The sequence below is a fragment of the Pseudomonas sp. GW821-FHT02A08 genome (genome assembly GCF_059422045.1).
The window spans coordinates 1-57,054 of the sequence record NZ_JBWKWD010000032.1 but is presented as its reverse complement, the minus strand read 5'-3'; the positions used below and the strand labels follow the sequence as shown (position 1 = coordinate 57,054).

At 60.0% G+C, this 57,054-nt stretch carries 50 protein-coding genes (1 of these 50 only partly in view); 27 read left to right on the top strand and 23 right to left on the bottom strand.

The annotated features are described in order from the left end of the window. Positions 1-853: the 5' portion of a LysR substrate-binding domain-containing protein gene (locus AC07W4_RS20945; protein WP_085716176.1), read on the bottom strand. Its footprint begins 65 nt before the window's first position; the window shows 853 of its 918 coding nt (coding positions 1-853); its start codon is at positions 851-853; its stop codon lies beyond the left edge, outside the window. Positions 854-1,033: 180 nt separating this feature from the next. Here AC07W4_RS20945 and aspA point away from each other — a divergent pair, with 180 nt between their 5' ends. From aspA to AC07W4_RS20915, 6 genes are all read left to right on the top strand, one after another. After that, entirely contained in the window at positions 1,034-2,458 is a 1,425-nt protein-coding gene (gene aspA, locus AC07W4_RS20940; RefSeq protein WP_280162525.1) for an aspartate ammonia-lyase, read from the top strand. 531 nt (positions 2,459-2,989) lie between these two features. Next, positions 2,990-4,438: an alanine/glycine:cation symporter family protein gene (locus AC07W4_RS20935; protein WP_008045551.1), complete on the top strand. Its 1,449-nt coding sequence runs from the start codon at positions 2,990-2,992 to the stop codon at positions 4,436-4,438. Between the two features lie 173 nt (positions 4,439-4,611). Continuing rightward, positions 4,612-5,616 carry an asparaginase gene (locus tag AC07W4_RS20930; RefSeq protein ID WP_495033813.1) on the top strand — a complete coding sequence of 335 codons (1,005 nt, stop codon included), beginning with the start codon at positions 4,612-4,614 and terminating at the stop codon, positions 5,614-5,616. 160 nt (positions 5,617-5,776) lie between these two features. Beyond that, complete coding sequence (locus tag AC07W4_RS20925) at positions 5,777-6,775, top strand: AraC family transcriptional regulator (protein ID WP_495033812.1); 999 nt, start codon at positions 5,777-5,779, stop codon at positions 6,773-6,775. A 264-nt stretch (positions 6,776-7,039) separates the two neighbouring features. Beyond that, positions 7,040-8,071, top strand: a complete 1,032-nt coding sequence (locus tag AC07W4_RS20920) for a histone deacetylase family protein (RefSeq protein ID WP_495033811.1) — start codon at positions 7,040-7,042, stop codon at positions 8,069-8,071. Positions 8,072-8,083: 12 nt separating this feature from the next. Beyond that, on the top strand, positions 8,084-9,184 hold the full coding sequence (locus AC07W4_RS20915; RefSeq protein ID WP_495033810.1) for a polyamine ABC transporter substrate-binding protein: 1,101 nt from the start codon (positions 8,084-8,086) through the stop codon (positions 9,182-9,184). 50 nt (positions 9,185-9,234) lie between these two features. Here the strand turns inward: AC07W4_RS20915 and AC07W4_RS20910 are convergent, their stop codons facing one another. Next, positions 9,235-9,693: a hypothetical protein gene (locus tag AC07W4_RS20910; protein WP_495033809.1), complete on the bottom strand. Its 459-nt coding sequence runs from the start codon at positions 9,691-9,693 to the stop codon at positions 9,235-9,237. 345 nt (positions 9,694-10,038) lie between these two features. After that, a complete protein-coding gene (pdxR, locus tag AC07W4_RS20905; protein WP_495033808.1) occupies positions 10,039-11,592 on the bottom strand; it encodes a MocR-like pyridoxine biosynthesis transcription factor PdxR in 1,554 nt (517 codons plus the stop codon). 92 nt (positions 11,593-11,684) lie between these two features. Between pdxR and AC07W4_RS20900 the strand changes: the two genes are divergently transcribed. From AC07W4_RS20900 to AC07W4_RS20890, 3 genes are read left to right on the top strand one after another with little or no spacing between them, the layout of a single operon-like run. Continuing rightward, entirely contained in the window at positions 11,685-12,308 is a 624-nt protein-coding gene (locus AC07W4_RS20900; protein WP_495033807.1) for an FMN-binding negative transcriptional regulator, read from the top strand. A 10-nt stretch (positions 12,309-12,318) separates the two neighbouring features. After that, a complete protein-coding gene (locus tag AC07W4_RS20895; protein ID WP_495033806.1) occupies positions 12,319-12,765 on the top strand; it encodes a GNAT family N-acetyltransferase in 447 nt (148 codons plus the stop codon). Between the two features lie 15 nt (positions 12,766-12,780). After that, entirely contained in the window at positions 12,781-13,452 is a 672-nt protein-coding gene (locus AC07W4_RS20890) for a GNAT family N-acetyltransferase (RefSeq protein WP_495033805.1), read from the top strand. 154 nt (positions 13,453-13,606) lie between these two features. Here AC07W4_RS20890 and AC07W4_RS20885 read toward each other — a convergent pair whose 3' ends face one another. From AC07W4_RS20885 to AC07W4_RS20870, 4 genes are all read right to left on the bottom strand, one after another. Then, entirely contained in the window at positions 13,607-13,885 is a 279-nt protein-coding gene (locus tag AC07W4_RS20885) for a helix-turn-helix domain-containing protein (protein ID WP_007971709.1), read from the bottom strand. After that, a complete protein-coding gene (locus AC07W4_RS20880; protein ID WP_008045575.1) occupies positions 13,882-15,234 on the bottom strand; it encodes a HipA domain-containing protein in 1,353 nt (450 codons plus the stop codon). Before AC07W4_RS20880 ends, AC07W4_RS20885 begins: the two co-directional genes overlap by 4 nt. Before the next feature lie 326 nt (positions 15,235-15,560). Further along, positions 15,561-17,369, bottom strand: coding sequence for a sodium-extruding oxaloacetate decarboxylase subunit alpha (gene oadA, locus AC07W4_RS20875; protein WP_495033804.1), 1,809 nt, complete (start codon positions 17,367-17,369; stop codon positions 15,561-15,563). A gap of 11 nt (positions 17,370-17,380) precedes the next feature. Further along, positions 17,381-18,796 carry an acetyl-CoA carboxylase biotin carboxylase subunit gene (locus AC07W4_RS20870; RefSeq protein ID WP_008045577.1) on the bottom strand — a complete coding sequence of 472 codons (1,416 nt, stop codon included), beginning with the start codon at positions 18,794-18,796 and terminating at the stop codon, positions 17,381-17,383. A 191-nt stretch (positions 18,797-18,987) separates the two neighbouring features. Here AC07W4_RS20870 and AC07W4_RS20865 point away from each other — a divergent pair, with 191 nt between their 5' ends. Further along, entirely contained in the window at positions 18,988-19,950 is a 963-nt protein-coding gene (locus AC07W4_RS20865) for a LysR family transcriptional regulator (RefSeq protein WP_007989625.1), read from the top strand. Here AC07W4_RS20865 and AC07W4_RS20860 read toward each other — a convergent pair. The 3 genes from AC07W4_RS20860 to AC07W4_RS20850 all read right to left on the bottom strand — a co-directional run bounded on the left by AC07W4_RS20860 (position 19,892) and on the right by AC07W4_RS20850 (position 24,265). Further along, the gene (locus tag AC07W4_RS20860) at positions 19,892-20,101 is read right to left on the bottom strand and encodes a PA3496 family putative envelope integrity protein (protein ID WP_007989628.1); all 210 of its coding nucleotides are present in this window, start codon (positions 20,099-20,101) and stop codon (positions 19,892-19,894) included. The two genes, AC07W4_RS20865 and AC07W4_RS20860, sit on opposite strands and share 59 nt — an antisense overlap. Positions 20,102-20,329: 228 nt before the next feature. Continuing rightward, the gene (gene hexR / locus AC07W4_RS20855) at positions 20,330-21,196 is read right to left on the bottom strand and encodes a transcriptional regulator HexR (RefSeq protein WP_007954250.1); all 867 of its coding nucleotides are present in this window, start codon (positions 21,194-21,196) and stop codon (positions 20,330-20,332) included. A gap of 198 nt (positions 21,197-21,394) precedes the next feature. Next, positions 21,395-24,265 carry an EAL domain-containing protein gene (locus AC07W4_RS20850; protein WP_495033803.1) on the bottom strand — a complete coding sequence of 957 codons (2,871 nt, stop codon included), beginning with the start codon at positions 24,263-24,265 and terminating at the stop codon, positions 21,395-21,397. A 256-nt stretch (positions 24,266-24,521) separates the two neighbouring features. Here AC07W4_RS20850 and uvrD point away from each other — a divergent pair, with 256 nt between their 5' ends. From uvrD to AC07W4_RS20830, 4 genes are all read left to right on the top strand, one after another. After that, the gene (uvrD, locus tag AC07W4_RS20845; protein ID WP_008045592.1) at positions 24,522-26,705 is read left to right on the top strand and encodes a DNA helicase II; all 2,184 of its coding nucleotides are present in this window, start codon (positions 24,522-24,524) and stop codon (positions 26,703-26,705) included. A gap of 132 nt (positions 26,706-26,837) precedes the next feature. Next, positions 26,838-27,278, top strand: a complete 441-nt coding sequence (locus AC07W4_RS20840; RefSeq protein ID WP_495033802.1) for an EamA family transporter — start codon at positions 26,838-26,840, stop codon at positions 27,276-27,278. Positions 27,279-27,457: 179 nt separating this feature from the next. After that, positions 27,458-28,336, top strand: coding sequence for a Tim44 domain-containing protein (locus tag AC07W4_RS20835; protein WP_495033801.1), 879 nt, complete (start codon positions 27,458-27,460; stop codon positions 28,334-28,336). Positions 28,337-28,474: 138 nt separating this feature from the next. Further along, entirely contained in the window at positions 28,475-28,882 is a 408-nt protein-coding gene (locus tag AC07W4_RS20830; protein ID WP_003187120.1) for an SMI1/KNR4 family protein, read from the top strand. 22 nt (positions 28,883-28,904) lie between these two features. Here the strand turns inward: AC07W4_RS20830 and AC07W4_RS20825 are convergent, their stop codons facing one another. After that, entirely contained in the window at positions 28,905-30,668 is a 1,764-nt protein-coding gene (locus AC07W4_RS20825) for a cation:proton antiporter (RefSeq protein ID WP_458549799.1), read from the bottom strand. Positions 30,669-30,954: 286 nt separating this feature from the next. On the opposite strand from AC07W4_RS20825, the gene AC07W4_RS20820 reads away from it, so the two are divergent. Next, positions 30,955-31,437 (top strand): acyl-CoA thioesterase, encoded by a 483-nt coding sequence (locus AC07W4_RS20820; protein WP_007989648.1) that lies wholly within the window; start codon positions 30,955-30,957, stop codon positions 31,435-31,437. Positions 31,438-31,567: 130 nt separating this feature from the next. Here the strand turns inward: AC07W4_RS20820 and pdxY are convergent, their stop codons facing one another. Further along, positions 31,568-32,440, bottom strand: a complete 873-nt coding sequence (gene pdxY / locus AC07W4_RS20815) for a pyridoxal kinase PdxY (protein WP_347909811.1) — start codon at positions 32,438-32,440, stop codon at positions 31,568-31,570. Positions 32,441-32,558: 118 nt separating this feature from the next. On the opposite strand from pdxY, the gene AC07W4_RS20810 reads away from it, so the two are divergent. Then, the gene (locus AC07W4_RS20810; RefSeq protein WP_495033800.1) at positions 32,559-32,972 is read left to right on the top strand and encodes a DUF3301 domain-containing protein; all 414 of its coding nucleotides are present in this window, start codon (positions 32,559-32,561) and stop codon (positions 32,970-32,972) included. A gap of 4 nt (positions 32,973-32,976) precedes the next feature. Here AC07W4_RS20810 and AC07W4_RS20805 read toward each other — a convergent pair whose 3' ends face one another. Beyond that, positions 32,977-33,948, bottom strand: a complete 972-nt coding sequence (locus AC07W4_RS20805) for a CobW family GTP-binding protein (RefSeq protein WP_495033799.1) — start codon at positions 33,946-33,948, stop codon at positions 32,977-32,979. A gap of 27 nt (positions 33,949-33,975) precedes the next feature. Between AC07W4_RS20805 and AC07W4_RS20800 the strand changes: the two genes are divergently transcribed. Continuing rightward, on the top strand, positions 33,976-34,332 hold the full coding sequence (locus AC07W4_RS20800; protein WP_495033798.1) for an NADH:ubiquinone oxidoreductase: 357 nt from the start codon (positions 33,976-33,978) through the stop codon (positions 34,330-34,332). Positions 34,333-34,347: 15 nt separating this feature from the next. Here the strand turns inward: AC07W4_RS20800 and zigA are convergent, their stop codons facing one another. Beyond that, a complete protein-coding gene (zigA, locus tag AC07W4_RS20795) occupies positions 34,348-35,553 on the bottom strand; it encodes a zinc metallochaperone GTPase ZigA (RefSeq protein ID WP_495033797.1) in 1,206 nt (401 codons plus the stop codon). Positions 35,554-35,693: 140 nt separating this feature from the next. Between zigA and AC07W4_RS20790 the strand changes: the two genes are divergently transcribed. The 7 genes from AC07W4_RS20790 to AC07W4_RS20760 all read left to right on the top strand — a co-directional run bounded on the left by AC07W4_RS20790 (position 35,694) and on the right by AC07W4_RS20760 (position 41,087). Further along, complete coding sequence (locus tag AC07W4_RS20790) at positions 35,694-36,071, top strand: hypothetical protein (RefSeq protein ID WP_008045605.1); 378 nt, start codon at positions 35,694-35,696, stop codon at positions 36,069-36,071. A 145-nt stretch (positions 36,072-36,216) separates the two neighbouring features. Further along, a complete protein-coding gene (folE2, locus tag AC07W4_RS20785; protein ID WP_495033796.1) occupies positions 36,217-37,113 on the top strand; it encodes a GTP cyclohydrolase FolE2 in 897 nt (298 codons plus the stop codon). Beyond that, positions 37,110-37,778 carry a metal ABC transporter ATP-binding protein gene (locus tag AC07W4_RS20780; RefSeq protein WP_495033795.1) on the top strand — a complete coding sequence of 223 codons (669 nt, stop codon included), beginning with the start codon at positions 37,110-37,112 and terminating at the stop codon, positions 37,776-37,778. Before folE2 ends, AC07W4_RS20780 begins: the two co-directional genes overlap by 4 nt. Next, the gene (locus AC07W4_RS20775; protein WP_495033794.1) at positions 37,778-38,644 is read left to right on the top strand and encodes a metal ABC transporter permease; all 867 of its coding nucleotides are present in this window, start codon (positions 37,778-37,780) and stop codon (positions 38,642-38,644) included. The genes AC07W4_RS20780 and AC07W4_RS20775 overlap by 1 nt, the downstream gene beginning before the upstream one ends. An 11-nt stretch (positions 38,645-38,655) precedes the next feature. Then, positions 38,656-39,531: a metal ABC transporter substrate-binding protein gene (locus AC07W4_RS20770; RefSeq protein ID WP_495033793.1), complete on the top strand. Its 876-nt coding sequence runs from the start codon at positions 38,656-38,658 to the stop codon at positions 39,529-39,531. Then, the gene (locus AC07W4_RS20765) at positions 39,528-40,088 is read left to right on the top strand and encodes a gamma carbonic anhydrase family protein (protein WP_057712685.1); all 561 of its coding nucleotides are present in this window, start codon (positions 39,528-39,530) and stop codon (positions 40,086-40,088) included. The genes AC07W4_RS20770 and AC07W4_RS20765 overlap by 4 nt, the downstream gene beginning before the upstream one ends. Before the next feature lie 120 nt (positions 40,089-40,208). Next, positions 40,209-41,087 (top strand): His/Gly/Thr/Pro-type tRNA ligase C-terminal domain-containing protein, encoded by an 879-nt coding sequence (locus tag AC07W4_RS20760; protein ID WP_495033792.1) that lies wholly within the window; start codon positions 40,209-40,211, stop codon positions 41,085-41,087. Between the two features lie 97 nt (positions 41,088-41,184). On the opposite strand, the gene AC07W4_RS20755 is transcribed toward AC07W4_RS20760, so the two are convergent. Then, positions 41,185-41,706 carry a DUF3617 domain-containing protein gene (locus AC07W4_RS20755; RefSeq protein ID WP_495033791.1) on the bottom strand — a complete coding sequence of 174 codons (522 nt, stop codon included), beginning with the start codon at positions 41,704-41,706 and terminating at the stop codon, positions 41,185-41,187. A 133-nt stretch (positions 41,707-41,839) separates the two neighbouring features. Here AC07W4_RS20755 and cls point away from each other — a divergent pair, with 133 nt between their 5' ends. Further along, the gene (gene cls, locus AC07W4_RS20750; protein WP_495033790.1) at positions 41,840-43,279 is read left to right on the top strand and encodes a cardiolipin synthase; all 1,440 of its coding nucleotides are present in this window, start codon (positions 41,840-41,842) and stop codon (positions 43,277-43,279) included. Here cls and cfaB read toward each other — a convergent pair. The 5 genes from cfaB to hflK (AC07W4_RS20725) form a co-directional block, all read right to left on the bottom strand. Then, entirely contained in the window at positions 43,276-44,460 is a 1,185-nt protein-coding gene (cfaB, locus tag AC07W4_RS20745) for a C17 cyclopropane fatty acid synthase CfaB (RefSeq protein ID WP_495033789.1), read from the bottom strand. The two genes, cls and cfaB, sit on opposite strands and share 4 nt — an antisense overlap. 219 nt (positions 44,461-44,679) lie before the next feature. After that, positions 44,680-46,590 (bottom strand): cation-translocating P-type ATPase, encoded by a 1,911-nt coding sequence (locus AC07W4_RS20740; RefSeq protein ID WP_495033788.1) that lies wholly within the window; start codon positions 46,588-46,590, stop codon positions 44,680-44,682. Then, positions 46,587-47,645, bottom strand: coding sequence for a protease modulator HflK (gene hflK, locus AC07W4_RS20735; protein WP_495033787.1), 1,059 nt, complete (start codon positions 47,643-47,645; stop codon positions 46,587-46,589). The genes AC07W4_RS20740 and hflK (AC07W4_RS20735) overlap by 4 nt, the downstream gene beginning before the upstream one ends. Beyond that, entirely contained in the window at positions 47,642-48,682 is a 1,041-nt protein-coding gene (gene hflC, locus AC07W4_RS20730; protein ID WP_495033786.1) for a protease modulator HflC, read from the bottom strand. The genes hflK (AC07W4_RS20735) and hflC overlap by 4 nt, the downstream gene beginning before the upstream one ends. Further along, on the bottom strand, positions 48,679-50,637 hold the full coding sequence (hflK, locus tag AC07W4_RS20725) for a protease modulator HflK (protein ID WP_495033820.1): 1,959 nt from the start codon (positions 50,635-50,637) through the stop codon (positions 48,679-48,681). The genes hflC and hflK (AC07W4_RS20725) overlap by 4 nt, the downstream gene beginning before the upstream one ends. A gap of 214 nt (positions 50,638-50,851) precedes the next feature. Here hflK (AC07W4_RS20725) and lpdA point away from each other — a divergent pair, with 214 nt between their 5' ends. Further along, positions 50,852-52,252 (top strand): dihydrolipoyl dehydrogenase, encoded by a 1,401-nt coding sequence (gene lpdA, locus AC07W4_RS20720; protein ID WP_008045642.1) that lies wholly within the window; start codon positions 50,852-50,854, stop codon positions 52,250-52,252. A 111-nt stretch (positions 52,253-52,363) separates the two neighbouring features. Here the strand turns inward: lpdA and AC07W4_RS20715 are convergent, their stop codons facing one another. Then, positions 52,364-52,837 (bottom strand): Lrp/AsnC family transcriptional regulator, encoded by a 474-nt coding sequence (locus AC07W4_RS20715; protein WP_495033785.1) that lies wholly within the window; start codon positions 52,835-52,837, stop codon positions 52,364-52,366. 145 nt (positions 52,838-52,982) lie between these two features. On the opposite strand from AC07W4_RS20715, the gene AC07W4_RS20710 reads away from it, so the two are divergent. Then, positions 52,983-53,612, top strand: a complete 630-nt coding sequence (locus tag AC07W4_RS20710; RefSeq protein ID WP_495033784.1) for a LysE family translocator — start codon at positions 52,983-52,985, stop codon at positions 53,610-53,612. 3 nt (positions 53,613-53,615) lie between these two features. On the opposite strand, the gene AC07W4_RS20705 is transcribed toward AC07W4_RS20710, so the two are convergent. Both AC07W4_RS20705 and AC07W4_RS20700 read right to left on the bottom strand, forming a co-directional pair. Beyond that, complete coding sequence (locus tag AC07W4_RS20705; RefSeq protein WP_495033783.1) at positions 53,616-55,733, bottom strand: hypothetical protein; 2,118 nt, start codon at positions 55,731-55,733, stop codon at positions 53,616-53,618. After that, positions 55,720-56,916, bottom strand: coding sequence for a DUF3142 domain-containing protein (locus AC07W4_RS20700; protein WP_495033782.1), 1,197 nt, complete (start codon positions 56,914-56,916; stop codon positions 55,720-55,722). Before AC07W4_RS20700 ends, AC07W4_RS20705 begins: the two co-directional genes overlap by 14 nt. Between the last annotated feature and the right edge of the window lie 138 nt (positions 56,917-57,054).

The window sequence follows — 57,054 nt, the reverse complement described above, 5'->3', positions numbered from 1 at the left end:
CCTTGCGCACCAGCGCACAGCGATACAGGCGAATTTCCAGCGGCACGTGCCATTGCGGGCCGCCGCAGACCACCAGTTCACCGCGCGCCAGCTCGGCACGCACGCTCAACTGCGGCACCCAGGCAATGCCGAGGCCCTCCAGGGCCATGCTTTTCAGGCTGTCGGCCATGGCGGTTTCGTAGATGGTGGTGAAGCGTAGCGCCCGTTGACGCAGCAGCATGTTCACCGACCGGCCGAGAAACGCACCGGCGCTGTAAGCCAGTAACGGTACGCTGCCTTCGCCTTCCAGATCGAACAGCGGTTTGCCGTCGGCGTCCGCGGCGCAGACCGGCAGCATTTCGGTGTGGCCAAGGTGCAGCGACGGGAAGATTTCCGGGTCCATCTGCATCGCCGCGTCCGGGTCGTAGAACGCCAGCATCAGGTCGCAGCCGCCTTCGCGCAAAGCATGCACGGCGTCACCAACGTTGGTCGCGACCAGCCGCGTGGCGATGTTCAGGCCTTCGTTGCGCAACTGCGCGATCCAGCGCGGAAAGAAACCCAGCGCCAGGGAGTGCGCGGCAGCGACCTGCATCACTTCGCCCTGCCCGCCTTCCAGGTGATGCAGATGGCGCAGCACTTCGCCGAGCTGTTCGACCACGGTTCGCGCGGTGACCAGAAACAATTGCCCTGCCGCCGTCAGCTCCACCGGCGTGCGCGAACGGTTGACCAGGGTCAGCCCCAGCGCCGCTTCAAGGCTGCGGATTCGTCGGCTGAACGCTGGCTGCGTCACGAAACGCCGTTCGGCGGCCTGGGAGAAACTGCGGGTGGCAGCCAGGGCACTAAAGTCCTCCAGCCATTTGCTTTCCAGATTCATCACGCCCTCCCGGACACGCACCAATTTAGGTCACACGTTCGCCGCCAAGCCGGCGTCACACGGGCATTATGCCGAATGTGCATAGGCTAGTGTTTAACAGCATTGGCCCAAAATTTTGTACAGGCCTAGCATTCACAGCGTTCCGGCACAGACCGGGTCCATATTGAGATGATTTCTATCATGTCCTCCGCTGCATCATTCCGCACAGAAAATGACCTGCTTGGCGCCCTCGAAGTACCGGCTCAAGCGTATTACGGTATCCAGACCCTGCGAGCGGTGAATAACTTCCGCCTTTCGGGTGTTCCGATTTCGCACTACCCGAAACTGGTTGTCGGTCTGGCCATGGTTAAACAGGCCGCCGCTGACGCCAACCGTGAGTTGGGTCACCTGAGCGAAGCCAAGCACGCTGCCATCAGCGAAGCCTGTGCACGTTTGATCCGCGGCGACTTCCACGAAGAGTTCGTGGTGGACATGATTCAAGGCGGCGCTGGCACTTCGACCAACATGAATGCCAACGAAGTCATCGCCAACATCGCACTGGAGGCCATGGGTCACCAGAAAGGCGAGTACCAGTACCTGCACCCGAACGACGACGTGAACATGGCGCAGTCGACCAACGACGCTTACCCGACGGCAATCCGCCTGGGTCTGTTGTTGGGTCACGATGCCCTGCTGGCCAGCCTCGACAGCCTGATTCAAGCGTTCGCGGCCAAGGGTCAGGAATTCAACCACGTCCTGAAAATGGGTCGTACCCAGTTGCAAGACGCCGTGCCGATGACCCTGGGTCAGGAATTCCGCGCTTTCGCCACCACCATGGGCGAAGACCTGGCCCGTCTGAAGACGCTGGCCCCGGAACTGCTGACTGAAGTGAACCTGGGCGGCACCGCGATCGGCACCGGCATCAACGCCGATCCGCGCTATCAGGCCCTGGCTGTACAGCGCCTGGCACTGATCAGCGGTCAACCGCTGGTTCCGGCGGCCGACCTGATCGAAGCTACCTCCGACATGGGCGCCTTCGTGCTGTTCTCCGGCATGCTCAAGCGCACCGCGGTCAAACTGTCGAAGATTTGCAACGACCTGCGCCTGCTGTCCAGCGGCCCACGCACCGGCATCAACGAAATCAACCTGCCGGCGCGTCAGCCAGGCAGCTCGATCATGCCAGGCAAGGTCAACCCGGTTATCCCGGAAGCTGTTAACCAGGTGGCCTTCCAGGTCATCGGTAACGACCTGGCGCTGACCATGGCAGCCGAAGGCGGCCAACTGCAACTGAACGTGATGGAGCCGCTGATCGCTTTCAAGATCCTCGACTCGATCCGCCTGCTGCAACGCGCCATGGACATGCTGCGCGAGCACTGCATCGTCGGCATCACCGCCAACGAAGCCCGCTGCCGTGAACTGGTCGAGCACTCGATCGGTCTGGTCACCGCACTGAACCCGTACATCGGCTACAAAAACGCCACCCGCATCGCCCGTATCGCCCTCGAAAGCGGCCGCGGCGTGCTGGAACTGGTGCGCGAAGAAGGTCTGCTCGACGAAGCCATGCTCGCCGACATCCTGCGCCCGGAAAACATGATTGCTCCGCGCCTGGTGCCCCTGAAGGCATAACCCGACGCGTTACTTGTAGCACCGCTCACCAGGTCGAGGGACTAGACACCTCTCACCTTTTGAGGGCTTGGAGATCAATCTCCAGGCCCTTTTTTTTAACTGTTTGCCAGTGAAACCGTATGTCTGGGGACTGACCAATGTGGGAGCGGGCTTGCTCGCGAAGGCAGCGGCACATTCAACAATGATGTGTCTGATACACCGCTTTCGCGAGCAAGCCCGCTCCCACCCAGAGCAGCTCCCACATAGCCTGACAGCAAAAATGTCAGGTGTTTCAAAGGCTTCGCTTCACCGAATGCACCACAACCGTGCAGACGGACGGCACTGTCATCGGTATAGTGCCGCCCCTCTTCGCATGAGCGGTCGGCGGTAGCGAGGCCTCAACCCATGCGAAACCCGAACTAATAACAAACCCGCGATATGAAACCGGGACGAACGTCGACCCGCCTGTTGTGCCGTGCGCCAGCGGGTGTAACTCGATGTGTCCGTCCGGCCAGCATTGTTGCTTACACAAAAAACAGCGAGGAATAATCCATGCTCGAAGTCATCAACGACTTCCTCTCAGGGAAAGTACTGATCGTGCTCATTGTCGGGCTCGGTAGCTACTTCACGATCCGCTCGCGTTTCGTTCAATTGCGTCACTTCTTCCACATGTTCGCGGTGTTCCGCGACAGCCTCAAAAGCAGCGCCGGGCAACTCAGTTCGTTCCAGGCCCTGATGCTCAGCCTCGCCGGCCGCGTCGGTGCGGGCAACATTGCCGGTGTCGGCATCGCCGTGACACTCGGTGGGCCTGGCGCGGTGTTCTGGATGTGGGTGACCGCACTGGTCGGCATGTCCAGCAGCTTCTTCGAATGCTCCCTCGGTCAGCTGTACAAACGCACCGACTCCGACGGCACCTTCCGGGGCGGCCCGTCCTACTACATCCAGCACGGCCTGCAAAAACGCTGGTTGGGCATGCTGATGGCGTTCCTGCTACTGGTGACGTTCGGCTTCGCCTTCAACGGCCTGCAAGCCCACGCCGTGACGCACTCGCTGAACAATGCGTTCGGCCTCGACACCACTTACACCGGCATCGGCCTGGCCGTACTGCTCGGCCTCGTATTCATCGGCGGGATCAAGCGCATCGCCAAGGTCGCCGACCTGCTGGTGCCGGTGAAAACCCTGGTGTATATCGGCGTGACCATCTACGTGATCGTGCTGCAATTCGACCAGGTGCCGGGCATGCTGATGACCATCGTCAAGAGCGCCTTCGGTCTGGACCAGGCCTTCGGCGGCCTGATCGGCAGCGCCATCGTCATGGGCGTGAAGCGTGGCGTATTCGCCAACGAAGCCGGCCTGGGCAGCGCGCCGAACGTGGCGGCGGTTGCGGCGGTCGAGCACCCGGTGGCACAAGGTGTGGTCCAGGCGTTCAGCGTGTTCCTCGATACCTTCGTGATTTGCACCTGCACCGCGCTACTGATCCTGCTTTCCGGTTTCTACACCCCGGGCTTCGAAGGCGACGGCATTGCTCTGACCCAGAACTCGCTGGCCGCCGTGGTCGGTGACTGGGGACGGATGTTCATCTCCGTGGCCCTGGCGCTGTTCGTGTTCACCTCGATCCTCTACAACTACTACCTGGGCGAGAGCAACCTGCGCTTTTTGATCGGTGAAAACCGCAAGGCGCTGATGGGCTATCGCGCGCTGGTACTGGTGCTGATTTTCTGGGGCGCCATCGAAAACCTCGGCACCGTATTTGCCTTCGCCGACATCACCATGACCATGCTCGCGTTCGTCAACCTGATCGCGCTGTTCCTGCTGTTCAAGGTCGGCATGCGCATCCTGCGTGACTACGATGACCAGCGCGCCGCTGGCATCAAGACGCCGGTGTTCGACTCCGCCAGGTTCCCGGACCTGGACCTGGATCGCCAGGCGTGGCCGGCCAACCCGCCAGCCGCCGTTCAGAATCAGGCTGAGCCGCAAGGTGTGACCGCAGCGCAACGCTGATCGGTAAAAAGCGGGCGCATCCCTTGCGCCCGTCAGCTAGAGTGCGCAAATCCATTGTGGGAGCGGGCTTGCTCGCGAAGGCGGACGTTCAGCCAACACTTGTGTTGAATGTGCTGACCTCTTCGCGAGCAAGCCCGCTCCCACAATGGCAGTCATTGTTTCGGAGAACTTCCATGAATTCGTCGACCTACCCTGCCGCCCAGCACGTCATGGTGCTCTACACCGGCGGCACCATCGGCATGCAGGCCAGCGCCAACGGCCTGGCTCCGGCGTCCGGCTTCGAAGCGCGGATGCGCGACTATCTGCACAGCCAGCCTGAGCTGGTGGTGCCGCAATGGCGCTTCCGTGAAATGTCGCCGCTGATCGACAGCGCCAACATGACCCCGACGTACTGGCAGCAGTTGCGTGAGGCGGTGGTCGATGCGGTGGATGTTCAGGGCTGCGACAGCGTGCTGATCCTGCATGGCACCGACACCCTGGCCTACAGCGCGGCGGCCATGAGTTTCCAGTTGCTCGGCCTGCATGCCCGGGTGTGCTTCACCGGCTCGATGTTGCCGGCCGGCGTCACCGATAGCGACGCCTGGGAAAACCTCGGCGGTGCGCTGGTTGCACTGGGCCAGGGCCTGGCGCCGGGTGTGCATCTGTATTTCCATGGCGAACTGCTGGACCCGACCCGTTGCGCGAAGGTACGCAGTTTTGGTCGTCATCCATTCAAGCGACTGGAGCGTCAGGGTGGTGGTGTGAAAGCCTCTTCGCTGCCAACAGCGTTGAACTACAACCAGGTAAAACAACTGGCGAAGGTTGCCGTGTTGCCGCTGTTCCCTGGCATCGGTGCCGAGATCCTCGATGGCCTGCTCGACAGCGGCATTCAAGGTCTGGTGCTGGAGTGCTACGGCAGCGGCACCGGGCCGAGTGACAACCCAGAGTTCCTCGCCAGCCTCGGCCGTGCTCGGGATATCGGCGTGGTAGTGGTCGCGGTGACGCAATGCCACGAAGGCGGGGTTGAACTGGACGTCTATGAGGCAGGCAGTCGCTTGCGCGGTGTCGGTGTGCTCTCCGGTGGCGGCATGACCCGTGAAGCGGCATTCGGCAAGTTGCATGGGTTGTTGGGGGCGGGGCTTGATACGGACGAAATTCGTCGGCTTGTCGAGCTCGACCTTTGCGGCGAACTGAGCTGACAAAACACAAAACCTGTGGGAGCGGGATTGCTCGCGAAGACGACGGCACATCCAGCAGTGATGTGACAGGACGACCGCTTTCGCGAGCAAGACCGCTCCCACAGGGGTCATCGGCACACAACTTGCTCCGCATTCCAGCATCCCAAGGCTGGAAGTCCTCATGCTCCACTCCCACCTCACTACCCTCAACGCGGTCTCCCTGGTACTCGATGCCTTCAAGGCACAAGGCTTGTCCAGCGAAGCGCTACTGGCCGGCAGCGGCATCAGTGCGGCGGATCTGAACCGGGCCGACACGCGCATCACCACCAATCAAGAGATGCAGGTCTGTGCCAACGCCGTTGCCCTCAAGCGTGACATCGGCCTGGAACTGGGTCGGCGGATGCACGTTTCCTGCTACGGCATGCTCGGTTACGCCCTGCTCACCAGTGCCACCTTCGGTGACGCATTGCGGCTGGCGATACGTTATCCGGCGCTGCTGGGAACACTTTTCGAGTTGAGTCTTGAAGACGATGGCGAGCGCATCTGGTTCGCCGCCGCCGATTACCGCGAGAGCCCGGCCATGGCGGTGTTCAACGCCGAGTTCTGCCTGGTGTCGCTGAAAGTCACTTGCGACGACCTGCTTGGCCATCCCCTGCCCTTACTCGGCGCACGCTTCGAACATGCCGCGCCCGACTACGAAGCGACCTACGCCGAACACTTCAACTGCCCGGTGCACTTCGGCGCGCGGAACAACGCCTTCGCCTTCGACAGGCGCTGGCTCGACCAGCCACTGCCGCTGGCCGATGTCATCACCCATCAAGCCATGGCCGAACGCTGCCGCAAACAGAATCTCGAGTTCACCGGGCGCCAGGCCTGGCTGGGACGGATCCGCCAATTGCTCAGCGCGCAATTGAATGCGGCGCCCGGGCTGGAGGGGCTGGCCGGGCAAATGAACTGTTCGGCGCGGACCTTGCGCCGGCATCTCAAGGACATGGGTTGCAGCTATCAGGAGCTGCTCGACGAATTGCGCTTCGAGCAGGCCAAGCAAATGCTGTGCGAGGATCAATTGCCGATCTATCAGATTGCCGAGGCGCTGGGCTTCAGCGAGACCGCGAGTTTTCGCCATGCGTTCGTGCGCTGGAGTGGTGTCGCGCCGAGTCAGTTCAGGCCACACGGCTAACCCTGTGGGAGCGGGCTTGCCCGCGAAGAGGCCAGTACAACCGATACATCTCCATTGGCTGGAACACCGCTTTCGCGGGCAAGCCCGCTCCCACAGATTTAACATTTCATGTACTCACCTGGAACTCAGCCGTGCAAGTAAGGGGCGAATTTCGGTCAAATGTTTTGGCCATATTGACCCCCTTTTGGCCTTTCCTGCCGTTCTCCGAAATCGTCCGTGCCGCAAGACTGTGTTCAACCGAATCAGCCTGCGGAGAACAACAAAATGCTGACGATCTACTCGAACGATCACCACCTGCACCACGGCCGTTGTGAATTGATAGACGGGCAACTCAAGCCCTGCTTCGAAATGCCTTCACGTGCCGATCACGTGCTGGCACGGGTGCAAAATCAAAATCTCGGCCCTGTCGAAGCGCCGAAGGATTTCGGCCTCGGACCGATCGAACGCATCCACAGCCGCGACTACCTCGACTTCTTCAAGGGTGCCTGGGCACGCTGGACCGAATTCAACACCGACGGTGACTTGCTGCCCTACACTTGGCCGGCCCGCACCCTGCGACGGATCAAACCCACCAGCCTGCACGGCGAACTCGGCTATTACAGCTTCGACGGCGGCGCGCCAATCACCGCCGGTACGTGGCAGGCGGCGTATAGCGCAGCGCAAGTCGCCCTCACCGCCCAGGCGGAAATCCAGCGCGGCGCCCGTTCGGCCTTCGCCCTGTGCCGTCCACCGGGACACCACGCTGCCAGCGATTTGATGGGAGGTTATTGCTACCTCAACAACGCGGCCATTGCCGCCCAGGCCTTCCTTGATCAGGGCCACAAGAAGGTCGCGATCCTCGACGTCGATTACCACCATGGCAACGGCACCCAGTCGATTTTCTACGAACGCAGCGACGTGCTGTTCACTTCGATCCATGGCCACCCGGAAGCCGAGTTTCCGTTCTTCCTCGGCTATGAAGACGAATTGGGCGAGGGCCCCGGCGAGGGCTTCAACTTCAACTATCCTCTGGCCGCAGGCTCGGGCTGGGACACCTGGAGCGCGGCGCTGGAACAGGCCTGCAAAGAGATCGAAAACTACGGCGCCGACATCGTCGTGGTCTCCTTGGGAGTCGACACGTTCAAGGACGATCCGATCTCGCAATTCAAACTCGACAGCCCGGATTACCTGGCCATGGGCAAGCGCATTGCGGCTCTCGGCAAACCGACGCTGTTCGTGATGGAAGGCGGCTATGCGGTAGAAGAAATCGGCATCAACGCCGTGAACGTTCTCGAAGGTTTCGAAAGCGCCCAATGAGGAATTAGAACAATGACAAGACTCAAGCGTTTGATCGTTCCTGCCCTGGGCGCCCTGGTGCTCAGTGGCGTTGCCCATGCTGAAGAACGAACGTTGCGTGTCTACAACTGGTTCGACTACATCACCCCCAAGGCTCTGGAAGACTTCAAGGCCCAGAACAGCCAGACCAAGCTGGTCTACGACATTTTCGACACCAACGAAGCACTGGAAGCCAAGTTGCTGACCGGCAACTCCGGCTACGACGTGGTGGTGCCGTCCAACGTGTTCCTCGCCAAGCAGATCGAAGCCGGCGTGTTCCAGCCACTGGACCGCAGCAAGTTGCCGAACTGGAACCACCTCGATCCCAAGCTGATGATGCTGATCGAGGCAAACGACCCGGGCAACAAGTTCGCCGTGCCTTACATGTACGGGACCATCCTGATCGGCTTCAACCCGGACAGGGTCAAGGCCGTGCTCGGCGACAACGCGCCAGTGGACAGCTGGGACCTGATCTTCAAGGAAGAGAACATCAGCAAGCTCAAGCAGTGCGGCGTCGCCCTGCTCGACTCGCCGTCGGAGATCTTGCCGCTGGCCCTGCAACACCTCGGCCTGGACCCCAACAGCAAAAAGCCTGCGGACTACGACAAGGCTGAAGCGCTGCTGATGAAGATCCGCCCGTACATCACCTACTTCCACTCATCGAAGTACATGGCCGATATCGCCAACGGTGACATCTGCGTCGCGGTCGGTTATTCCGGCAGCTTCTCGCAAGCCGCCAACCGGGCCAAGGAAGCCAAGAACGGTGTGGTCGTCGACATGCGTTTGCCGAAGGAAGGCGCGCCGATCTGGTTCGACATGCTGGCAATTCCGAAGGGGGCGAAAAACCCCGAAGACGCCTACACCTTCATCAACTACCTGCTGCAGCCGCAAGTGATTGCACCAGTCAGTGACTTTGTCGGTTACCCGAACCCGAACAAGGACGCCACGGAACTGGTCGACCCGGCGATCCGCAACAACCCCAACCTGTACCCGACCGATGCGGCGATGGGCACGCTCTACACCCTGCAACCGCTGCCGCGCGATGCCGAACGTGCACGGACCCGAGCCTGGACCAAGATCAAGTCCGGGACTTGAGATCAGAAAAACCTCCTGCCGTTGTTGGCAGGAGGTTTTATTGTTAAAAGTCAGGAAAGCTGTTGCAAATTTGTCACTTTGAAATTTGCTTCAATTTCTTTGTAAGGCGATTCTTCAATCAATGCCACATTGAAAGAACCAGAGAACTCCTGTCGACTACCTTCACCACAAATATGAGCTCGACCAGACTCAGCAGGATATTCCAGAGTCGGCTCCCCGTCTTTTTCTATTATATAACCAATGGTGACTTTTCCATCGAGACTGACATCATGCTCGCCGTCACCAAGATCGTCATCGGCCGCCACGGATATATATCGCCGATTATTTCCCTCATTAATGACCCCCACCACAATTTTGACACCAAAACTGATAAAACCTTGAACGTCGTCGGCGGTAAAGGCAACACCGTCAATCGATGCAGTGAAGTAGTCGTCCTTTACCTGCCGCAGGCCTTGGCACCTCGTTGCTTCCAGCGCTGCTTTCAGGCACTTTGCGTGTAAGTGTTTCATAGAGTATTCCTTGATGAGTCCAAGTAAAAAATGCTCGAATTCAGGTCATGACTTCATAGGGTCGAATGATAAAAATCTTATAAAACGGCAATAAGAATACGCGACAGCAATTATCGATTTCGCAAGCGCACACACTTCCTCCGTTACGCACTAATTATTTATGCGCATTGACGTGCTCGGTCAACCCTGAAAGTGTTTCATATAAATTTGTTACAACTAAGACTTCGATATTTAACTATATAATCTGGCTACAACGTGGAGGGTTACCAGCCCCGAAAAAAGAGGCCACGGAACTGGTCGACCCGGCAATCCGCAGTCCGCGTCGTTATGTAGACCTCGCGCGCTTCAGCCCGCACGCCACACCGCCCGCAACCGTTGCAATGCCGCCTCGATCGCCTTTTCGGGTACCGCGGCAAAACCCAGCACCAGACCGGCGCGTTGATCCATCGGGGTTGCGGACTCCGGCAGCCAGTAACCGCTCAAGCCGTTGACCTCGACATCGACACTGTCCGCCAACTCAATCAACTCACGTTCACGTTCCACGCTGTCGACCAGTACTGTCATGTGCAACCCCGCGGCAACAGTGGGCAACTTGCCGATACCTGGAATATCCATAGGCCAACCATTGAGCAAGGCATTGCGCCGACTCAGCGCCGCCCGCCGCATGCGCCGGATGTGGCGCTGGAAATGCCCGGTCGCCATGAACTCGGCCATCACCGCCTGGGTGCTGACTTCAGAATGCCGTACGTCCACCGCGCGTCGTTGCGCAAAGGCCTGCACCAGCCCCGGTGGCAGCACCAGATAACCGAGACGCAATGCCGGAAACGCGACCTTGCCGAACGTACCGACATACAACACCCGCCCGTGACGATCGAGCGCAGCCAAAGGTGCCAGTGGCGCGCCGGTGTATCGGTACTCGCCATCATAGTCATCCTCGACGATCCAGCCTTGGGTGCGCTCGGCCCAGGCCAGCAACTCCAGGCGCCGCGCCAGGCTCATGACCACGCCGGTGGGATACTGATGTGACGGTGTGACATAGGTCAGCCGACAATCATCGAGCCCTGTCAGTTCGCTGCAATTGATGCCCTCGCTGTCCACTGCCACCCCGTGCAGTCGCGCCCCCGCCACGGCGAACGCATGCCCTGCCGCCCGATACCCCGGGTTTTCAATCGCCACACCGTCGCCCGGTTCCACCAGCAGCTGTGCACAAAGGCTGATTCCCTGCTGTGCGCCACTGGTGATCACAATTTGTTCAGCTGTGCACTGCATGCCCCGCGAGCTGCGTAGATACGCCGCGATCATCCCCCGCAAGCGTGCATCGCCTGCCGGGTCGCCGTAGCACAACTGCTGGAAATCAGGTTTACGCCAGAAAGCCGCATTCAGCTTGGCCCAGACCTCGAACGGAAACAGATCGAATGCCGGAACACCGACCCGAAAAGCCCTGGGCGGACCACTGGGCGGCATGGGTAAATGGTTCTTTTCAACGCGGGTCAAGGCGTCCCTGTGGGTAACTTTGCTGGATGAATCCACAGGCAAATCAAGCCAATTTGTGGATAAAGCTGTGGGTAAGCCTGTTGAAAACCCTGTGGATACTTTTGTGGATAGTTTTTTTGCCGGCAAGGTTGCCTGGGGTAATTGCGCAACGTAAGTCCCGTCGCCTACCCGCCCTTCGATAAACCCTTCGGCGTACAGCTGATCGTAGGCACGCACCACGCTGTTTCGGGAAATCGCCAGCGCGGCAGCCAGATCACGACTGGCCGGCAGACGCGTGCCGCTGGCCAGTCGCCCGTCCAAAACGCGTGCGCGCAATGCCTGGTAGAGCTGACGACTCAGCCCCTGACGACGATCAAGCTCGATACCCGCCGGGTTGAAGGTCAAGGACAGTGGTTCGCTAGTCATCGCAATGGACCTATGAAATTGGTCATTAATGGCTCTTACAACAGACCAATAGCCTGCCTAGGATGCAGGCATTCGCCAAGGAAAATATCTCCATGTACACGCCACGTGCTTTTGCCATCGACGAGTTGTCCCAACTGCATGAACTGATCCTCGCCACCCGCCTCGCCATATTGGTGACCCACGGTGAAAGCGGCCTGCAAGCCAGCCATGTACCTGTGCTGCTGCATTGCGAACAAGGTTCGAACGGCACGCTGTACGGGCATCTGGCCAAAGCCAATCCACAGTGGAAAGAGCTGCGCGACGGCTCCGAAGCCCTGCTGATCTTTGCCGGTGCCGACGCCTACGTCAGCCCAGGCTTCTACCCGAGCAAGGCCGAACACGGCAAAGTCGTGCCAACCTGGAACTACATCGCAGTCCACGCCTATGGCCGAGCCGAAACCTTCAGCGATGGCGGACGACTGCTCGACATCGTCAGTACCCTCACCGATCGTCATGAAGCTGGCCGCGCCCAACCGTGGTCAGTGGCCGATGCCCCCGCCGATTACATCGACGGCATGCTCAAGGCCATCGTCGGTTTCGCCATTCCCATCGACCGTCTGGAAGGCAAGCGCAAGCTCAGCCAGAACCGCAGCCCCGCCGACATCGACGGCGTGCGCAAAGGCCTGGCTGCCAGCCCCGACGTAACTGACCAAACCCTCGCCCAATTGATGCGCTAAGGAAATCACCATGAGTCAGATCGACATTCGCCAAGTCACCACCGGTGATCACGCGGCCTGGTTGCCGTTGTGGCAAGCCTACCTGCGCTTCTACAACACCGAACTGCCGCAGGCCGTTACCCAAAGCACCTGGCAGCGCATGCTCGACCCGAGCGAACCAACCCACGCCGCCCTCGCCTGGGCCGACGGTAAAGCGGTGGGCATGGTGCATTTCATCTACCATCGTTCGAACTGGACCATCGAGAACTCCTGCTACCTGCAAGACTTGCTGGTGGTCCCGCAAACCCGTGGCACCGGCGTCGGCCGCCAGTTGATCGAGTTCGTCTACACCACGGCCAAGGCCGACGGCTGTAACAAGGTCCACTGGCTGACCCACGAATCCAACGCCACCGCGATCCAGCTCTACGAGCACATCGCCGAACGCCCGGGTTTCATCCAGTTTCGCAAAGCCATCTAGGTTCAAGGAGAACACATGTCGATTTCACTCGCCGACTGGAAAGGCGTCCCGGCCCCCACGACCCAACTGATCGAAGGGCGTTACATCCGCCTGGAAAAACTCGACCCGGCGCGCCATGGCGACGACCTGTTCAACGCCCTGCAAGGCCCGGGGGCCGACCCGAAACTCTGGGACTATCTGCCTTACGGCCCCTTCCCGGAGCGCAGCGTCTTCAACGACTGGCTGAACAACCATGCGACCAGCAGCGACCCATATTTCTTCAGCGTGATCGACCGCGCCAGCGGCGAGGTCCAGGGCATTCTCAGCCTGATGTCCATCGTCCCGGCCCAGGGCCGCATCGAAATCGGCCACGTCACCTTCGGCGCCCCGATGCAGCGCTCGCCGAAAAGCACCGAGGCGGTTTACCTGTTGGCCAAGGAATCCTTTGCCCTGGGCTACCGTCGCCTGGAATGGAAATGCAACAACGCCAACGCCCGCTCCAAATACGCGGCCGAGCGCCTGGGCTTCAGTTTTGAGGGTGTGTTCCGTCAGCACATGGTAGTCAAAGGGCAGAACCGCGATACGGCGTGGTACTCGATCCTGGATTCCGAATGGCCGGCGATTGGGGCCGGGTTTGAAAAGTGGCTGAGTGATGAGAACCAGACGGGGTCGGGGCAGTTGAAAAGCCTCGTTGAGTGTCGCGGCTAAAAGAACCAAAAGCAAAAGATCGCAGCCTTCGGCAGCTCCTACAGGGTCGGTGTATATCCTGTAGGAGCTGCCGAAGGCTGCGATCCTTTGCGTCAGCCCAACGCATCCAAGGCGTCACAACCGTCCTGAATCAGGATGTGCAATCGGAGCAGTTTCAGCTGATATCCCGTCGAATCCGCACCACACCCATTTTCAGTCCAAACGGACGGAACACTGCGTTCAAAGACTTCAGCGTCTGATTCCCTTCTCCATGTTCAATGTGCACCAGCGTGCGCACCGAGATTTTGCACATTTTGGCGAATTGGGTCTGGTGCAAACCGGTGACTTCGACTCGCAAACGGCGAACCGCTTCGCCTATTTCAAGAGTGCCCTGAGCCAAAGCCTCTTGAATGCTTTCTATGAGCACTGTGCGCTCAGCAACGGTCATGCTCATTTCAAGCCCCACTCTTTCAAACGTTGCTCCAGATTTTTCAATGCAATTTGTGGGTGATTCATTGTCTGTCCAGGCAGACCGCTGGCCGAGAGAATATCGGGGAGTGCCATCAGGCGATTTGCATCGTCACGCAGGCGCTCAAATGAATCCTGCACGTCACTCAAAGCGGCTAATGGATCATCCGGATCAGCGATGTCGGCCAATGTACGGCACACCCCGCGCCAATCAACGTCACCCGCTCTCTCCAGTTCTTTTGGCCACTTGGTGGTCCGTGTCACACCTTCGTCGTCCATCACCATGGGTGCTAAATCATAAATGGGTGCAAGACGAAACGAGGTGTCATCACGGATGATTGCGATATTGCGTCCGTGGTTATCTGAGTTGCCGAGGATTTTGTTGATCAGATCCCGACGAAGATAATCGGCAACGAGATCCGGAATTTGATCCGCCTGCCCCGCCTCACGCCAAAGTCCTGCCAACAACCGGATAACGTCCATGTGGTCCAAAGCGCTACCCGCTGTCGTGATGTTTGCCAGCGAGTAGATTGACTCCACGGCAAAGCGCTCGACGCCTTGGTCGGTCACTTGACGGTCAAAACGCTGCATCCACAAGCTGGGTTTGGTCGCTTCTTCCAGTGCAAGCCCCTCGACGGCCACAGTCTCGATCCCCAGACTCTGGAGCGCCCTGTAATAGTGATACTCGCTTCTTAGGATTACCTGATCAGTTTCCAGCCCTTTGTTGCGGGCGAACTTCACAAACCAATGTTGAGTGACATCGGCGTCGTCAAGTACTGCATCCGGGTACAGTAGCCCCGCCTTGTTCTGGGCCAACAAAAGCTTCGGAGCCTCGCCACCTGCACCTGTTGCGCCACCAATGGCAGCCCCCTGCTCGTAGGCATACTCAAGAAATCGATTATTGCGACTGATGACGTCCTGGCGCTCAAAACCAATAGGCTCACGCTGATCCACTGCTTCGGCAGACGCCTTGACTCGCATATTTCCGATCGGCGCCGGCGTGCTTCTGGCCAGCAGGTAAAGGTCTGCACTTACGTCCGCGGGCTTGTCTTTGCCTATATGCGCTAAAAGGAACCTTTTGGCTGCACCTGCCGGTGCAACATCATGTACAAATGCTGGCGCATTGGATCGTCTGCCATCCCAATCCAAAGGGAATCTCGCGCTCACTGCCTTGGCGAACGGAGTTCCAATATCTTCGTAATTTTCAAAAAGATACGTTTGCTGGTAGCCAAAACTGCAGCGACTTTCGAAGCCTTTTTCAGGGCTGTCGAAGCTCAAAATCATGGCGTCGTGCCAGTTTCCTGCCCAATAGATCTGTAGAGTCAGATCGTACATGTCGTCACCACCTGCATTTAATTGCATGTTCTCATGGCTGATTATCGCCTTGAACGCAATATAGTGCACATAAAGAGCGCAGGCACAGTGGCTATGTGTATTAAAATGCAGATCAAACCACTTGCGTGGCAAAAAAACGCAAAATAATGCAGATCCCGCCGAACCAATAGTTCGAAAGCCACAAAACCAGAAATTGCTTTACGGACGATGCCGGAAAAGTCGGTCGCGACAACAGGGGATGAGCGTCTGATCGCCAAATCCAGAGCATAAAAAAAGGGGAGCACATGCTCCCCCGAGGTATAAAGCGTTGTATCGAGGCTGTTAACTCAGCCTTCGATCTCGATCAGGATCTCGCCCGGGTTCACCCGGTCGCCCTTGGCCACGTGAATGGCGGTGACTTTACCGGCGATGGCTGCCTGGACTTCGGTTTCCATCTTCATCGCTTCGGTGATCAACACAGCCTGGCCTGCCTTGACGGTGTCACCCTCCTTGACCAGCACGTCGACGATGTTGCCCGGCATGGTGGTGCTGACGTGGCCCGGTGCAGTGGCTTGCTTGCGCTTGCTGCTGCCGCCGCCGACGAATTCGTTGAGCGGTTCGAACACCACTTCTTCCGGCATGCCGTCGATGGACAGGTAGAAGTGACGCTTGCCTTCGGCCTTGACGCCAACACCGGTGATGTCGACGCGGTAGGTTTCGCCGTGCACGTCGATGACGAACTCGGTCGGTACGCCCTCACCACCAGCCGAGGCGACGCCGCCGGCTTCAGGAATCGGCAACAGCACTTCAGGTGTCAGGGTGCCCGCAGCACGCTCCTCGAGGAACTTGCGACCGATGTCCGGGAACATGGCGAAGGTCAGCACGTCTTCTTCAGACTTGGCCAGTGCACCGATATCGGCGCGCAGCTTGGTCATTTCCGGCTTGAGCAGGTCGGCCGGGCGCACGTCGATCACTTCTTCACTGCCGATGGCCTGGCGACGCAGTTGTTCATTCACGGTGCCCGGCGCCTTGCCGTAGCCGCCCTGCAGGTACAGCTTCACTTCGTTGGTGATGGTCTTGTAGCGCTCGCCGGCCAGCACGTTGAAGAACGCCTGGGTGCCGACGATCTGCGACGTCGGGGTCACCAGCGGCGGGAAGCCGAGGTCTTCACGAACCCGCGGGATTTCGGCCAGCACTTCGCTCATGCGATTGAGTGCGCCCTGCTCTTTCAACTGGTTGGCCAGGTTGGAAATCATCCCGCCCGGTACCTGGTTGACTTGAACACGGGTATCGACGGCGGTGAACTCGCTTTCGAACTGGTGATACTTCTTGCGCACGGCGTAGAAGTACAGACCGATCTCTTGCAGCAGTTCCAGGTTCAGGCCGGTGTCGAACTCGCTGCCTTTAAGGGCGGCGACCATCGACTCGGTGCCCGGGTGGCTGGTGCCCCAGGCGAAGCTGGAGATTGCGGTATCGATGTGGTCGGCACCGTTTTCGATGGCCTTCATCTGGCACATCGCGGCCAGGCCAGCGGTGTCGTGGGAGTGAATGAACACTGGCAGCGATTGTTCGGCTTTCAGGGCCTTGACCAGTTCGCCGGTGGCGTACGGGGTCAACAAGCCGGCCATGTCCTTGATCGCCACCGAGTCGCAACCCATGGCTTCCATTTGCTTGGCCTGGTTCACGAAGGCCTCGATGGTGTGCACCGGGCTGGTGGTGTAGGCGATGGTGCCTTGGGCGTGTTTGCCGGCGGCTTTGACCGCTTCGATGGCCACGCGCAGGTTACGCACGTCGTTCATGGCGTCGAAGATGCGGAACACGTCGATGCCGTTGACCGCGGCCTTGGCGACGAAGGCCTTGACCACGTCGTCGCTGTAGTGGCGGTAGCCCAACAGGTTCTGACCGCGCAGCAGCATTTGCAGGCGGGTGTTAGGCAGCGCCGCGCGCAGCTGGCGCAGACGCTCCCACGGATCTTCTTTCAGGAAGCGCACGCAGGCGTCGAAGGTCGCGCCGCCCCAGCATTCCAGCGACCAGTAGCCGACTTTGTCGAGCTTGTCGCAGATCGGCAGCATGTCTTCGGTGCGCATGCGGGTCGCGAGCAGCGATTGATGGGCGTCGCGCAGGATGGTGTCGGTTACGTGAATCTTCTTGGACATTGTTTTATTCCTCACAGGCCTGCGTGGGCGGCGATGGCGGCGGCGATGGCCAGGGCCAGCTCTTCGGGTTTGCGCTTGATCGAGTAGTTGGTCAGTTCAGGGTGGCTTTCAACGAAGCTGGTGTTGAACTGGCCGCTACGGAATTCCGGATTGCGCAGGATTTCCTGGTAGTACGCGGCGGTGGTCTTGACCCCTTGCAGACGCATATCGTCGAGGGCGCGCAAGCCACGGTCCATCGCCTCTTCCCAGGTCAGCGCCCACACCACCAGTTTCAGGCACATGGAGTCGTAGTACGGCGGGATGGTGTAGCCGGTATAGATCGCCGTGTCGGTCCGTACGCCGGGGCCGCCGGGTGCGTAGTAACGGGTGATCTTGCCGAAGCTCGGCAGGAAGTTGTTCTTCGGGTCTTCAGCGTTGATCCGGAACTGCAGGGCGAAACCACGGTGGTGGATGTCTTCCTGTTTCACCGAAAGCGGCAGGCCGGAGGCAATGCGAATCTGCTCGCGGACAATGTCGATGCCGGTGATTTCTTCGGTGATGGTGTGTTCCACCTGCACCCGGGTGTTCATCTCCATGAAGTACACCTCGCCCTCGGCGAGCAGGAACTCCACGGTGCCGGCGTTCTCGTAACCCACGGCCTTGGCTGCGCGCACCGACAGGTCGCCGATGTAGGCGCGCTGTTCCGGGGTCAGTTGCGGGCTCGGGGCGATCTCGATCAGCTTCTGGTTGCGGCGCTGGATCGAGCAGTCACGCTCGAACAGGTGCACCACGTTGCCAAAGCTGTCGCCAAGAATCTGCGCCTCGATGTGCTTCGGATTGACGATGCATTTTTCCAGGAACACTTCCGCCGAACCAAAAGCCTTGGTGGCTTCGGAAATGACCCGAGGGAAGGCTTGTTCGAGTTCTTCACGGCTGTTGCAGCGACGAATGCCGCGGCCGCCACCACCGGAAGTGGCTTTGAGCATCACCGGGTAACCGATGCGATCGCCTTCGGTCAGGGCTTCTTCGATGCCCGACACGTTGCCTTCAGTGCCCGGGGTCACCGGTACGCCGGCCTTGATCATGCTGCGGCGAGCTTCGGTCTTGTCGCCCATGCGGCGAATCACTTCTGCCGACGGGCCGATGAACTTGATCCCGCGCTCGGCGCAGATCTCCGCCAGTTCGGCGTTTTCCGAAAGGAAGCCGTAGCCGGGGTGCAGTGCATCGCAACCGGTTTCCACAGCCAGGTTCACCAGCTTGCGCGGGTTCAGATAACCGGCCAGCGGCTCGGCACCGATACTGTGGGCCTCGTCCGCACGCTTGACGTGCAAGGCATGACGGTCGGCATCGGAATAGATCGCGACCGAGCGAATGCCCATTTCGGCGCAGGCACGTACAATTCGTACGGCAATCTCACCACGGTTGGCGATCAGGATCTTTGTTATCACTTGGAGTTTCCCTTGAGCCGGTGGTACCCACGACCTGCTAGACCCAGGTCGACGCGTGACCAAATGTTTCAATTTGGTCGCAGGTCCACACTAGCGCTCACAAGGGATTAACAAAAATGAATAATAATTGGGTCGCGCATAAGTAAAGACTTATAGTTGAATCACCAGCCAGCGACGAGAGCGACCAGATAATGCGTAAGTCATTGATGCGTATGACTTTGCGGCAATTGCAGATCTTTAACGAGGTCTGTGATTTGCGGTCCTACAGCCGAGCGGCCGAGGAAATGTCGCTCACACAACCTGCCGTCAGCCTACAGATTCGTCAGCTGGAAGAGCTGATTGGCCAGCCTTTGTTCGATTACGTCGGCAAAAAACTCTACATGACCGAAGCCGCTGAAGCGTTACAGCGGGCCAGCCGGGATATTTTCGGACGCCTGGAAAACCTCGACATGCAGTTGTCGGACATGCAGGGCTCGTTGCAGGGGCAACTGAAACTGGCGGTGGAATCCAGCGCCAAGTATTTCGTGCCGCACTTGTTTGCCGCATTCAAACGCCAGCACCCGGAAGTGAACCTGCAACTGACGGTGGTCAATCGCGGCCAGGTCATTCGGCGCCTGTCGGATAACCGCGACGACCTGGTGATCATGTCCATGGTGCCCCAGGACATGGGCCTGGAATTCCTGCCGTTCCTGAACAACCCGATCGTCGCTGTGGCGCCACCGGATCATCCGCTGTGCCATATGGGGCCGCTGCGCCTGCAGGATCTCGAGCCCTACACACTACTTCTGCGTGAGCCAGGCTCCGGGACGCGGCTGGCGTGTGAAGAATACTTCAAAGAGAAGCGCGTGCACTTCAACCAGACTCAGGAAGTCTCGTCTGCCGAAGCCCAGCGTGAATGTGTACTGGCAGGTCTGGGCGTTGCGCTATTGACGCGCCACGCCCTGAACCTTGAGCTGGCAACCGGTGGACTGATCGAATTGCCGGTCGAAGAATTGCCGCTCTACCGCAGCTGGTGTCTGGTGCAGGCCAAGGCAAAACGCCTGTCACCGGTGGCTCACGCCTTCCTGGCGTTTGTTCGTAGCGAACGAATTCAGATCAGCGCGCTGGTTGAGCGTTTCGACGGGAAGTCGAGGGAGATGACTGCCAGAAGTTGAGCTCCAGCTCTGGGAAGTCGCCAATCTCGGCCAGAAGCTGACGACGTTCGCAGCGATCTTCGATGGCGCGGCGGAATTCCATGCGGCGCTGATCTTCTTGCTGACGACGGGTTTTGACAGCGCTGTTGCGTTCTTCGTAGGGCATGGCCATTTCGAGTCTCCCAAGGCGAGTACGGGAGTTTCAAGATAGGCGCGGGGGATGACGGTTTGGCGGCTTGGGCGTTACAGACTGATGAAAATTGCGGTGTATTCGAGGCCGCCATCGCGAGCAAGCTCCCACAGGTTCTGCGGCGCGCACGATCAAATGTGGGAGCGAGCCTGCTCCGGGCGGCGCTCCGACGATAGGTCGGAACGACCTTCCTGCAATCTCAGGCCAGGATCAATCGTCCAGCGCCTTCACCGACTTGGGCGACAACCGCAAGCTGCGCAGGCTGCGCTTGACGCTCTTGAGGTGGTTGACCAGGCTCGGTCCGCGCGCCATGGCCACACCCATCGCCAACACGTCGATGACGACCAGGTGGGCGATTCGCGAGGTCAACGGCGTGTAGATTTCGGTGTCCTCATGCACATCGATCGCCAGGTTGACGGTCGACAGTTCGGCCAATGGCGTCTGGCTCGGGCACAGGGTGATCAACGAAGCACCGCTTTCGCGCACCAGATTGGCGGTGATCAGCAGGTCCTTGGAACGCCCGGACTGGGAAATGCAGATCGCCACGTCGGTTGGCTTGAGCGTCACCGCCGACATCGCCTGCATGTGCGGGTCGGAATACGCCGCAGCGGTGAGCAGCAAGCGGAAGAATTTGTGCTGGGCATCCGCAGCGACCGCACCCGAGGCGCCGAAGCCGTAGAACTCGACACGCTGGGCCTGGGACATCAGTGTCACCGCCCGCTGCAACTCCAGCGGATCGAGTTTCTCGCGAACCTCCATCAGCGTATGCAGGGTGGTGTCGAAGATTTTCAGGCTGTAGTCGGCGACCGAATCGTCTTCGTGAATCGCAAACTGGCCGAAACTCGCACCTGCCGCCAGGCTCTGGGCCAGCTTCAGCTTCAGGTCCTGAAAACCGGAACAACCAATGGCACGGCAAAAACGCACGATGGTCGGCTCGCTGATGCCCACGCTGTGGGCCAGGTCGGCCATGGAGCTGTGCATCACGGCCGCAGGATCAAGCAGCACGTGGTCGGCGACCTTGAGCTCCGACTTGCGTAACAGGTGGCGAGACTGGGCGATGTGTTGCAGCAGATTCAAAGGGCTGGACTCTTTGTTATTGGCAGGTGCCGGGGATGTAGCACGCTTGTAGTTATACTACATGAATTGGCTTTTTGCCTGCTCAATGCGTTACCGAATCCCTCGATTTCACGTGCCCGGGCTTCATGTAGCACTCTGGCGCCTGTCCAGGTGCGCCTAGTGCACGTTTTAAAGGACAAAGCGCCCTACGTATCCCCCTCAGCTTGCGGCTTGCGCGTGCAGCAAACCTGCCAACGCCTCGGCCTCGACCGGGCGGCTGATCAAATAACCCTGTACTTCATCGCAGCACTCGGCTTCCAGGAACTCAAGCTGCTCTTCCCGCTCCACCCCTTCTGCCACGACCTTGAGTTTCAGACCGTGAGCCATGGCAATGATGGCCCGGGTAATCGCCGCGTCTTCGCTGCCCTCCCCCAGGCCACGGATAAACGCCTGATCAATCTTCACGTAATCCACGGGGATTCGCTTGAGATAGCTCAGGGACGAATAACCGGTGCCAAAATCGTCAATGGCCAATTTCACCCCGAGATCACGCAACTGCTGGAAGGTTGCAATGATGTGTTCGACACTGTCCAGCAACTGGCTTTCGGTGAGTTCCAGCTCCAGATAGTGCGGCGCCAGCCCGGTTTCCTCCAGCACCTGGCGCACCAGACTGACCAGCTTGCCCTGACGCAGTTGATGCACCGACAGATTGACCGACACCCGTATCGGCTCAAGCCCCTGGCGCTGCCATTCACAGGCTTGCCAGCAGGCCTGACGCAACACGAACTCACCGATCGGGCCGATCAGTCCGGTCTCTTCAGCCAGGCCGATGAAATCCCCCGGCGGCACCCGGCCCATGGTCGGATGATCCCAACGCACCAAGGCTTCGGCGGCATTCAACCTGCCAGTGGCCAGGCACAGTTTCGGTTGGTAAAACACCTTCAGTTGTTTGTCTTCGATGGCTTTGCGCAGGTGGTTTTCCAACTGCAATCGCTCCAGCGTGCTGGCTTGCAAGCTGTCGGTGTAAAACTGGAAATTATCGCCACCCAGGTGTTTGGCGTGCTGCATCGCCATGTTCGACTGACTGACCAATGCCGATATTTCCCGCGCGCTGTCCGGCAACAGGCTGATGCCCATCGACGCGCTGACCACCAGTTCATGCCCGTCAATGGTCACCGGCAGACGCAACTTGTTCGCCAGACGAGTCGCCACCCGGGCCAGGCTCGAAAGGTTGCCGTAGGCGTTGAACAGTACGGCAAACTCATCACCGGAAAGGCGCGCGATGGTGTCTGCTTCAGGCAACGCATTCACCAGTCGCCGGGCCATTTTCTGCAACAACTGGTCGGCGACTTCATGCCCCAGGCTGTCGTTGAGTTGCTTGAACCGGTCAAGATTGATGTGCAGCAACGCCAGGCTGCGGTAACCGCCCTGTCGCACTCGTTGATGAGCCTCGCTGAGTCGTTCGCGAAACATCGCGCGGTTGGCCAGACCGGTAAGCTCATCGTAATGGGTCAGATAGCGCATTCGCTCTTCGGATTCTCGGCGGGCCGAGAGATCAGCGAAGAAGCCCACAATATGGCTTACATTTCCCCGGGTATCGCGCACGGCATTCAGTTGCAACCATTGCGGATACATCTCGCCGTTCTTGCGGGTCTCCACCAATTCGCCCTGCCAACTGCCTTGCTGCTCCAGCGCCTGATGTATTGCAGCGTAATGCCGACGCGCATCGCGACTGCATGGCAACTCAACGACATTGCGCCCGATCATGTCGTCGATGTCATAGCCGGTCACCCGACTGAAGGCCTGGTTGATCGCGATCAGGACGTAGTTCGGATCGAAAATCACGATCCCTTCGCTAGCCGCCTCGAACACGGTCGCCGCCAGTTGCCGCTGCTCTTCCAGGCTTTTGCTGGCGCTGATGTCGCGGCGAGTGCCGACCATGCGAATCACCCGGCCGTTGTCGGCACGCTCGACAGCCCGCCCGCGGTCTTCGATCCAGACCCAGTGACCGTCGCCATGGCGCACGCGATACTCGATTTGATAGTCCTCGGTGCGACCCTTCAAATGCTCGACCAGCGCCCTTTTTAGCGCAGGAAGATCCTCAGGATGAAGGCGCGGCTTGAGGTGGCGCAGTAATGCGGTGACCTGCTCCGGCTCCAGGCCGAACAATTCCTGAATCTGCGTGTGATGGACTTCGTCGGTTTGCAGGTTCCAGTCCCACAACCCCAACTCGCTGGCCTTCAATGCCAGCGCCAGACGCGCCTCACTCTTGCTCAGTGCCTGGTTGGCGGCGTCCAGTTCCAGGCTGCGCTGAGCGACTCGGTTTTCCAGGTCGACCTGGATCTCTCGCAACTCGTCCTCGGCACGTCGGCGCTGTTCTATCTCCTTGGCCAGCTTCTGATTGAGCTGATCACTGCAACTTTGCGCCTGCTGTAGATGCTCGATCAGCGCCTGGTTCTGAAAGCGTCGCATCAAGCCCCGATCGATCAATCGATTGACTTGCCAGGCAACCACGCTCAATGCACCGAGCAGGATCAGCCCGAACCAGCCCCAGCCCTGCTGCTGTTCGTCAGCCCCCCAGAACATATAGGCGATGGCCGGTAACAGGCAGGGCAAGGTGAATGACAGAAATGCCGGCAAGCTGACCGCATAAGCCACGCTGGCCGAGAGCGCTGCGGCACCGATGAGGCCGAAGACCCAGGCTTGCTGAATGAAGTTATCGGCGGGAACCAGAGCGATGCCGGCACCGGCCAGGGTCAGACCGGTGAGGCCGGAGCCCAGCAAAAACATCCGTCGCCAAATTGGATGGGCCTGACGGTTGGGAATGGCCGAATCGAAGGCCGCGACCTGAATCACCCGCAATGCCACCAAAGACAACAACCACACCAGCCAGACACTGACCAGGAAATAGCGCTGCGGGCTCCAGAGCAAACCGGCACAGACCAGGCCATTGATCAGCATGAACAATGTGGGCAGCAACGAGCCTTGATACAACAGGCGCGTGCGCTCGACCGCCATTTCCATGGCGTACTGTTTACGGATCACCCGAGGCTCCACAGTGGGGCCCGACAGGTCGAAGCTGAGGGTCATAGGCGATGTTCTTGTTCTTATAATGGTGAGCATGGGCCCGAAACTGCTCGGAGCATACACAAGCAATTGCCCGGACCAAACTGCTGCTGATCAATAAATCGCCATATTTTTCGGTTGCCGATGTCACTGAAAATGCTGAAGGCGCGCCCCGCCAACGCCTGCAGCCGATGACTGACCGGTCGTCCTTCCCATAACTTTCATCGGTTAAAGCGAAGCGGGGTTTGCCCGGTGTGTCGCGGCCCCCTAGAATGCCCCGATGCGCGATGATCTCTCCCTTCTGCTGAACTCCCTCAACGATGCCCAACGCCAGGCCGTAGCGGCCCCCGTGGGTCGTCAGTTGGTCCTGGCCGGTGCTGGTTCCGGCAAAACCCGAGTGCTGGTGCACCGTATCGCCTGGTTGATCCAGGTCGAAAACGCCTCGCCCCACTCCATCCTGTCGGTGACCTTCACCAACAAGGCCGCTGCCGAGATGCGCCAGCGCATCGAGCAGCTGATGGGTATCAACCCGGCCGGCATGTGGGTCGGCACCTTCCACGGCCTGGCGCACCGCCTCCTGCGGGCACACTGGCAGGAAGCGGGCCTGAGCCAGACCTTCCAGATTCTCGACAGCGATGACCAACAGCGTCTGGTCAAGCGAGTAATCCGCGAGCTCGGCCTGGACGAACAGCGCTGGCCGGCCCGTCAGGCCCAATGGTTCATCAACGGCCAGAAAGACGAAGGCCTGCGCCCGCAACACATCCAGGCCAGCGGCGACCTGTTCCTGGCGACCATGCGCGGCATCTATGAGGCCTACGAGGCCGCCTGCCTGCGTGCGGGTGTCATCGACTTCTCCGAATTGCTGCTGCGCGCCCTCGACCTGTGGCGCGATCACCCAGGCCTGCTCGCTCACTATCAAAAGCGCTTCCGGCACATCCTGGTGGACGAGTTCCAGGACACCAACGCCGTGCAATACGCCTGGTTGCGCCTGCTGGCCAAGGGTGGCGACAGCCTGATGGTCGTAGGCGACGATGACCAATCGATCTACGGCTGGCGTGGCGCGAAAATCGAGAACATCTATCAGTATTCCGAAGACTTCCCGGACGCCGAAACCATTCGCCTGGAGCAAAACTATCGCTCCACCGCCGGTATCCTGAAGGCTGCCAACGCCTTGATCGCCAACAACACCGGGCGCTTGGGCAAAGAGCTGTGGACAGACGGCGGCGACGGCGAAGCGATCAACCTGTACGCAGCCTTCAACGAGCACGACGAAGCACGCTACGTTGTCGAAACCATCGAAAGCGCGCTCAAAACCGGCTTGTCTCGCAGCGATATAGCGATTCTGTATCGCTCCAACGCCCAATCGCGGGTTCTGGAAGAAGCCTTGCTGCGCGAGCGCATTCCTTACCGTATCTATGGCGGTCAGCGCTTCTTCGAACGCGCCGAAATCAAGAACGCCATGGCCTACATGCGCTTACTCGAAGGCCGTGGCAACGACGCCGCGCTGGAACGGGTGATCAACGTGCCGGCCCGTGGCATCGGCGAGAAAACCGTTGAAGCGATCCGCGACCATGCGCGCCACAGCGATGTATCGATGTGGGAAGCGATGCGCCAACTGGTGGCCAACAAAGGCCTGACCGGTCGTGCGGCCGGTGCCTTGGGCGCCTTTATCGAGCTGATCGAGAACCTCGCCGCCAAGTGCATGGAAATGCCACTGCACCTGATGACCCAGACCGTCATCGAGCAGTCGGGGCTGATCGCCTATCACGAAGCGGAAAAAGGCGAGAAAGGCCAGGCTCGGGTAGAAAACCTTGAGGAACTGGTCAGCGCCGCGCGCAACTTCGAAAACAGCGAAGAAGACGAAGACCTGTCGCCATTGGCAGCATTCCTCGGTCACGCATCGCTGGAGGCCGGCGATACCCAGGCCGACGAGCACGAAGACAGCATTCAACTGATGACCCTGCACAGCGCCAAGGGCCTGGAATTCCCTTACGTGTTCCTGGTGGGCATGGAAGAAGGCCTGTTCCCGCACAAGATGAGCCTGGAAGAGCCCGGTCGCCTTGAGGAAGAACGTCGTCTGGCCTACGTAGGCATCACCCGGGCCATGCAGAACCTGGTGATGACCTATGCTGAAACCCGACGCCTTTATGGTAGCGAGACCTACAACAAGGTCTCGCGCTTCGTACGCGAAGTTCCGAAAGGTCTGATTCAGGAGGTGCGGCTGTCCAACAGCGTCAGCCGTCCTTTCGGTGGCAACCAGTCAATGAGTGGCAGCAACCTGTTCAGCGGCAGCGAGATTCCGCAGACCGGCTTCAGCCTGGGGCAGACCGTACGCCACTCAGTGTTTGGCGATGGCGTGATCCTGAACTTCGAAGGCGCCGGGGCTCAGGCCCGGGTGCAAGTGAACTTCAGCGAAGGCAGCAAGTGGCTGATGCTGGGTTACGCGAAACTGGAAGCAATCTAAAAGACCGCCAGAGGTCTAATGTGGGAGCGGGCTTGCTCGCGAAGAACGATCACGCGGTGTTTCTGTTGAACTGCGGTGCTGCCTTCGCGCTCCCACAGGGTTAGACGTTGGCCTATGTGAAAGGGAACAGATATGGGCTCAAGCTTCTTTTCCTCTTGGACATTCTGGGCCCTGTTATCGGCGGCATTCGCGGCAATGACCGCCATTTTCGCGAAAGTCGGCATCGAAAACGTCAACTCCGACTTCGCCACCCTGCTGCGTACGATAGTGGTATTGGTCAGCCTGGCCTTGATTTTGTTCGCCACGGACCAATATCAGTCTTTGGGATCGATCTCTGCGAAGAGCTACCTTTTCCTGCTGTTGTCGGGCCTGGCCACCGGTGCGTCGTGGATCTGCTATTTCCGTGCGCTCAAGGTCGGTCCGGCGTCACTGGTTGCCCCGGTGGACAAACTCAGCGTGGTGCTGGTGGCCGTTCTTGGCGTAGTCCTGCTGGGTGAAAAACTTGACCTGCGCCAATGGGGCGGAATCGTTCTGATCACGGCCGGGGTCGTCATGCTGGCATTACGTCGCTAGACGAGCGTCCTACAAAGCTCATCCACTCATCTGACAGATCAAAGTCAAAAGGCCCTATTGCACTGACTGAAGCTGAATGAAACCTGTCAGGCAAAAGCCCGAAACACTCTGCCGCTAGCCAGTAACACTTCAGCTGTGCAACATGGCGCGCGTGCCTTCCACAAATGGGAATTCCCTTTATGAAACGTTTTCTTAGCATCGCCATGGCGTTGTGCATCGGCCTGACGATGAGTCTCGACGTCAATGCCGCCAAGCGCTTCGGTGGTGGCAAAAGCGCAGGCGCTGCGCCGACACACCAGACCAGCCAGATGGCTCCTTCTTCTCCAGGCATGGGCGGCGCTGCGGCGACCGCTGGTGCTGCCGGTGCCGCTGGCGCCGCTGCCAAGGCCGGTGGCGCTTCGCGCTGGCTCGGCCCTCTGGCCGGTATCGCGGCCGGCGGCCTGCTGGCATCCATGTTCATGGGCGACGGCTTCCAGGGCATGCAGATCTTCGACATCCTGATCATGGCTGTCATTGCATTCCTGGTCTTCCGCTTTATCGCCGCCCGTCGTCGCAAGCAGCAGGAGCATTACGCTCCGGCCGGCCACGCGCCGATGCAACGTGAAGCGTTCGAACAGAAGCCTGCCGGTGGTTCGATCTTCGGTGGTTCGCCAGCGCCTGTTGCCGCTCGTCCGGTGATCAACGCTCCAGCCTGGTTCAACGAAAGAAACTTCGTCGAAGCGGCACGCAATCACTTCCAGTCCCTGCAACAGCACTGGGACGCCAACGAAATGGACAAGATCGCCGAGTTCGTGACCCCGCAAATGCTGGAGTTCCTCAAGCGTGAGCGTACCGACCTGGGCGACGGTTTCCAGTCCACCTACATTGATAACCTCAATGTGCAGCTGGACGGTGTGGATGATCGCGCCGACAAGACCATTGCCACCCTGACCTTCACCGGCGTGTCGAAAACCTCGCGTTTCGACCAGGGCGAAGTCTTCAGCGAAAGCTGGAACATGGAACGTGCACAAGGCGAAAACCAGCCTTGGCTGGTTGCAGGTATCCGCCAGAACGGCTGATCCCGCGCCGCGCTTCACTTGCTGTAAAGAAAACCCCGGCCTCGGCCGGGGTTTTCTATTTCGCGGTTGCATCTATAGCAAGCTACTGTATAAACCGCCCCATATAAACCGCGCCATACAAGCAAGAGGATCCCGGACGTGGAAGAAATCATCGAACAACTGCGTGAAGCCAACGAACCGGTACCGGTCCCCTTGGAATTGCCCGACGAAGACCTGTTGGTCGAAATCGAAGAACAACTGTTCATCGACATTCCGTTCGTCTTCAGAGAGTTTCTGCTGACCGTCAGCGACGTGGTCTACGGTAGCCTGGAACCGGTCACGGTGACCGACCCGCAATCCCACACCTACCTGCCCGACGTTGCCGCCAACGCCTGGGACGCCGGCGTCGATCGCAGCCTGATCCCGATCTGCCAGGACGGTGACGACTACTACTGCGTCGAAGAAGACGGCACCGTGGTGCTTTGGCAGGCCGAAGAAGAGCTGATCGCCGAAGAAACCTGGGAGTCGGTGTGGCACTGGGCACGGGACGTCTGGCTGGAAAGCTGATCCAGTCAACGCCGCGGGGTGGTCAATGCCCGGACGACTCCTTGTGATTGTCGAGGGTTTCCAGCAACGCCACCTGCATCCGCGTATGCACACGAATGAACCAGCGCCACAGCAGCGCCGCCACGGCGGCCGCGACCACAGCAATCAGTACCAGCAACTTGTTGGTCGGCAGAATACTGGCCGACAAGGCTGCCAACAGCAAAAAGATCACCAGCAGCGACAGGATCGGGATCACTTCGGCGATCACCCGGCGCACTCGCTGCGTGTGGCGCCCGGCCATCTCTGGCTTGACGCCCATTTCCGCCAACAACATCGACAGGGCTTTGAGCTTGCGGTACGCCGCAATCAAAAAAGGCAGCGACAACAATAGCGCTCCACCCCAGATCAATGCCTTCTGCCAGCTCGGGTCGCTGATCCAGCCTTGCACGTAAGCCGACATGCGTTCGGCAAAGTACGCGCCCGAGAAGAAAATCGCGATCACCAAAGCCAGGTTGACCCCGACCTGCAGCAAAATCCTTCTGATCATCGACGCCAGCAACGCCCCCTCGCCCTGAGGCTGGATGCTACGCAGCCATTCGCCGTACATCCCCAACACCCGTCCCAGGCGTTCCGGCATGACGCCCGCGAGCTTGATCGACAATGGATCAGCCGCGCGAATCAGATAAGGCGTCAGCAAGGTCGTGATCACCGACACCGCCACAGCCACCGGGTATAAAAAGTTACTGGTGACCTGCAACGTCATGCCCAGCGCCGCAATGATGAAGGAGAATTCGCCAATCTGTGAAAGCCCCATCCCGACCCGCAGCGAGGTACGTCCGTCATTGCCGGCGATAAATGCACCAAGGCCGCAGGACAACATCTTGCCGAGCACCACGGCTACGGTAATTACGGCAATTGGCCAGGCGTATTGAAGCAGGATCGCCGGATCGAGCATCAGCCCGATGGCCACAAAGAAAATCGCACTGAAAAGATCGCGAACCGGCTCAATCAAACGCTCGATTTTCAGCAGTTGCCGGGATTCAGCCATGATCGCGCCGATCAGGAACGCGCCGAGGACCATGCTGTATTCAAGCCTGACCACCAGCAGGCAGAAGCCGAAACACAGGCCCAGCACGGTAATCAGCAGCATTTCGTTGCTCTCGAACCTGGCCACGTAGGCCAGCAACCGCGGTACCATCAGAATGCCGATGACCAATGCGACGATCATGAACAGCGACAGTTTGCCCACAGTAGAAAACACTTCGCCGGAGCTGACCGTACCACTGACGGCGATGCTGGACAGCAGCGCGATGATGCCGATGCCCAGAATGTCTTCGACGATCAGCACACCGAATATCAACTGGGCAAATCGCTCGTTCTTCAACTTCAGATCGTTGAGCGCCTTGACGATGATGGTGGTCGAGGAAATCGCCAGGATCGCGCCGAGGAACAGTGAGTCCATGGTGTTCCAGTCGAACCAGCGACCAATCTCGTAGCCGATCCAGATCATCAGCACGATTTCCAGGAATGCCGCGATGAACGCCGTGGCACCGACCTTGAACAACTTGCGCAGGCTGAACTCCAGGCCCAGGCAGAACATCAGGAATATCACCCCGAGTTCAGCCAGGGTCTTGATGGTTTCTTCATCATGGATCAGGCCGAATGGCGGGGTGTGCGGGCCAATGATGAAACCGGCGACGATGTATCCCAGTACCACCGGTTGTTTCAGGCGATGGAAAACCACGGTGACCACACCTGCAATCAACATGATCACTGCCAGATCCTGAATGAAACTGATGGCATGCATGGCGTGAGACTCCCTGGCTGGCATTGCTCGATCCCCGGACGCAGGAAAAGTCTGATCGAGCAGAACAAAAATCGGAATTGCACGTAGGAAATGCCCTTGAGGCAGGGCTTTTTGCAGGGTAACACCGCGACTTCTGGCAGAAAGGCGGTGCAATATATGGAAACAGATCGATCCGGCGTGACGGCGACCCTGCACCCGGCGTCCCGATAACTGTTGGTTTGAAAAAACCGCCGAGGCACCCGCAGAGGTGCAACTCTCAAACCTGGCCTTGACCCGTGAGAATGCTATGGAACCCGGAAACGCCCAGCTGTCGATGACGGTATTGATGACCCCCGACATGGCCAACTTCTCTGGCAATGTCCACGGCGGCACCCTGCTCAAATACCTCGACGAAGTGGCCTACGCCTGCGCCAGTCGTTATGCCGGCCGCTATGTGGTGACCCTGTCGGTGGACCAGGTCATTTTCCGTGAGCCGATCCATGTCGGCGAACTGGTGACCTTTCTCGCCTCCGTCAACTACACCGGCAACACCTCCATGGAGGTGGGCATCAAAGTGGTGACCGAGAACATTCGCGAGCGGTCGGTGCGCCACACCAACAGTTGCTTCTTCACCATGGTCGCAGTAGATGACCAGCGCAAACCTGCACCGGTACCACCGCTGCAACCGCAGAACAGTGAGGACAAGCGCCGCTACATGCAGGCCCAACAGCGTCGGCAGATTCGTCAGGAGCTGGAAAAGCGTTATCAGGATATCAAGGGCGACGCCTGATCTGGTCAGGCAGGCTGATGGTGTTCTTTAGAAAGCCATTCGCGAGCAAGCCCGCTCCCACACTGGATCTATGCGACGCCAAAGATCAAATGTGGGAGCGGGCTTGCTCGCGAATGGGATCAACGCAAAATCAAAGGCTGATCGGGGTCGCCTCGAATCGCACCCGCGGATGGGCAATCCGGTCCTGGGCCCGTACCAGTTCCAACTCGTAGCTGGCACAGGCCTGGGTTTCGAGCAGCACTTCATGCACCGCCGACGCCGTGAACTCGAAGGCAGCCACCAGGCTGTCGCCCAACAGCACACGCGCCAGGAACAGGCCGGACGTCAGATCGCCCACGCCCACTGGCTGACGCGGGAACGCCAGCAACGGGCGCTGCAAATGCCAGCTGCCTTCGGCCGTCACCAGCAGCATCTCGAAGACCTCTGCCGATTTACCGGGATAGTCCAGATGCTTGACCAACACTGCTTTCGGCCCGCGAACCAGTAATGCACGCGCCATGGCCAGGCAATCGAACAGCGATTGCGGCTTGCGCCCGGAGAAGCTGTCCAGCTCCAACTGGTTCGGGCACATGAAATCCGCCACGGCGGCGGCCTCCTCCAACAGAAAATCACTGACCTCCGCCGGAACACTGCAACCCTTCTCCGGATGCCCCATGACCGGGTCACACAGGTACAGTGCCTTGGGGTTCATCGACTTGATCCGCGCCACCCCCGTCAGGATTGCCCGGCCCTGGGCCGCACTGCCGAGGTAACCGGAGAGCACCGCATCGCAGTTGCCCAGCTCGCCAATCGCCGCAATGCCTTCGACCAGGTCGGGGATCTGGTGCGGCGCCAGTACTTCACCGGCCCACTGACCGTACTGGGTGTGATTGGAGAACTGCACAGTGTTGAGCGGCCAGACATTCACCCCGACCCGCTGCATCGGGAAAACTGCGGCACTGTTGCCGGCGTGACCGAATACCACGTGGGACTGGATAGCGAGCAAATGCGGAGTACGTTTCATGCGGTGGATTTCCGTAAAACGATTGAAATTCTAGCCGCGCAGTATGCGACTAAACGCAGCCTGTACGACAGACCAGCGACGCAGTTAAGCTGACACTATCTTGTTGGAGCACCCTGTGATGCTGACCCTTGGAAATATATTCGTGCTGATGCTGTTCGCCACTGCCGGCGCATGGCTATGGCACAACCACGGCTTGCGCGAGCGGGCGCTGGAGCGGGTCAAGCAGCATTGCGGCAAACTCGGGATCGAATTGCTCGACGGCAACGTGGCCTTGAAAAGAATCGCGTTCATCAGGGATGCCAGTGGTCGGCGACGCCTGGCCCGTGTGTATAACTTCGAATTCACCGTGACCGGCGAAAGCCGCCACAACGGCACCATCACCCAGTTCGGCGCTCACAGCGCACAGATTGAACTGGCGCCCTACCCGGTCCCGTTCGACGAAACCGAACCGGTGGTCGAAGTGGCGAAACCTCGCGCGGAAGTGATCGAACTGAGCCAGTGGCGTCAGGACCATACCAAGTGGCGGCCTTGAGCCGTTAACCCGATCCGGATCGGCACGCTGCCAGCTCCCTCTGCAACCGGTCTGTATTCTGCGGCTCACTGAAAATCAGCTCGATACGCGAATCCTGCCGCCATTCACTGGGCTGCCAGTCCAGCGCCGAGTTATCCACCGCATTCGCCGAGACCCATCCGTGGACGCTGTGGATAACCAGCTTCGCCCGCCTCCAGGCAAGGCTTTCAAGCCACCGGCCTACCAGCGCGGCATCAAATACCTGGCCTGGGTGCCAACGCCATCCGATGCTCCAGCCTCCGTCCTGTTCCTGACTCAAGCAAATGGGCAACGCAGGATCGCTCCAGACCGCCGGTAACTGCGCTAATCCCTTGGGCACGACGAAGTTATCCACACCCGCCCGCGCTTTGGCATTCAGCCCCGGCAGCTCGCTCAAGGGTAAAGCCGCCTGTTGCGTCCAGCACAGGGGAAGCGGCGGCAATTGCCCGGCGATTCTCTGGCGACTGCCTTCTTCGAGACCTTCAGACTTGTTCAACAGCAGCAATCCCGCATGGCCCAGCGCTTGCTGCTGAACATCCGGCAACGGTTTGCCAGCGGCGAGCGACTGGGCATCCAACACCAGCACACAAGGCTGGACAGCCAACACGCCTTGCCACGGCGCTTCGCTCAATTGCCTGAGCAACTGCGCCGGATGCCCCAGCCCTGAGGGTTCGATGAACAGTCGATCCGGTTGCGCCTTGCGCAACAAGCGCCCAAGACCAATCTGAAACGGCGCACCGTTGACGCAACAAAGGCAGCCCCCGGCCACTTCACCCAGTGCGATACCATCGGCGTCCCGGGTCAGTAGCGCAGCATCGAGACCGATCTGGCCAAACTCGTTGATCAACACCGCCCACCGCTCGCCTGCCGGGCGCTGGGCCAACAGGTGCTTGATCAGGCTGGTCTTGCCGGCGCCCAACGGACCGGCAATGACATGAGTGGGGATATTCTGCAGCATGGTCGATGATTTCTGAGGAGGTGATGGATGCGGTTGATTGGCTTGTCGTTGCTCCTGGCACTCGTTTCAGGCGAGGCGCTGGCCCAGGCCTGCGTGGTTCACAGCCAGGCCGAGCGACTTGATGTCCAGGTTTGCCAGCAGAACCGCAACATCCCGCCAAAACTCTTCGCCGATGGTTTCTGCCAATCAAGCCTGGCGGGGCAGAAAGTCGATGTGCAGTACGTCGATCAATGCCCCAGCGGCGCATTCGGTATCTGCAGCAACGCCCAAGTCGCCAATATGCCCTACCGACAGGATATTCACTATTACGGCGTTGCCACCGACGCGGCGTATTTGCAGCCGTACTGCGAGGCCCAGAGCCAGGGCACCTGGTTCAAGCCTTGAAACGTCATTAGTGGATCAGGCAGCCTCTTCATACCAAGGGCCGAATGGATCAGGCAGCAAACGCCAGCCCTCTACGCCCAGCGCCATTTCCTCATCGGTCAGCAGGCATGCGTCCAGTTCGGCCGTGAGTTGCGTGAAGTCGATGTTCTGGCCGATGAATACCAGTTCCTGACGACAGTCCCCGCTATCGGCGGTCCAGTTTTTCATGATCCCGACGGTACTTTCTTCGTCCTGCGGCCATTGGTTTTTCGGTACGAAACGCCACCAGCGTCCGGCAAAGCCATAGCGCATCAAACCACCGGCCTGGGACCAACTGCCGGCATCCATGTGCTTGCTTGCCAGCCAGAAAAAGCCCTTGGAGCGCAGCAGCTTGCCGTTGTCCCAAGGACCGTCGATGAAGTTGAAGAAACGCTGTGGATGGAACGGCCGGCGAGCCCGGTAAGCACTGGAAGCAATGCCGTATTCTTCGGTTTCCGGCACGTGTTCGCCGCGCAACTCCTGCAACCATCCTGGTGCCTGGGCAGCCTTTTCGAAGTCAAAACGACCGGTGTCGAGAATCTTGTTCAAGGGGATTTCGCCCATCGCCATCGGAATGATTTCCGCCCGGGCGTTGAGCCGTTCAAGTATGGCGATCAGCTCCTCGCGTTCGTGGCTGCTGATCAAATCGATCTTGCTGAGCAAAATCACATCGGCGAACTCCACCTGTTCAATCAACAGATCGGTAATCGAACGCTCGTCCTCTTCCCCAAGCGTTTCTCCTCGGGAAGCCAGGCTTTCGGCGGCCTGATAATCGAGCAGGAAGTTCATGCCATCGACCACCGTGACCATGGTGTCGAGACGTGCGATGTCGCTGAGGCTCTGGCCGTTTTCATCGCGGAAGGTGAAGGTTTCCGCCACAGGCAGCGGTTCGGAAATACCGGTGGACTCGATCAGCAGATAGTCGAAGCGACCCTCTCTGGCGAGCTGACTCACCTCCTCCAGCAAATCTTCACGTAACGTACAGCAAATACACCCGTTACTCATCTCCACCAACCGTTCTTCAGCGCGATTAAGGCTGACATCGCGCTGGACTTCGGTGCCATCGACGTTGATTTCGCTCATATCGTTGACGATGACGGCTACTCGTAAACCATCGCGATTACGTAGTATGTAATTAAGTAGTGTACTTTTTCCGGCACCTAGAAAGCCGGAGAGAACGGTCACGGGAAGTCGGTTGGACATCTGCATATTCCTCACAGGGATGCCCGGTCGCTGTGTCGGGCTTACACAATGTTATACTGTAACAACACCAATGCACCACCCCTCTTGCCCAGCAGGGCAAAGGACAGGATGCTGAACGCGTTCCTTTCGTGAGAAGCCCCATGCGCAACGTCCTGAAATCTGCACTGATCATGCTTTCCCTGCTGGTGGCTGCCGACGCGACGGCCCAGGTCCCGAGCCTGGCCAAGTGCACCCGCAGCGCCAACCTGCTGGCCTGCGTGGATGCCGATGGCAATGCCTACAGCGTCAACACCGCCGGAAACACGATCTACCTGCGGGGTTTCGAAACGGCCGGTAAACGCTATTGGGCGCAGACCAACAGCCGCTACGGCCAGCTGACGTTTTTCACCGGTATCGCTTCCGATGGCGAGGCCTGGGTCGGCTACAACCAGCGCGTCGGCTGGACCACGATCAACCGGTTTTCCAGCTCTGGTGGCAGCAGCGCCAGGTTCACCTGTAGCCGGATCGCTGGCTGTTAAGCCTCTTTGTTTTTCTGTTGAAGGCATGAAAGCAGGCTGAGCATGCGGTGGTTGCGCATGATGAAAATCCGCTCATGAAAAAGGCATCGCCGACTATACTGTTATACTATAACATTGCAGATCAACTCCCACGATGGACCTGCTCATGAATGCGCTGACTCTGCCGGATATCGCCGCGCAGGCCTCACGCCAAGCCCTGCCACTGGAGTGGGTGGGCATGTGCGGCATTGCTCTTCCCGTTTTGTTTGATGGCCAACGGCTGAATGCAAAGGCCGATGCAGGCGTGAGCCTCGACGATGGCAATGCGCGCGGCATTCACATGTCACGGCTCTATCTGGCGCTTGAATTGCTGGCGCAGGAAAATCTCTCACCGGCTTTATTGCGGCGGGTTTTGCAGCGTTTTCTTGAGAGTCATGAAGGACTATCCAGCAGCGCACACCTAACCATTCACGCCGATTTGTTGCTGAAAAGGCCGGCGCTGATCAGTCCATTGGCTGGCTGGAAAAGCTATCCAGTCACCATCGAAGCGCAACTGAAAAACGCAATGTTCCACGTGGAACTAAAAATCGATGTGCCTTATTCCTCAACCTGTCCATGTTCCGCGGCCCTATCTCGACAGTTGATTCAGCAGCAGTTCGTCGATGATTTCGCGAACAAGGCACTGCAACACGCCGACGTTTTAGCGTGGCTCGGCTCCACGAACGGCATAGTCGCCACACCTCACAGCCAACGCAGCAGCGCAAAGTTGCGCGTGCGTCTGGCTGATTTTTTGGACGAGTTACCTCTGATCGCCGTCATCAACGACGCCGAAGCCGCACTCGGCACCGCCGTTCAAACAGCGGTAAAACGCGCCGACGAACAGGCCTTCGCCCTGGCCAATGGTCAGAACCTGATGTTCTGCGAGGACGCCGCACGCCGTTTGAATCTGGCCCTGAAGCGCTCCACAGGCATCAATGCCTTCCACATTCGTGTCACCCATGCCGAAAGCCTGCACGCCCATGACGCCGTCGCCGAAAGCCGTTTCAACTGGGAGTTCGCATGATTGCTTGCCACGCTTTACGTTGGGGCGCGCCGGGGCAGCCACTCACACCCGCGCTGGACTTCGAGCTCTCGAAGGGCAGCCTGACCGCCATCATCGGTGCGAACGGCTCCGGGAAAAGCAGCCTGTTGAAGGTCATCGCCGGATTGCAAAAACCGTTGGCCGGAAAGGTTCGACTGAGTGTTCCACTCAAGGGCGGTGTGTCGTTCCAGCCCCAGCAACAACACCTGGACAGGCAATTTCCGATCAGCCTTCAGGCATTGGTCGCCGCCGGTTTCTGGGGCAACAAACAGTCACCACAGATCCGTAGCCAACGACTGAAAACCGTCCTCGAGAACTGGCGCCTGAACGGCCTGGAAAATCGCCCCTTGATGGCCCTCTCCGGCGGCGAGTTGCAACGCGCCCTGCTTGCCCGATTGAGCCTGACTGACGCGCCCCTGCTGTTGCTCGATGAACCCCATGCGGCCCTTGATGAACTCGGCCAGGCATTGCTCTGGAAGCACATACACGATTGGCACCTCGAAGGCCGGACACTGGTGGTTGTGTGCCATGACCTCGCTGCCGTCCGCGCGCACATCCCACACACCTTGCTGATCAAAAGCAGTGGATGCACATTCGGCCCGAGCACCGAACTGATCCGCCAACCACCACATGCGCAGGTGGCCTGATGATCGCTGCCGCGCATCTTTGGCAACCGTTCCACGAGTTCGTGTTCATGCGTCGGGCGCTGCTCGGTGGTTTGCTCCTGGCGTGCAGTACGGCGCCCCTTGGGGTGTTTCTGATCCTCCGGCGTATGAGCCTGATCGGCGATGCCGTCGCCCACGGCATCCTTCCCGGTGCGGCCCTGGGTTTCTGGTTTGCCGGGATGAGCCTCCCGGCCTTGACCATCGGCGGTCTCGGCGCCGGCTTGAGCATGGCCGGCCTCGCGGCCTGGATTACGCGGCGCACCGGCCTGCGAGAGGACGCCAGTCTCGCGGCGATCTACCCGATTTCCCTGGCCGGCGGCGTGCTGATTCTCGGCATCGCCGGCAAACGCCTGGACCTGTTGCACCTGTTGTTTGGCTCGGCGCTGGCGGTCGACGGCTCGACCTTGACCGGCATGCTTTGGGTCTCGGGCCTGAGCCTGATTGCCATGGCATTGATCTACAAACCACTGCTGCTCGACACCCTCGACCCGCTTTTTCTGCAAACCGTCAGCCGACTTGGTCCACTGGCCCACGGCGTGTTCCTGACGCTGGTGGTGTTGAATCTGGTCATCGGTTTCCAGGCGATCGGCGCGTTGATGGTGGTCGGGTTGATGATGTTGCCTGCCGCCGCGGCGCGTTTCTGGAGTCGCCGCTTGCCGGTACTGATCGTCGTCGCCGCCTTGCTCGGCAGTCTCTCGGTGTGGCTCGGTTTATTGATCTCGTTCTATTACTCGCTGCCCAGTGGTCCGGCAATCGTACTGGTGGCCGGCACCGGGTATCTGTTGTCCGTGGTGTTCGGGCCGGTGCACGGCTTGCTGCGCCGCCCGCCTTTGCTCACATCCCAATGAGGTGTTGCCCGATGCGCGCTTTACTCGTGCTGTTCAGCTTGATGGTGTCGATGTCGCTGTCTGCCGCCGAAAAACTCCAGGTGGTCACCAGCTTCAGCATCCTTGCCGACATGACCCGCCAGGTCGGCAAGGAGCATATCCAGATCACCAATATGGTCGGCCCGGACGCGGATGCCCACACCTACGAGCCGACACCGGACAACGCCAAAGCGCTGCTCAATGCCAGACTCATCATCAAAAACGGCCTGGGTTTCGAGCCCTGGCTGGATCGCCTGGTGACGAGTACCGAGACCCGGGCGCCGGTCATCAGCGCGAGCCACGGCGTCATCCCGCGTAGCCTGGATGAAGACGGCGAATCCGTTCCCGACCCGCATGCCTGGCATAACCTGGCGAACACCGAGTTGTACATCGCCAACATCACCAAGGCGCTGATCGCCGCCGACCCGGCGAATACCGCCGACTATGAGCGCAACAGCCAGGTGTACCTGAAACAGGTCTACGCCCTGCTCGCCGAAGCCAAGGCCAAACTCGGCTCACTGCCACCGGGCAACCGCAAGATCGTGACGTCCCACGACGCCTTCGGTTATCTCGGCCAGGCCTACGGCATTGAGTTCATGGCGCCTCAAGGCCTGTCCACCGAGCGCGAACCTTCGGCGGCCGAAGTGGCCGCACTGATCACCCAGATTCGTCAGGCCAAGGTCAAGGCGGTATTCATGGAAAACATCAAGGACGCGCGCCTGCTCAAGCAGATTGCGGATGAAAGCGGCGCGCAGATCGGCGGCACGCTGTACTCCGATGCCCTGGCGGCGAGCGGTCCGGCCAGCACCTTCACCGGGTTGTTCGAGCACAACCTCAACATCCTGTACAACGCATTGAGCAAGCCATGATCCGCAAGAACCCTTCCGGAGATTTACCGCTGATTGCCGAGTCGGCCTACGTCGACAAGACGGCGATCATCTGCGGCAAAGTGGTGATCGGCGAGAACGTGTTCGTCGGCCCATATGCCGTGATCCGCGCTGACGAAGTCGATGACTCGGGCGACATGCAGCCGATCACCATCGGTGCCAACTCGAACATCCAGGACGGCGTGGTGATCCACTCCAAATCCGGTGCGGCGGTGACCATCGGCGAGTTCAGTTCCATCGCCCACCGCTCGATCGTGCATGGCCCCTGCACCGTGGGCAATCGAGTATTCATCGGCTTCAACAGCGTGCTGTTCAACTGCGTGGTCGGTGACGGTTGCGTGGTGCGCCATAACTCGGTGGTCGATGGTCGTGACCTGCCTGAAGCTTTCTACGTGCCGTCCACCACGCGGATCGGCCCCAACACCGACCTCTCGCAATACCCACCGGTGAGCGTCAGTGCTTCGGAGTTTTCCGAAGACGTGGCGCGCACCAACGTCGACCTGGTGCGCGGCTACAAAGCCCTGCAAAACGAGTTCTGACGCGGGTGGCCAAAAACAGCCATCGTGTCAGGACAAATTGCCTGGCACGACAAACGTCTTAATGTTTGCTCCTACGGTTTATGCGATAACGCTCATTAGAAGCACGTGAGTACGCCGACCATGATCCAGATCACCCTGCCCGATGGTTCATTGCGTGAATACGACCAGCCACTGTCCGTGCATGAGGTGGCCGCCAGCATCGGCCCCGAGCTGGCCAGCGCGGCCGTAGCAGGAAGGGTCAATGGTGTACTGGTGGACTGTGAATACCTGATCGAAGCGGACGCCCGGGTCAGCATTGTCACCCCACGGGAGCCGGACGGCCTGGAGATCCTGCGTCGCTCCTGTGCATTGATGCTGGCCATGGCGGTCAAGCAACTCCACCCTCATGCGCAATTGCGCGCGGGAAAGGAATTGGGTGACGGTTTCTTTTACGAGTTTGCGGTCGAGCAACCGCTGACCCCGGCAGACCTGCCCCTCATCGAAGCGCGCATGCAGTCACTGGCAGCGACCAATCACTCGATCCGTCGTCGGCCGGCGCGCGAAGCCGTACCGCTGTACCGTCTGGGGGACACCGAGTACCAGAGCCATGGACCACACGTCCCCACCACCAAGGTCTTGCAGGCGTTTGTCCTGGATCACATCAGCGGCACGTTACAGCAACGGATCTACGGCACCTGCTGGTCCAGCCATCAGGAACTGCAACACTGGCGCGTTCCACCCCACGTGGTCGTCGTGAGCATGGATGACCGCCAGGTGACTTATGCACAGGCGGTGACCGAATTCTTGCGCCAAAAAGGCGTGCGTGCCAAGGCCGACCTGCGAAACGAAAAAGTCCACTACAAGATTCGCCAGCACAGCCAAACCGTGCCGTACCTGGTGGTGGTTGGCGAAAAAGAACAGGCCGGGGGGTTTGTCAGTCTGCGCAGTCGCACGGGGGAGGATTTTGGCCGGATGGCTGTCGAGGCCGCATGTGAGTGGTTGAGCCGGCCGGGGATCTAGGGAGGCTGGATGGACGCCTTCGCGAGCAAGCCCGCTCCCACACTGGATTTGTGAACGACACAGATCCAGTGTGGGAGCGGGCTTGCTCGCGAAGCTCTTAAGCTCTTGGCTTCACCGCGCCGCAATCCTGCCCCAACCAGACGGCGCGGGATTCGAGGCTGCCCTTCTGCTGAATGCCGGTGGCGTTGAACGTCCCGTTGACCTTGGTGGTGAATTCGCGATCACTGAGGAACGTCGCCACACCGGCACCCTGGGCTCTCGGGCAGCTGAAACGGAATTTCCACTGATTGCCGGAGCGGTCGGTGATTTCCTGTTTGCAGCCCGATTGCGGATCCGTCAGCGGAATGTTGTCGGTCTTGACCTGTTCCGGGGTCAGGCACGCCCGGATCCCTTTGCCGCCCATGGTGATGCCCTGCTTTTCCAGCTGTGCACGCTGCTCAGGGGTCATCTGGTTCTGGATCTGGCCGAGGATCAATTGCAGGTCCGGCATGTTCTGCTCATCGACCTTCATGTTGCTCGTGGTCAGCTCCCACAATCCTGGTTGCAGCATTTGCGCGTGAGCCGCCACAGGAAGTGCCAAACCCAGTGCCATGGCCAAACCCAGCAGACGAACGTTCATCGAGTAACTCCTGATCAGTAGTGGCCGTTAGACGTCAGCCGCGGGCTTCGGTTCATGGGCCAATTAATTAGCGACATTCTGCACGGAACATGGTCTGTTAAGCACTGAATCTTCAGGAGCAAGGCAGCCCCCCATGGATTATTTCGGACCGCATATTTTCGGTTATACCATCGCCCTGCTGCACTCGCTGGGCATGATCGCGGCCGTACACGCCGTGTTGACCGTCCGTACCGCCCAAGGCTCGATCGCCTGGGCCCTGTCGCTGTTTTTCATCCCTTACCTCACGCTGATCCCGTACCTGATGTTCGGCCGCAGCACCTTTGATGGCTACATCAAGGCCCGCCGGCAGGCCAACGAGGAGATGCGCAAGGCCGTTTCCGAACTGAACTGGCGGCCCTGGGTAGAAGAAGCCCTCACCGCCCGCGCTTCTTCTGCCTACGCCTCACTCAGAGCGATGCCCAGGCTCGGACACATGCCGTGCCTGGCCAATAACCAGACGCGGTTGTTGATCAACGGCCAGTCGACATTCGACGCCATTTTCGATGCCATCAGCCAGGCCAGGGAAGCCGTGCTGATCCAGTTTTTCATCGTCCACGACGACCGTCTCGGCCAACGCCTGCAAACTTTGCTATTGAAGAAAGCCGCCGAAGGCGTGGCGATCTACCTGCTGTATGACCGAGTCGGCAGCCACTCCCTGCCCCAGGGTTACGTGCAGGCCTTGCGTGATGGCGGGGTCGAGGTGAAGGCTTTTGGCCCTCGTAGTGGCTGGTTCAATCGCTTTCAGGTGAACTTTCGCAACCATCGCAAAATAGTGGTGGTGGACGGCATTCTCGGCTTCGTTGGCGGGCACAACGTCGGCGACGAATACATGGGCGAGAAACCGCCCCTGGCCCCCTGGCGCGATACCCACGTGCAAGTGCGCGGGCCAGTGGTGGCGTGCATGCAGGAGTCTTTCGCCGAAGACTGGTTCTGGGTGGCGCGCGCCCTGCCGCCGCTGATCCTGCCTGAGGTTTATCCGGAAGACGGCGTGCTGTGCCAGTTGCTCGCCAGCGGCCCGGCAGACGCCTGCGAAACCTGTTCTCTGTTCTTTGTCGAAGCGATCCATGCAGCGACGGATCGGGTCTGGATCACCAGCCCGTACTTCATCCCCGATGAAGCCGTGTTCGCGGCGTTGCGCCTGGCGGTACTGCGGGGTGTGGATGTACGCCTGCTGTTGCCGTCTCGGCCCGACCATAGAATCGTCTACGCCGCCTCCAGCCTCTACGCTTTCGAAGCCGTGCGCGCCGGTGTGCGGGTATTCCGTTACGAGCCCGGATTCCTGCACCAGAAAGTGGTGTTGATCGACAGCGAAATCAGCGCCATCGGCAGCGCCAACCTGGACAACCGTTCGTTCCGGCTGAATTTCGAAGTGATGTTGCTGACCGTCGACAGCGCCTTTGCCGCCGAGGTGGAACAGATGCTCAACGACGACTTCGCCAACGCCCACGAAGTCGCCAAAGAAGAAGGCCGGGAGACCCACCGCCTGCAGCAGGTCGGCATGCGGGTCGCCCGGCTTATTTCACCGATTCTCTAGAGGTAGATATCGTCACGGGTCCATGGCAGTTCATGACTGCCATCGGCGTGGGCCTTAACCGCGAGAATCTGGTGCAGGTTGATCCAGCCCCGGGCAAACGCATAGGCGCAACCGGCCAGGTACAGCCGCCAGATGCGCAGGACTTGTTCCGGTACCAGCCTGGACGCCGCTTCGAGGTTGTCTTCCAGGCGTTCGCTCCAGTGATCGAGCGTACGAGCGTAGTGCAGGCGCAAACTCTCGACGTCGACGATTTCAAGCCCCGCCTCACTGATCTCGGCAGAGATCATCGACAGGTGCGGCAGCTCGCCATTGGGGAACACATATTTCCCGATGAAATCTCCGGCACCACGTCCTACCGGACGGCCATCAGTGTATTTGGCGGTGATCCCGTGGTTCATCACCAGGCCGCCTTCTTTGACCGCGCCGAACAAGGTATTGCAGTACTCGGCCAGATTGGCATGACCAACGTGTTCGAACATGCCGACGCTGACCACTTTGTCGAAACGGCCATCCTGGGGCAGATCGCGATAGTCGAGCAGTTGCAGTTCGACCAGGTCCTCCAGGCCCTCCGCTTTCACGCGTTCCCGGGCCAGGGCCAACTGCTCCTTGCTGAGGGTGATACCGAACACTCTCGCGCCAAATTCTCGCGCCGCAAAACGCGCCAATCCGCCCCACCCGCAACCCACATCCAGCAGATACTCACCAGGCTGCAGGCGCAGCTTGCGGCACAAATGACGGAACTTGGCTTGCTGGGCCTGCTCGAGGCTTTCACTGCCGGTCTCGAAGTAGGCGCAGGAATACGCCATGTCGCTGTCGAGCCACAGTTGATAGAACGCGTTGGAAAGGTCGTAGTGGTAGGAAATCGCCTTGGCGTCTGTCTCTTTGTCGTGAACGCTGCGCACAGGCAGATTGTCATCGTCTTCGTCCAGCAACGCCTGGCTCCATTCATCGCAGACGCGGATCACCTCGCTGATGGAGCCTTCGAGTTCCAGCTTGCCTTCGACAAAAGCAGCACCGAGGGCGTCCAGGCTTGGATGGGTAAACTGGGTGACCATTTGTGGGTCCTTGACCACAATCGTGACGCTGGGCGCCGGTCCCAGATTGAGTTCATGGCCGTCCCAGAGTCTCAGGCGAAGCGGTAATTGCAGATTCTGTAAGGCCGGTGGAAGTTGCGCGAGCATGGAGAATTCCCCTTGTTTCAGACGTCTGAACAGAGGGTAGACCATCTTTGAAAAATAGCTGGCTATCGAATTAATAGCCGTTTTCAATGATTCGCGACGCCTACATCTGCCACCGCGAACGCTCAAAATGATGTGCCCTCATCTCCAATGACTACGAACCGGGCGCACAGTTCTAAAAAAGTTTTAGCCCCGTGATTACCCGGTTTAGAGCATTCGCCTTCAGGTTTCGTCCTTGAACTTGAACAGCGGGTCCTGGAACCGCAGCAAACGACCGGCATTGCCCAACACCAGCAAGGTGCTGAGGTTATGTAGCAACGCTGCAATCATCGCCCCGGCAGCGCCAAGCCAACCGAACGCGGCGAAGGCCACGATCGCCAGGGTCCAGCCCAGTCCGATGATCACATTAACCTGCAACGTCTGGCGGCACTGACGGCTCAGGCGCACACAGGTGCCGAGGCGGCGCAGGTCACTGCCGATCAGCACGATGTCCGCCGATGCCAGGGCGATGTCCGCACCGCCCGCGCCCATCGCTACCCCCACCACCCCAGCTTTGAGGGCCAAGGAGTCGTTGATGCCATCGCCGACCACCATCGGCCGGAAGCCGCTGTCGATTTCCTTGAGCACGCGGTTGAGTTTGTCTTCGGGCAAGGCTTGCGCTTCGACGTCACTGATCCCGACATCCCGGGCTAACGTCTGCGCGACGCTGTGACGGTCACCGGTGAGCAACAACTGGCGACCCAATCCGAGGTCGCGCAACTCACTCAGGGCAAACTGCGCCTCGGGTTTGACGCTGTCGGCCAATAACAGCCAGGCGAGGAATTCACCATTGAGCGCCAGCCCGGCAATCGGACCGTCATGATCGGGAACCGCCGTTGTGCTGATGCCGAGCTGCGTAAACAACTCCGGCCGGCCGAGCGCCGCTTCGCCCTGCCCGGTCATTGCCACCACGCCCAGGCCCTGGCGTTCGTGAATGTCAGAGAGCAACAGGAAATGCTCCTGGGTCACCAACCCCGCGAGCGCACGGCTGACCGGGTGACTGCTGGCCGAGCCGAGGCTGGCGGCGAGCTTGAGGACATGACTGTGATCCTCCAGCGGACTGTCGATGGATTGCAGGCGCAAGGTGCCGAAGGTCAGCGTCCCGGTCTTGTCGACCACCAATGAAGTCAGGTCCGCCAACTCCTCAAGGAACGCAGAACTGCGGATCAGAATCCCGTGGCGTGCCGCTACCGCCACCCCGGCAATAGCCGTCGCCGGTGCCGACAACACCAACGCACAAGGACAGGCCGCCACCAACACCGCGAGCATCGCTTGAGCGTTGTTGGTGATGAACCAGGTCACGGCGGCCAGCAACAACACCAGCACCATGTAGCTGCCGGCGTAACGTTCCAGCAGACGCGTGATCGGTGGTTTCGAGCGCTCGGCGTTTTGCATCAGGGCGATGACTTTGCCGAGGGTCGATTCGTGGCCGGTGCGGGTCACTTCGATTCGCAGCAGACCATCGAGGTTGATCGCCCCGCCGAACACCGACATGCCGGCGCCTACCTCCATCGGTACCGATTCGCCGGTAATGGAGGCAGTGTCCAGACTGGCCTGACCGGACAACACCCGACCATCCGCCGGCACCCGGTCCCCGGCGCGGACCTCGACCAGGTCGCCCGCCTTGAGCGTGCCGTTGTCGACTTCGATGATGGAGCCGTCCGCCTGAATTTTACGCGCGTGGCTGCGGGTCAGTTTGCCGAGGGCATGAATCGCCTCCTGGGAACCGATCACGCTACGCTCTTCCAGTACGTGGCCGAAGATCATGATGATCGGCAACAGGGCCGCCGTCAGCAGATCCCCGGTGGCCCAGGCACCCAGCATGGCCAGGGCGATCAATTGATCGGTGATGCCGTGCAGACTTGGATAACGCAGGCTGTACCAGGCCGAGCGCATGACCGGCACGGCGACCAGCAGCGAGGAAAAACCCAGCAGCAACTGACTGACGCCAGTCTGCTCCGGTGCCAGCCAACGCCAGATCAGGCCCAGCGCGAGAAGGCCCAACGCGAGCATGGCCAGGGTCAACTGGCGCGCGGCGCGGCGCTGTTCGGCCGAAGACAACAGGCTCGGTGCGACAGCGGTTTGAGCGGTCATTGTGCAGCTCCCTGAATGATCAGGCGGGAATCGTCTTTGGGGTCGACCGTGGTGACCGAACCGGCTTGTCCGAGAATTTTCGGCATCCGCTCGCGATAGATGCGCAGCAGCATTTGCGGCTCAGTGCCCTGTTGTTGCGCCTTGGCCAGGCTCAACACCGTGGCCGTGTCGGTGGATGCTTTGGCCAGTCGTTCGCTGGCCTGGGCATGGGCAACTTGCAGTGTTCTGTCGGCTTGCTCGTTGGCGGTCTGCGTCAGCTTTTCGGCTTCGGTACGCGCATTGGCCACGGCTTTGTCGGCCTGCTGACTGGCTGTCAGAACCGCATTGAAGGCATTCACTGCCGGGCTTGGCAGACTCGATTGCACATCGACCCGCGCCACCTCGATCCCCAATCCCTGCCCCGTCGCCGTGAGTTCGGCAAGACGCTGGTTGATGCCCTGCACCAGGTCGCCTCGCAAGCGCTCGCGTCGTTCCGCCGCCTGACTGTCAGCGCCGATCAGCTCTGGCCGGGCGACCAGAATCGTGTCCAGATCCCGTGCAGCGGTGAGCGCCACAGCGCTGCGGGTGACTAACCGATCCAGTGCGGGCAACACGTGTTCGCCTTGAAGCACGAACGCATAAGGTTCGGTGACTTTATAGAAGACCCGGACATCCAGTTGCACCACTCCGGCATCACCGGTCAGCAGATAACCTGAGCCTGCCAATGCATCACTGATTGGCGTAGCAAAGCTGGCCACGCGATCTGCCTGGATCGCGGCACCACTGCGCAACAGACTATCCACTCGACGCTCGATCACCCGATCCGCCGCCGGCAACAAAATCACCTGCTCAAACGGTTGCGGCCAGGCCAACAACAGCCCGGCATTCTGAATGCGATCCAGCGCACCGAAATGCAAAACCACCGCACGATTTTGTGGATCGATCTGCCGCACATTGGAAAACGCCCACGCCAATGCCGCCAACACCGTCACCGCGTACAGGGCGAGAAACGCCAAGCGCCCGGCCTGAATCCAGGGGCTGCTCAACTCATTTGTTCCACGTGGAACCAAATTCATGGCTGCGATCCGGACTTGTTGTCGAGGCTCGGCGGACCGTCAACCAACACTCGGAACGGTGCGGCATCGGTGCGCAGAATCAGCTTGGTCCCGGGCGTTACCACCGTGCCCAATGTGTCGAGCGAGCGCAGCAGGTTGTAGAGTTGCGGCGATTCTGCGTAGGCGCGACCGTAAATCTGCGCGGCTTCCACCCGCGATTGCGCTTCGATATCTGCCGCTTTCACTGTGGCATCGGCCTGCACAATTCGCGCATCGCGCTCGGCAGCGGAACGAATTTGTGCGGCTTCACGCTTGCCGATAGCTGTGCGCTCAGTGGCGATGGTTTCACGCTCGGCGCGCATCCGGTCGACCGTCGCGGTGAGTGTCACCGAAGGCAGCGTCAATCGTTCGATGCCGACCTGCAACACACGCACGCCATAAGTGGTGAGCAGTTGCTGATCGATTTGCTTGCGCAGTTGGGCTTCGAAATCGGTAATGCGCACCTGGCTGGCATCGGTATTGACCAGGTTCGCCAGATCAAAACTACTGGCGGTGGTTTCCAGTGCAGAGCCGACAAAAGTGCGAATCTGCCGCGCGGCTTCATCGGGCTGGTTCTGCACCGCGCGCATGAAACGTTGCACATTGTCCGGATCGCCCTGCACCTGCCACGCTACATAGGCCTGAACGATGATGCGCAAACCGTCCCGGGTGCCGACATCTTGCAAACCGCTGGACGTGGTGCGCAGTCGCAGATCCACCGGGATCGCCGCCTCGAACGGTGCCGGCCAGCGCCAACCCAGCCCCGGTTCCAGCAAGACTCGGGATGGATTTCCGAAGCGCGTGATTACCGTGGCTTCCCCCGAGCGTACCTGCACCAGGCTTGCGGCGGCCACCGCAAACGCCACCAGCAATGCAGCCCAACCCATGCGGCGCCATGGGAATGGACCGGCCTGTTGCGGATCGCCGTGATGATGGTGATGACCGTGGTGGTGATGCCCGCCATGGCCGTGATCGTGGCCGACGTGGTCATCGTGATCGTGGGTATGGGACTGGCTCAATTGGCAGCTCCTGGCTGAGCGGTTTTACTCGACGACGCAGAGTCAACCGGCAGCGTGAACGTACGGAGGTCGATGGTCGGCGCATTGCTGCTGCCGCCCAGACGATGATCGATCACCAGCAATCTGGCGTTGGCCAAACCCTGGGACAACTGATTGAAATACTGCTCCAGTACGAAGGCTTGGCCAGCACTGGCATAGGCTTTCTGTTCGGCGTTGAATTTCAGGTCCGCAGCTTGCGCACCAGCGTTGATTTCACGGGCGCTGGCCGTCGCCTGATCGCGGGAGATGCTGGCCTGCAACTGCGCCTGGTTGGTAGCCTCGGCAGCGGCGCCGCGTTCTCGGGCGATCAAGGCTTGCACACCAATCTGCGCCGCTTGCACGCCGTGATAGGCATTGGCTGCACCGGCCGGAGGGTGAATCGCCTCGACCACCGTGGCGAGAATTTCCACGCCGCTGTCGAGTTTTTGCAGGTCCGCCTGGACGGCGCGGCCGATCTCTTCGGCCAGCCCTACCCTGTCCTCGCCAAGCAAACCGTCGAGGGTGCGCGAGGCGAAGTCGTGAACCAGGATTCGGCTGGCGGTGCTGCGAATCAACATCGGCACATCGGTGCTGTTATAGGTCGCGGCCAGCGCTGCCTCATCGCTCAGACCGATGCGATAGACGAAGCGCACGTCCATGTTGACGATCTGAAAGCTCTGCTTGTCGGCTCGGCTGCTGGCGATCACCTGGGATTTGTCGTTCACATGGCTAGCGTCCCACAGGCGATTGGCAATCGCCGGGGCCGGGCCTTCGGCGAGGTCGGCCTGAGCGGGGGGCGAGGTTTCTCCAACACTGGTGGCCAACTCGTGAACCACGCCATTCTCGACGCTCAACACCCGGCCCAATGGCCAAGGCAAACCCATATGCAAACCTGGGCCGAACACCTCCACCGGCTTGCCGAATCGCTCGTAGATGCCACGCCCTTGCAGGGCGATTTCGTGAATGCCGGTCAGCGACCAGCCAACGAGCGACACCACCGCCAGCACTGGCAGGAACGCCCGACGCATGTAAGTGAAGGCCCAAATCTGCCGCAGATCGATGCCGAAGCGGTTATGCAATTCGTGCTGCAACGCCAGCAATGGCTGTGGTGGCCAGCGCAGCATGTCGGCGACAAAACTGCGCGCCAGCAGCTCCGGTTCCAGGCGTTCGCGGCGCGGGCTGAACAATGACAACACCGCGCGCAGCAACAGTTCTGCTGCCACCAACCCCGGCAGCAGTCCGATCAACACAGCCAGGCGTACGGGCCATATCGACGTTTCATCGGCAAACAACAGACAAAAGGCACCGAGCACCAGGCTGATGATTGCCACACGCGTCAATTGCGCCAACGCGGCAGCTTCAGGCCATTGCGCGGGGTTTTCCTGGGCCAGATGGCGCTCCATCACCAACAGGCCGAATGCCAAAAGCAAGGAGCACGCCGCCCCGACAGTGGCTGCCAGGCCCAACGCAGCCGGAGGCAACGTGAGGTTCCAGGCCTGTTCGACGCCCACCAGCGCCAACACGGCCCAACCGCCCAGCCACAGCGTCGGCGCGCCTATTTGCCTGAGCAGATGCTGCGATTGTCGGCTGATCCGGTCCAGCAAGCGTTCATACCACCCCGAAGGCGCGACAGATTCGTCGACAACGCCCTCCGGCACCACGGGATTCATTCCGCGGGCACGCCACTGGGCCACCCACCAGGCCGATTGCGCACCCGCCATCAACACCACAGACGCCGCGCTCAGGTTCAGCAGCAACGCTGGCCACAGTGTTTGCGAAGAAAACAGCCAGGCAAAAGATGCCAGCAGCACACCTACCGTCGCGAGCATGCCCGCACCGATGGCGAACTGGCGTAACCGTCGCCATTGTATGACCGCCTGCTGAAAGCGCGGCAACCCGGCTAACGGCGCTTCATCAACATCGAGATCGACTTGCATACCACCCCAGAGTGTCTTCGCTAACATGGCAATTCGTTACGATATAACGAAAATGGTGAAATTTCCGTATTCAAGCGCGCCATCTAAAGATGCCCAACCTGTCGCGTACCTGAAGCCTTGACCGAAATACGGCAGAACGCACATATTACGATCGTAATTTTATCCAGGAACTACTTTTACCCATCCCTACCCCTTTCGATCCAGGAGTACATCCATGAGCACTTATGACGTCGTGATACTTGGCGGTGGCCCCGGTGGTTACAACGCGGCGATCCGCGCCGGACAACTGGGTCTGAAAGCAGCCTGCGTGGAAGGACGCGCCACACTCGGCGGCACCTGCCTGAACGTCGGCTGCATGCCATCCAAGGCGTTGCTGCATGCCTCAGAACTGTACGACGCGGCCATGGGTGCGGAATTCGCCAACCTGGGGATCGACGTCAAACCCAGCCTCAACCTCGCCCAGATGATGAAGCAAAAGAATGAAAGCGTTACCGGGCTGACCAAGGGCATCGAGTTTCTGTTCCGCAAGAACAAGGTCGACTGGATCAGAGGCTGGGGCCACATCGACGGGCCGGGCAAAGTCACGGTGACCGATAACGCCGGTGGCAAGACCGTACTGAGCGCCAAGGACATCATCATCGCCACCGGTTCCGAGCCCACGCCTCTGCCCGGCGTGGACATCGATAACAAACGCATCCTCGATTCCACAGGCGCTCTGGCACTGACCGAAGTGCCCAAGCATCTGGTGGTGATCGGCGCTGGCGTGATCGGACTGGAGCTGGGTTCGGTCTGGCGACGCCTGGGGGCACAAGTGACGGTGGTCGAATTCCTCGACCGGATCTGCCCCGGCGTGGACATCGAGGCCGGCAAAACCCTGCAACGTTCCCTCAGCAAACAAGGCTTGAGTTTCAAGTTGAGTTCGAAAGTGACCAGCGCCACCACCTCCGCCAACGGCGTGCAGCTCAGCATCGAGCCTGCCGCTGGCGGTGCAGCCGAGTTGCTGGAAGCGGATTACGTATTGGTGGCCATCGGGCGCCGACCTTATACACAGGGCCTGGGCCTGGAGAACGTCGGCCTCGCCACGGACAAGCGCGGCATGCTCGCCAACAAAGGGCATCGCACCGAAGCCGCCGGGGTCTGGGTGATTGGTGACGTGACCTCGGGTCCCATGCTCGCCCACAAGGCCGAAGACGAAGCCATGGCCTGCGTCGAGCAGATCGTCGGCAAGGCGGGCGAGGTCAATTACAACCTGATCCCCAGTGTGGTCTACACCAAACCGGAACTGGCCAGCGTCGGCAAGACCGAAGAGCAACTCAAGGCGCAAGGCCGGGCGTACAAGGTCGGCAAGTTTCCCTTCACCGCCAACAGCCGGGCGAAGATCAACCACGAAACCGAAGGCTTCGCCAAAGTGCTGGCCGATGAGCACACGGACGAAGTCCTGGGCGTGCATCTGGTCGGCCCGAGCGTCAGTGAAATGATTGGCGAATATTGCGTGGCCATGGAGTTCAGCGCCTCGGCCGAAGACATCGCCCTGACCTGCCACCCACACCCGACCCGCTCCGAGGCCTTGCGTCAGGCGGCGATGAATGTGGAGGGGATGGCGACGCAGATGTAAGACTAGAAGAGTTGCAGTGACTGATTTATCGCCTTCGCGAGCAAGCCCGCTCCCACATGGATTGCGCTGTACCTGTGGGAGCGGGCTTGCTCGCGAATCAGGCGACTCGGTTTAGAGCGGCAAATGCTCCAGCGGTAACGACCCCGGGGCCTTCACCGTATGAATCGCAAAGTTGCTGCGGATGTCGCTCACACCCGGCAGTTTAAGCAAACACCCGGTGAGAAAGCGGTCATAGGCACGCAAGTCCGGTACCACCACCTGCAACAGAAAATCCGACTCTCCTGACACCAGAAACGCCGAAATTACCTCGGGCAATGCCGTTACCGCCAGGCGAAAGGCTTCGGCTTGTTCATCGTTATGGCGCTCGACCTTGACCCCGACAAACACCGTCAGCCCCAACCCCACTTCGTCGCGGTCCAGATTGGCCTGGTAACCGCGAATCACCCCCGCCTCTTCCAGCATCCGCACCCGGCGCAAGCAAGGCGATGCCGACAGGCCGATCTCGTCTGCCAGTTGCACATTGCTCAGGCGGCCATCCCGTTGCAGTGCGGCGAGAATCTTGCGGTCGTAAGCGTCGAGTTTCATGGTTTGGCAGATCCTGATGGTTCAAGCTTGAATAAGTGGCAGATTATGCCAATAGATGACCCGAGAGAAGCTGACAACGCAAGCACCTGCCCCGCCCTTCAGCCCTAGACTGGCACGACCAAATCGACAACGAACGGGGTGCGACATGCAAGCTCTCTGGCTGTTTTTCATGGCACTGGCAGTGGTCTACCTGTTGCCAGGGCCCGACATGATCCTGCTGTTGCAGACCGGCGCCCGCCAGGGCAAAGGCGCCGCGCTGGCCACGGCCGTGGGCCTGGGCATCGCCCGTGGTTGCCATGTGGCATTGGCAGCGCTGGGGCTGGCGGCACTGTTCAAGGCCGCGCCCTGGACCTTCGACATGGTGCGCCTGGCCGGCGCCGCGTATCTGCTGTGGATCGGCATTCAGTGCCTGCGAACCACGATGCTGCCGAGCCTCACCAGCGCCGACGCAACCGGCGAAAAACCACGTTGGGGCGCAGCCATCCGACGCGGGCTGCTGACCAACCTGCTCAACCCCAAGGCACTGTTGTTCTGCTCGGTGCTGCTGCCGCAATTCATCGACCCACAGGCCGGGCCGGTGCTCGGGCAATTTGCGACCTTGGGCGTGGTGCTGGTCGGCGTCGGTTTGCTGTTCGACAGCGCTTACGCCCTGGTCGGCGCGGCACTGGGCCGTTGGCTGCAACGCAGCCCCTCAGCCCAGCGCCTGCAACAATGGTTGTTCGCCAGCCTGTTGATCGGTTTCGCCGTGCGGCTGACCTTTGTGCAACAGGCTTGAACCTCACTGCGCCTTGCGGCGGCGACGCTTGAACATCAAAAGCGCGGCTGCCGCGAACACCACTACGCTACCGATCTGTAAGGGTGTCTTGTACGGCCGCAAGGCCGAACGCGCAGCGTCGGTGGCCTGGGTCACATAGCGTTTGTCGGCGTTCTCGAAGTCGGGATACGGGCACTGGTGGCCAAAGTCGGCGGCCCATTCCACGTAAGGCCCTTCTTTGACATAACGCTGATAAATCGCACTTTGCTCCTCGAGACTGCTGTTCCACCCAGACGCCTCGCACAGTACCGCCGCGAACGCCTGACTGGTGTGAGGCAAGTTATCTGCCGCCTTGCTCGCCAGCGCCGTGGCCACGAAGCGATAGTGGTAACGCTGATCAGGCTGGGCAGCGCTGGCCTGCTGACGCTTCACTTCGTCCTCGGCCACCAATGGACCTACCTTCAGATCGGCGCTTTCAAGCATGTAGTTACCGCCGAACGTGGCGTAATCCGGCGCCATTTCGTAGCCCAGAATGTCCATGCCCCACTCGCGGGCCGTCCAGGCCGCATTGAACAGCGCAGCGGCGCGACGGGTCGGCCACCAGGCTGAATCAGCCGCCAGGCGTTGCTCGCCATACAGCCTGGCTTTGTGCCGCAAGCCGTCATTATCAAAGTACGCCGGCGCCTCCTCGTAATGCCCCTCGCGCAACAAGCGCCGCCCAAGCAGATTGCGCAGACTTGCCGCCACCGGCAAGGGCACGTAGTTGTCGCGGTCCTGCTGGCTGAGCGGCGGCGGTGCCGGCACTTGAGTGTCGACATAGTGCTTGAGTTCTTCGAGGGTCAACACGCGCTCGGCAACGGTGGCGGCGTCGAACCAGTAAATGCTTTGGCTGCGATACAGCTGATCGAAGGCTTGCAGGTAATCCCCGCGTTGCAAGGCCAGGATCGCGCTTTCACCCTCGACCCGACATTTGGGCTGAAGCGTTTCGTAATCGTAGTCCGGGGTCCGTCGCTCGCCCCATGATTCATTCTGCGGAAAAGCCTGGGCTGCTTTGGCATAAGCTGCGGCAGCCGCGCTCTTATCGCCCTCGCGCACCGCCAGTTTCGCCCGCAGCCACCAGGCCAACCCGCCATCGCCAGCATGTTCGAGGAAAGCCTTGGCGCTGGCGTAATCACCCTGTTGATAATTCATCGCCGCCAGGCGGTCGGCGTTTTCTAGACTGCCGCGAGTGCTGTTTTGCAGCAGTTTGATCATTTTTTGTTCGCTGGGCGGTTGATCGCCGAATGACCAACCCAATCGGCTGATCAGCGATGCAGTCACCAATTGCTGCACGGGCTGGCCCTTGAACAACTCGACCACTTGATCCTCCGGCAGCTTCATCAAGTCCGCCATCAACAGTTTCAGCGATGTGTAGCCCACCGCGGAGCCGTGCAGATTCTGCGTGGCGTACAGCTCGATGGCGCGGTTCCAGTCGCCGGCGGTGCGCACCACCCGGGCTTCTTCGCCGAGGCTGGCGACGCCCAGTTCCAGTGGATCGCTGAAGCCGTCGATGCTCAGTTGCCGGGCTTGCTCGAAGGCCTTGGCGGATTGTTCGAGCAGACCAGGAGCCGCATTGGCTTCGACGCTCATGGCAAACAACGCACGCCCCAGCGAGTAAGCCGCCCAAGTGCTGCGCGAAGCCCGTTGCTCTGCGGGCAGGGCCAGCACTTTCTTGAAATAGCCGGCGGCAAGGGCAGAATCACCTGCGGCAAACGCCACAGCGCCCGCCAGGTACAACCTGAGCTCAGGCGGCAGTTGCGCCCCTTCGGTTTCAACCTGACGGGCATCCGTCAGGCCGCGCAAGTGTTTCACCAACACCTGTTGCTCAGCGGAAAGTCCCGCCTGCTCGGCTTGATCACGCAGCGCTACAGCGTCAGTTTCATCGCTGTGGTCTGCGCCAGCAGTGACGTTCTTCAAGCCTTTGATGGCGTGGCCGAGGCGGCTGATTTCGAAGCTGAAGTTGCCTTCCGGCAGCTCCGCCAGCGACTGGTCCCGGTTATCCAGCAGGCGCATGGGGAAGTCCGGGCCGCAGGCCAGCGCCGAACCCAGCGGCAGACTGAGGCTCAGGCAAAGCAAATGACGCGGCCAGTTACGGGTGAACATTCGAACCTCCTTGATCAATGTGTGCGCAGCGAGCCCAACCAATGGCACGCTGTCCGCCGGCCGGTATTCGGCCATCGCGCAGGCGGGTGAAAGTAAGCAGATCCGGACGCTGTTGCAACGCGTAGCCGGCCAAGGCATCGGCCCCTTCACAGCCGCTGACCGCGAGTGTCAGGCGTTCGGGCCAGGCGCTGTCGAGGTTGCCCTGGTTGCTGAGACCGATGTCATAGAGGCCATTGTCGGCCGAGAGTTCCAGCGCCAATTGACTGTCGAGGACATCGCCACGTGCCACGGCGCGCAAGGTAGTCAGGCTCCAGGCCCGACGGTCGTTGGCCAATGGCAGGCGAAACCAGATCAGACCCGCCAGATGTTTCGGTGGATCGGCCCGCAGCTCGGTACCGAGGGTGCGCAACGACTGTGGATCGGCAAGTAATTCCCGACGCAGTCCTTCACGCTCCACCATCACTTCGCTTTCCACAACAGGTGCACCACCCGCCGACGGCAGCAACGCCACGCCATAGGCCGGCAGCGCCAGATAGAAAGGTTTCGTCGTGATACGGCTCCAGGCCCTCGCCCATTGTCGGGCCTGATCGGCATCGAACAAACCACGACGCGGATCGCTCACTGCGTGCACCTGCAACACACTGCTGTCGACTGTGGATAACAGCGCCGGCAGTTCGCGACTGTCGAGCCAGGACGGCAACGCGGTGATGCTCAGCGGCAGCGACGTCGGCAATGCCCCCCGCAAATTCGCGAGAAACTTGCGGTAGGCCGGTAGCCGAGCGTTACCGGCGTCGTGGTCGATTTCCACGCCGGCGAGGTTCAATCCCTGTCCCTGCCAATCACTGATCACCTGCCGGATTTGCGCTGTGATCTCATCCTGATCGAGTGCCTTGAGCTGCCCGTCCAGGCGCACCACCGCAATCACCGGCCGACCATCACGCTTGAGCAGTGCCGGGTCAATCCGCGCCCGACTCCAGCCAGCGTTGGGGAAAGCCTGCAAGGCCAGCACCCGCAACGTTGAAAAGTCGGCACGGCTGTCCTTGAGGGCGGCTTCGTGGGCCGTCGTCCACTGCCGCTGCCAGACGTAGAGTTGCTGATCCAGCGGCGGTGCATCCTGCCTTTCGCATCCGGAGGTGAGCACCAGCGCCAGCAGCAAGGCGATCGAGCGAGTGAAAAAAACCATTGAAACGCCTGTTCCTGAAATGCAGAAAGGGCCTCTGCGGCTAATACCGATCCTGTAGCAACTGGCGTAGCCTGCGTCCGGCTGCGCAGCAGTCGTAAATCCGGCTTGCACGATCTCTCTGACGTACCGCGAACTCTG

What these genes read in the sequence shown, in the direction of transcription:
- aspA (WP_280162525.1), top strand. Translation starts at nt 1,034, where the DNA reads ATGTCCTCCGCTGCATCATTCCGCACAGAAAATGACCTGCTTGGCGCC.
- hflK (WP_495033820.1), bottom strand. Translation starts at nt 50,637, where the DNA reads ATGCAAGTCGATCTCGATGTTGATGAAGCGCCGTTAGCCGGGTTGCCG.
- oadA (WP_495033804.1), bottom strand. Translation starts at nt 17,369, where the DNA reads ATGTCCAAGAAGATTCACGTAACCGACACCATCCTGCGCGACGCCCAT.
- AC07W4_RS20705 (WP_495033783.1), bottom strand. Translation starts at nt 55,733, where the DNA reads ATGTTCACCCGTAACTGGCCGCGTCATTTGCTTTGCCTGAGCCTCAGT.
- AC07W4_RS20925 (WP_495033812.1), top strand. Translation starts at nt 5,777, where the DNA reads ATGCTCCACTCCCACCTCACTACCCTCAACGCGGTCTCCCTGGTACTC.
- AC07W4_RS20700 (WP_495033782.1), bottom strand. Translation starts at nt 56,916, where the DNA reads ATGGTTTTTTTCACTCGCTCGATCGCCTTGCTGCTGGCGCTGGTGCTC.
- AC07W4_RS20915 (WP_495033810.1), top strand. Translation starts at nt 8,084, where the DNA reads ATGACAAGACTCAAGCGTTTGATCGTTCCTGCCCTGGGCGCCCTGGTG.
- cfaB (WP_495033789.1), bottom strand. Translation starts at nt 44,460, where the DNA reads ATGCTCGCGCAACTTCCACCGGCCTTACAGAATCTGCAATTACCGCTT.
- AC07W4_RS20890 (WP_495033805.1), top strand. Translation starts at nt 12,781, where the DNA reads ATGTCGATTTCACTCGCCGACTGGAAAGGCGTCCCGGCCCCCACGACC.
- AC07W4_RS20755 (WP_495033791.1), bottom strand. Translation starts at nt 41,706, where the DNA reads ATGAACGTTCGTCTGCTGGGTTTGGCCATGGCACTGGGTTTGGCACTT.
- AC07W4_RS20900 (WP_495033807.1), top strand. Translation starts at nt 11,685, where the DNA reads ATGTACACGCCACGTGCTTTTGCCATCGACGAGTTGTCCCAACTGCAT.
- AC07W4_RS20825 (WP_458549799.1), bottom strand. Translation starts at nt 30,668, where the DNA reads ATGCATGCCATCAGTTTCATTCAGGATCTGGCAGTGATCATGTTGATT.
- hflK (WP_495033787.1), bottom strand. Translation starts at nt 47,645, where the DNA reads ATGAATTTGGTTCCACGTGGAACAAATGAGTTGAGCAGCCCCTGGATT.
- lpdA (WP_008045642.1), top strand. Translation starts at nt 50,852, where the DNA reads ATGAGCACTTATGACGTCGTGATACTTGGCGGTGGCCCCGGTGGTTAC.
- AC07W4_RS20760 (WP_495033792.1), top strand. Translation starts at nt 40,209, where the DNA reads ATGATCCAGATCACCCTGCCCGATGGTTCATTGCGTGAATACGACCAG.
- cls (WP_495033790.1), top strand. Translation starts at nt 41,840, where the DNA reads ATGGATTATTTCGGACCGCATATTTTCGGTTATACCATCGCCCTGCTG.
- pdxY (WP_347909811.1), bottom strand. Translation starts at nt 32,440, where the DNA reads ATGAAACGTACTCCGCATTTGCTCGCTATCCAGTCCCACGTGGTATTC.
- AC07W4_RS20860 (WP_007989628.1), bottom strand. Translation starts at nt 20,101, where the DNA reads ATGGCCATGCCCTACGAAGAACGCAACAGCGCTGTCAAAACCCGTCGT.
- AC07W4_RS20880 (WP_008045575.1), bottom strand. Translation starts at nt 15,234, where the DNA reads ATGTACGATCTGACTCTACAGATCTATTGGGCAGGAAACTGGCACGAC.
- AC07W4_RS20805 (WP_495033799.1), bottom strand. Translation starts at nt 33,948, where the DNA reads ATGCTGCAGAATATCCCCACTCATGTCATTGCCGGTCCGTTGGGCGCC.
- AC07W4_RS20850 (WP_495033803.1), bottom strand. Translation starts at nt 24,265, where the DNA reads ATGACCCTCAGCTTCGACCTGTCGGGCCCCACTGTGGAGCCTCGGGTG.
- AC07W4_RS20935 (WP_008045551.1), top strand. Translation starts at nt 2,990, where the DNA reads ATGCTCGAAGTCATCAACGACTTCCTCTCAGGGAAAGTACTGATCGTG.
- AC07W4_RS20895 (WP_495033806.1), top strand. Translation starts at nt 12,319, where the DNA reads ATGAGTCAGATCGACATTCGCCAAGTCACCACCGGTGATCACGCGGCC.
- AC07W4_RS20910 (WP_495033809.1), bottom strand. Translation starts at nt 9,693, where the DNA reads ATGAAACACTTACACGCAAAGTGCCTGAAAGCAGCGCTGGAAGCAACG.
- AC07W4_RS20810 (WP_495033800.1), top strand. Translation starts at nt 32,559, where the DNA reads ATGCTGACCCTTGGAAATATATTCGTGCTGATGCTGTTCGCCACTGCC.
- AC07W4_RS20780 (WP_495033795.1), top strand. Translation starts at nt 37,110, where the DNA reads ATGATTGCTTGCCACGCTTTACGTTGGGGCGCGCCGGGGCAGCCACTC.
- AC07W4_RS20865 (WP_007989625.1), top strand. Translation starts at nt 18,988, where the DNA reads ATGCGTAAGTCATTGATGCGTATGACTTTGCGGCAATTGCAGATCTTT.
- AC07W4_RS20740 (WP_495033788.1), bottom strand. Translation starts at nt 46,590, where the DNA reads ATGACCGCTCAAACCGCTGTCGCACCGAGCCTGTTGTCTTCGGCCGAA.
- AC07W4_RS20835 (WP_495033801.1), top strand. Translation starts at nt 27,458, where the DNA reads ATGAAACGTTTTCTTAGCATCGCCATGGCGTTGTGCATCGGCCTGACG.
- AC07W4_RS20920 (WP_495033811.1), top strand. Translation starts at nt 7,040, where the DNA reads ATGCTGACGATCTACTCGAACGATCACCACCTGCACCACGGCCGTTGT.
- AC07W4_RS20770 (WP_495033793.1), top strand. Translation starts at nt 38,656, where the DNA reads ATGCGCGCTTTACTCGTGCTGTTCAGCTTGATGGTGTCGATGTCGCTG.
- AC07W4_RS20885 (WP_007971709.1), bottom strand. Translation starts at nt 13,885, where the DNA reads ATGAGCATGACCGTTGCTGAGCGCACAGTGCTCATAGAAAGCATTCAA.
- uvrD (WP_008045592.1), top strand. Translation starts at nt 24,522, where the DNA reads ATGCGCGATGATCTCTCCCTTCTGCTGAACTCCCTCAACGATGCCCAA.
- AC07W4_RS20765 (WP_057712685.1), top strand. Translation starts at nt 39,528, where the DNA reads ATGATCCGCAAGAACCCTTCCGGAGATTTACCGCTGATTGCCGAGTCG.
- folE2 (WP_495033796.1), top strand. Translation starts at nt 36,217, where the DNA reads ATGAATGCGCTGACTCTGCCGGATATCGCCGCGCAGGCCTCACGCCAA.
- pdxR (WP_495033808.1), bottom strand. Translation starts at nt 11,592, where the DNA reads ATGACTAGCGAACCACTGTCCTTGACCTTCAACCCGGCGGGTATCGAG.
- AC07W4_RS20840 (WP_495033802.1), top strand. Translation starts at nt 26,838, where the DNA reads ATGGGCTCAAGCTTCTTTTCCTCTTGGACATTCTGGGCCCTGTTATCG.
- AC07W4_RS20800 (WP_495033798.1), top strand. Translation starts at nt 33,976, where the DNA reads ATGCGGTTGATTGGCTTGTCGTTGCTCCTGGCACTCGTTTCAGGCGAG.
- AC07W4_RS20930 (WP_495033813.1), top strand. Translation starts at nt 4,612, where the DNA reads ATGAATTCGTCGACCTACCCTGCCGCCCAGCACGTCATGGTGCTCTAC.
- AC07W4_RS20715 (WP_495033785.1), bottom strand. Translation starts at nt 52,837, where the DNA reads ATGAAACTCGACGCTTACGACCGCAAGATTCTCGCCGCACTGCAACGG.
- AC07W4_RS20820 (WP_007989648.1), top strand. Translation starts at nt 30,955, where the DNA reads ATGGAACCCGGAAACGCCCAGCTGTCGATGACGGTATTGATGACCCCC.
- AC07W4_RS20790 (WP_008045605.1), top strand. Translation starts at nt 35,694, where the DNA reads ATGCGCAACGTCCTGAAATCTGCACTGATCATGCTTTCCCTGCTGGTG.
- zigA (WP_495033797.1), bottom strand. Translation starts at nt 35,553, where the DNA reads ATGTCCAACCGACTTCCCGTGACCGTTCTCTCCGGCTTTCTAGGTGCC.
- AC07W4_RS20710 (WP_495033784.1), top strand. Translation starts at nt 52,983, where the DNA reads ATGCAAGCTCTCTGGCTGTTTTTCATGGCACTGGCAGTGGTCTACCTG.
- AC07W4_RS20775 (WP_495033794.1), top strand. Translation starts at nt 37,778, where the DNA reads ATGATCGCTGCCGCGCATCTTTGGCAACCGTTCCACGAGTTCGTGTTC.